Origin of the sequence: Actinacidiphila rubida (assembly GCF_900110255.1) — a bacterium.
In the GTDB taxonomy this organism is placed as follows: domain Bacteria; phylum Actinomycetota; class Actinomycetes; order Streptomycetales; family Streptomycetaceae; genus Actinacidiphila; species Actinacidiphila rubida.
Map to the genome: position 1 here is coordinate 57,672 of NZ_FODD01000003.1, position 57,671 is coordinate 115,342.

Genomic DNA, 57,671 nt, shown 5'->3' on the forward strand with positions numbered 1-57,671 from the left:
CGGGGACCGGCTGTCGCTGTGGCTGGGCGACGGGACGCAGACCCGGCCGCGGGTCGTCGCGGTCTACGAACGCGGCCTGGGGCTGGGCCAGTTGGTCATGCCCCGGGCCGCGGTGGCCGCGCACGCGGCGACCGCCTACGACAGCCAGGTGCTGGTGCACGACCGGCCGGGGGCGCCGGCCGCGGACGTCCGGCAGGCGCTGGCGGGCCTGGACGTGCCCGGCCTGACCGTGACCGACCGGGCCGGCTACCGGGCGCAGGCCGACAAGGACCTGGAGCTCAACGCGTGGGCGAACCGCGTGATGGCGACGGTGCTCGGCGGGTTCGCGGCGGTGGCCGCCGTCAACACGCTGGTGATGACCGTGCTGGACCGGCGCCGCGAGGTCGCCCTGCTGCGGCTGACGGGCACGACCAGGCGCCAGGTGCTGGGCATGCTCCGCTGGGAGGCGCTGATGGTCGCGGCGGCCGGCCTGACCCTCGGCGCGGCCATCGCGTGGATCACGCTGGTCCCCATCGCCCGTGGCACCACCGGCGGTTCCCCCTACGTCCCCGCCGGCACGGCGCTGCCGCTGGCCGCCCTCACGCTGCTGCTGGCCCTCGCCGCCACCGCCCTCCCCGGCCGCGCCCTCCTGCGCCGGCCGGCCCGTTAGGCCCGGCCGGGGGGCGCCGCACGCCGCGCGTCCCCGGCCCGTCCGCCCGCGGCGGGTCCGGACACGGGTGCGGGGCGGGCGCCCCCTGAGCGCCCGCCCCGCGTCCTCCCCCGGGGGGGGTTAGGGGAGGGTCTTGGCGATCAGGACGCTGCCGGTGCCCGCGGTGGTCCCGCGTGCGTCGAGCAGCCGCACCTCGCCGAACAGCTCCCGGCCCTCGGGCGCCGCGGCCGCGGCCACGACGGACGCCGAGACCTGGGCGGTGGCGCCGTGCGGCAGGTCGAGGACCCCTTCGTCGTCCCCCACCGTCACCGAGCCGAGGCCCGGCGAGTAGTACACGTCCTTGTACGCGTACGTGGTGGAGCCGGACGGCACCGAGTAGCCGTCGACCTCGAAGGTGTACGTGCCGGCGGCCGGGTTCGCCAGGCTCACCGACTCCTCCGCGTCACCGTCCGCGGACTGCCCGACGAGCACCCCGTCGCGGTACACGTACAGGTCCAGGTCGGCCGCCGTGTCCGACGGCGAGCCGATGGACACGTCGAGCCGCGAGACGCCCGAGCCGAGGGTCAGCCGGGTGGTCTGGGTGTCGCCCTGGGCGATCGTCGGCGTCGCGGTGTGCGCGGAGCCCAGCGGCCCGCCCGCGAGCCGGCCCTGGAAGCCCGCGTAGGCGTTGGAGACGTTCCACGTCACCGGGGTCGGCGTGCCGACCGTCGCCTCGTCGACGGTCCGCACCGCCGGGTCGAACGCGGCGCCGAGCACCGTCACCGTCAGCCGGTACGGGTTGTCCAGCTGCGGGGAGGTGCGCCGCGCCTCCACCTCGATCTCCCAGACCCCGGCCATCGGCGCGGCGTAGGACCGCACGTCGGGCCGGCAGGTGTTGGCCGGGTTGGGGTAGTCGGGGTAGCAGTCGATGGTCTGCGTGGAGTCCATGGGCACGCCGTACGGGTGCATGGTGACGAACCGCGTCTGGCTGCCCGCCGCGAGCCCGTCCATGGCCACCTCCAGCGAGGTCGCGCCGGCCGGGACGGTCACGAAGTACGAGCGGGTGACGTCCCGCTGGACGGAGCCGGAGCGGGTCAGCGTGAAGCCGGGGGCCGCCACCGGGGTGGAGACCACCACGGCCGCGGGGATCTGCGTGTCGGTGCCGCGGGTCAGCGGGTCGTCGACGTTCAGCAGGGCGCTGTGCACGCCCGCCGAGCGCGGCTTGGCGGTGATCCGCACGGTGACCGGCACGTTCAGCGGCAGCCGGACCAGCGGCCCGCCCTCGACCCGGAACGTGCCGTCGTTGTGCGCCCACGTCAGCGTCTGCCACTGCGCCGCCGCCGGGCCCGAGGTGCGGGTCACCGTGACGCCGTAGGTGCGCTGCCCGCCGGCCGTCAGGCCGCCCTCGCGGTCGTACACGCCGGTGCCGTAGCCCGGCGTCTGCAGGAAGCCGGACAGGACCGTGTCCACGGGCGCCTTGACGGTGTACGCGTCGGTGGTGCCGCCGCGGCGGAGCAGGTCCCAGGCCGGGCCGACGGACACCAGGCCGGCGCCCTGGTCGACGGTCTGGAAGCCGGGGATCTCGCGCGCGGTGCTGATCAGCGCGGTGCGCAGCTGGGCCGGGGTCACGGTCAGGTGCTGCGATCTGGCGGCCGACAGCAGCAGCGCCGCGGCTCCGGTCGCCTGCGGGGAGGCCATCGACGTGCCCTGCAGCATGGCGTAGCCGGGCGGCAGGGCGTAACCGGCCTCCTTCACCGGGGCGCCCGCCTCCCAGGTGGGCACGGCGTTGATGGCCGCGCCGGGCGCGGTGAGGACCGGGGCGAGACCGCCGTCCTCGCGCGGGCCGCGCGCGGAGAAGGGCAGCAGCGAGTACGGGACGGTCATCTGCGAGCCGTAGTTCGCCGCCCAGGTTTCCCGGGAGATCGACGCGCCGATGCTGAGCACGTGGTCGGCGAGCCCGGGGTCGCTGATGGTGTTGACGCCCGGGCCGTCGTTGCCGGCGGAGATCACCAGCTGGACGCCGTAGGTGTCGATGAGCCGCTTGTAGAGCTGGTCGCGGGCGCTGGCACCGTCGTTGAGGGCGCCGAGGCCGCCGATGGACATGTTGACCACGTCGACGTGGTGGTTGACCACCAGATCGGTCATGCCCTCGGTGAGCGCGATGTTGGTGCAGCCGCCGGACCAGCTGCAGGCCCGCGAGGAGACGATCTTCGCGCCGGGCGCGGCGCCGTTCATCCTCCCGCCGAACAGCCCGTTGGCGCTGGTGATGCCGGCGACGTGGGTGCCGTGCTCGGACTGCACCACGCCGATGTTGACGAAGTCCGCCTTCTTGCCGACCCACGTCCCGCCGTAGGGGTCCATGGGGACGTCCTTGCGGATCTCGACCGTGAACGGGATCGACTCCGAGATCGCGGTCGCCGGGTCGTCGGTGCCGAAGTGCCCGATCTGGAAGCCGTCCTTGTACGGCTTCATCGCGGTCTCGTCGGTGAAGTCGCCGTCGTTGTCGAGGTCGACGCGCACGGTGCCGGCGGCCGGGTCGTACAGCACGCCCCACACGTCGGTGGTGTCGCCGTCGCGGTTCAGGTCGCCCTGCATGTCGCCGCCCTTGGTGGCGGCCTCGGCGAAGGTGCTGAACCGGTAGTCGCCGGCCGGCGCGGTCCACGTGCGGCCGGCCGCGGTGAACGACGGCCCGGACACCGCGGTGACCATCGCCCGCCAGGTGGCGTCGCCGTCCAGGATCGGGTCGGTGGAGGTGACCCAGTCGACGATCTTCCGCTCGCCGGTGGTGGTCCGCTGCAGCGCCGGGTGGCCGACGTCGACGCCGGAGTCCAGGATGCCGATGGTCACGCCGCGGCCGTCGCTCGCGGGGTGGTCCTTGACGAAGTCGACGGCGCCGGTCTCGAAGGCCGGCTGGTAGGGGTTCTTCGCCGGGGTGTGCGCGTCGGGCCCGGGGTAGGTCGTCGTGCCGTGACCGGACGGCCGGCCCGCCGCGGCGCCCGCCCTGTCCGCGGTGTCCGCGGAAGGCGTCGGGTCGTCGAGCGCGATCTCCTGCTTGAGGTCGATGGCCAGCACCTGCGGCAGCTTCTGCGCGGCGGCGAGGGCGGCGTCGGCCTTGCCGGTGGGCACGGTCGCGCGGACGTAGCCGAGGGCGTCGTACGTCATGCCGACGCTGGCACCCTCCGCGTGCAGCTTCGAGGTCACCGGCCCGGTCTGGCCGGGCGCGGTGGCGACCATGAACGTGACGTTCCTGTCGCCGTCGGCCTTGGCCTTCTCCAGCAGCGAGGCGTCGTTGGAGCCGAGTTTGTCGGCCGCGTCCTTGCCGGGGGCGTCCGCCCCGGGCGCGCCGGCGGCCGGCGTGGCGGTCGCGGGGGCCTTCGGCGCGGAGTCGGCGGCCGCGAACGAGGGCCCGGCAGCCGACAGTGCGGCGACCAGGCCCGCGGCGAGCGCGATACGGGCCGCGCGTCTCTTCCCGCGTATGTGATCCAGTGACATGGGCATCCCTGTTCGGACGGTCTCTCAGGTCGGTTCCTGCTCCCCCCGGCCTCGGCCGGGGGTGCCCCCATCCGCGCGGACGGTCCGTTCCCCGGCCGGCCGCTCCGGGAGCCCGTGCGTCAGCCCTGGGCGAGGACTGTTCGAAGTGCGGAGTCGTACGACCGCTCACCTTGATGGAATGGGGCGCCCTTTGGGGAGTGTTGACCTGCACATGGGGTGACGATGACGGGTTTCCGCCACCGCCATCGGGGACCAACGGGGATGTTGTGCCGCAAATCGACGGGCTGCGGCAGGGCGGTGATCGGGGCAAAGGCGTCAGCGGGGGATGACGACCACATAGGCCGCCGGCGTCCGGTCCATGGACGCGATCAGCGCGGTCCTCACCACCGCCGCCTGCTGCTCCAGGGCGCTGCCGAGCTTGGCCGGGGTCAGGTGCACCAGCGTGATGCCCAGCGCCTCCAGGCGCTCGCGCTGCCGGGCGTGGCGCTCCCACACGCCCTCGTCCGCCGCCGCCGACGCGGCCCGCGCGTCCACGACCGCGGCCACCGCCTGGTCGGGCCAGTAGGCGTCGACGCCGCCCAGCGGCGGCCCGCCGGGCAGCACCAGCTCCACGTTCCAGAGCGGATCGGGCAGTTGGTGGCAGTGCACCATGGCGTACAGCCGCTCCTCGCCGATCGTGCGGTCGGCCGCCTCCACCGCGGGCAGTGCTCCCACGACGTACGGCAGGTCGAGCAGCCCGGACAGCGCCAGCTCCCGGACCACGTCGTCTCCGCCGCAGTGCCCGGCGAGCACCGCCTCGGTGAGCACGCGGCGCACCGCGTCGCGCGCCTCGCCCGCGCCGGCCGCCGCGACCCGGCCCTCGGTGCCGCACAGCGCGGCGACGGCGTCCGCCAGGGCGCGCGGCACCGGCGCGCACGGCAGCCCGGACACGTCCTGGGCGCGGGGGAGTTCCCGGGCGCGGTGCAGCGTCACGTCGCCGCTGTCGCGCAGCCGGAGCCGCTGGGGGACGAGCACGTCGATGCGGCGCAGCCCGGGCAGCGCCGGCACCGAGGAGAAGCCGTGCAGCGCGAGGGCCGCCAGGCCCGTCACCATGACCTCCCGGCCGCCGCCGACCGGGCCGTGCCCGCCCGGGTCGCGTCCGGCGTACAGCAGCGCGGCCTGCACGCGCTCGCGGCTGGTCGGCGGTCCGGTGTGCAGCAGGTAGACCTGCGGCAGCAGTTGCTGCCAGGGGCCGCCGGATCCGCAGCGCTCCGCGATCGCCGCGGGGGACAGGCCGTGCTCGCGCAACTGGCGTGCGGTGAGCACGCCGTGCTCGCCGGCGAGTGACGACCCGGCACCGGAACGGTCCGGACCGTCCGCCGTGCCCGCCGCCTCGGGGGAGTTCACGGTGCCCGCGGGGCCCGTGGTGCGGCCGGTGGCGTGGGGGGTGTGGTGGTTCGCGTTCATGCGCTGAGGCTTGCCCATGCCGGAACCCGCGGATAACCGCTGTTACAGGGCCGTCGACAAAACGGGACAACGCCGGGCTAAAGCCCGCGTGTTCGGATGCCGATGGGCATTCTTCACCCATCAGGGTGAAGGGGCGGTCCCGACCAGCCGGGACCGCCCCTTCTCCGTCGTGCGCCGCCCGCCCTCAACGGGCCCTGGGCGGACGCCGGTCAGCGCCGCGCGTCACATTCCTGTGCCCGCAGGGCGCGCGCCAGGTCGTCGCGCGCCTCCAGCACCAGCCGGCGCAGCGCCGGCGCGGCCTGCGCCCGGTCCGACAGCCACGCGTCGGTGGCGTCCAGCGTCTCCTGCCGGTCCTGCAGCGACGGGAACAGCCCGCGCACCACGGCCATCCCGATCTCGATCGAACGCTCCGCCCACAGGGCCTCGATCACCCCGAAGTACGGCTGCGCGTAGGGCGCGGTCAGCTCGCGCTGCCCGGCCTGCGCGAAGCCCGCGATGGTCGCCTCCACCAGCGCGTTGGACAGCTTGTCCGACTCCACGACGTCCGTCCACGCCGCCGCCTTCACCGCCGCCGACGGGCGGGCCGCCAGGCACCGCACCTCGTGCCGGTGGCCCGAGGCGGTGTCGTCGCGGGCCCGTTCGGCCGCGATCACGCCCTCGTCGGCAAGGCCCTCCGCGGTCAGCGTCTCCAGCAGCGTCCAGCGCAGCTCCTGGTCGACGTCCAGCCCGTCGACCGACGCCGAACCGGCCAGCAGGTCCTGGAGGAGCTGGAGGTCCGCCGGGCTCGTCGCGACCGCGGCGAAGAACCGCGCCCACGCCAGCTGGTGGCCGCTGCCCGGCTCGGCCTGCCGCAGCTCCCGCAGCGCACCCTCCGCCAGCGACCGGGCCGCCTCCTCGCGTGCCCGCGGCACCACGTAGTGGGTCAGCGCGCTGCGCGCCTGCACGTGCAGCGACTGCAGCACCCCGATGTCGCTCTCCCGCCCGGCGAACCGCAGCACCAGGTCGAGGTAGTCGCGGGCCGGCATCAGCGCGTCCCGGGTCAGGTTCCACACCGCGGCCCAGGCCAGTGCCCGCGCGAGCGGGTCGGACAGGTCGCCCAGGTGCTCCCGCAGCGTCTCCAGCGACGCCTCGTCGAACCGGATCTTGCAGTACGTCAGGTCGTCGTCGTTGACCAGCACCAGGTCGGGGCGCGGCTCCCCGGCCAGCTCGGTGACCGTGGTCGAGGCGCCCGCCACGTCCAGCTCGGCCCGCGCGTAGCGCTCCAGCGCGCCGTCCGGCTTCCGGTGGTACAGGCCCACCGCCACGCGGTGCGGCCGCAGTTCGGGGTGCGCGGCGTCGTCCGCGGTCTGCAGCACCGCGAGTTCGGCGATCCGGCCCTCCTCGTCGTACCGCACCTGCGGCGTCAGGGAGTTGACGCCGGCGGTCTGCAGCCAGGAGCGCGACCACGCGGCCATGTCCCGGCCGGAGGTCTCGACCAGCACCGACAGCAGGTCGTCCAGGGTGGTGTTGCCGTACGCGTGCCGCTTGAAGTAGCGCCGGGCCGCCTCGAGGAAGGCGTCCTGGCCCACGTAGGCGACGAGCTGCTTGAGGACCGCGGCGCCCTTGGAGTAGGTGATGCCGTCGAAGTTGAGCTTGGCGTCCTCCAGGTCCCGGATGTCGGCCACCACCGGGTGGGTGGACGGCAGCTGGTCGGCCCGGTACGCCCACGCCTTGCGGCGGTTGGCGAAGGTGATCCAGCCCTCGGTGTAGCGGGTCGCGCCCACCTGCGAGAACGCGCCCATGAAGTCCGCGAACGACTCCTTGAGCCACAGGTCGTCCCACCAGCGCATGGTCACCAGGTCGCCGAACCACATGTGCGACATCTCGTGCAGCACCACGTTCGCCCGGTGCTCGTAGGACGCCCGGGTCACCTTCCCGCGGAAGATGAACTCCTCGCGGAACGTCACGCACCCCGGGTTCTCCATCGCCCCCAGGTTGTACTCCGGCACGAACGCCTGGTCGTACTTCCCGAACGGGTACGGGTAGTCGAAGTGGTCGTGGAAGAAGTCCAGCCCCTGCTTGGTCACTTCGAAGATCTCGTCGGCGTCGAAGTGCCGGGCCAGCGACCTGCGGCACAGCGCGCCGAGCGGGATGTCGAGCACGCCGCGGTCGGCGAAGGTGCGCGAGTAGTGGTCGCGTTCCACGTGGTACGGGCCGGCCACGACCGCGGTGATGTACGTGGAGATCGGCTGCGTCGGCAGGAACCGCGAGGTGCTGCCGCCGCCGTCCGCCGGGACCGGCTCGCCGTCGCGCTCCCCGTTGCTGATCACCGTCCAGTCCTCGGGCGCGGTCACCTGGAAGGTGAAGGGGGCCTTCAGGTCGGGCTGCTCGAAGTTCGCGAACACCCGCCGCGCGTCGGCCGGCTCGTACTGCGTGTAGAGGTAGACCTCGCCGTCCTCCGGGTCCTCGAACCGGTGCAGGCCCTCGCCGGTCCTGCTGTACGCGCACGCGGCGTCCACCACGAGGGTGTTGCGCTCCGCCAGGCCGTCCAGCGCGATGCGGGTGCCGTCGAAGACGGCGGCGGGGTCGAGCTCGCGGCCGTTGAGGCGCACGGAGGTGACCGAGGGGGCCACCAGGTCCGCGAAGGACGAGGCGCCCGGGGACGAGCAGCGGAAGTCGATCACCGTCGTCGACCGGAACGTACGCGGTCCCACGGGATCGGCGGGTCCCACCGCGGACCGGACGTCCAGTGCCACGTCGTAGCGTTCGACGGACAGGATCGAAGCCCGGTCGCGGGCCTCCTCGCGGCTCAGGTTCTCGCCGGGCACAGGCGGACTCCTTTGTCTCCCTGGGGTGGACGTGCTGGAACGCAGTTCTGGCATCCTCCCATGGGGCCTCGGCGGTGGCAGCGGGGAATGCCCCCGCAGCCGTCACGCGTTGTGCGCTGTGGGGGAGAGTTCAACCGGAACCGCTGCGGGAGCCCCACCCGGAACCCGCCGCACCGCACCCGCGCAGCACCGGTACCGCACCTGTACCGCACCCGCAGCACGCCCGCACAGCACACCCGCGCACGAGGAGAGAACACCGTGACCACCACCGACACCGAGAAGACGCCCGTCGACTTCTGGTTCGACCCGCTGTGCCCCTGGGCCTGGATGACCTCGCGCTGGGTGCTCGAGGTCGAGAAGGTCCGCCCGGTCGAGGTCAGCTGGCACGTGATGAGCCTGGCGGTGCTCAACGAGGACAAGCTCGACACCCTGCCCGAGCAGTACGCCGAGTTCCTGAAGGACGCCTGGGGCCCGGTCCGCGTCGTCATCGCGGCCCAGCAGCTGCACGGCGACGAGGTGCTCGGCCGCCTCTACACGGCGCTCGGCACCCGGTACCACAACCAGGCCAAGCCCAAGACCCGCGAGACCCTGGTCGAGGCCCTGGAGGAGGCCGGGCTGCCCGCCGACCTCGCTGACTACGCGGACCGGGACACCTACGACCAGGAGTTGCGCGCCTCCCACAAGGAGGGCATCGACAAGGTCGGCCAGGACGTCGGCACCCCCGTCATCGCGGTGCCCGGCGCCGACGGCGAGCAGATCGCCTTCTTCGGCCCCGTCGTCACCCCCACGCCGCGCGGCGAGGAGGCGGCCAGGCTGTGGGACGGCACGCTGATGGTCGCCTCCGTCCCCGGCTTCTACGAGATCAAGCGGACCCGTACCCAGGGCCCGATCTTCGACTGACCCCGCCGGGGCCGCCACGCCCCCGGCGACCCGACCCGACCCCCCTGGAGTGCCAGCGGCCATGCCACACCTCGGCCTGACGGCCCTCGTCGTCCGCGACTACGACGAGGCGATCGCCTACTACACCCGCGCCCTCGGCTTCGAGCTGCGCGAGGACACCCCGCGGGGGGACGGCAGCCGCTGGGTGGTCGTCGCCCCGCCCGGCTCGCGGGAGACGGCCCTGCTGCTGGCCCGCGCCAGCACCCCCGCGCAGGCGGACCGGGTCGGCGACCAGACCGGCGGCCGGGTCGGCCTGTTCCTCACCACCGACGACTTCGACCGCGACTACAAGCGGATGGTCGCCGAGGGCGTGGTGTTCGAGGAGGAGCCGCGCTACGAGGACTACGGCGCGGTGGTGGTCTTCCAGGACCTGTACGGCAACCGCTGGGACCTCATCCAGCCGGCCTGACCGGTTGGCGGGATCCCACAGCGCACCGTGCGTGCCGGGCGGCGGCCGTCACGCCGCCCGGCCGCCCGGCACGTCCCGCCGCGGACGTGACGCGGCTCACTCCACCTGCTGAAATCCTGCCAACGGCGGAGCGCCGCCGATGGCTTGAGGGTGCACGGAAGTCTCCAAGCGTCACCGTGCGGGTTTGTCGGAGCCTCACGATGATCGGCTCGCGGGCGCTGGGCTAGCGTCACGGTGTCGGCGCACGCCCGAACCCAACGTGCCCGCCGGCGCCCCGAACCCCCGACCCCGCGGAGACCCGATGAGCACCGCAGCACCCGCCGCCCGTTTCGTCCTGGCCGACCTGGTCCCCGCCTCCTCGGCCGCCCGCGCCCGGGCGCGCGACGCGGCGCTGGTGGTGGGCGGCGCGGTCCTGACCGGACTGGCCGCGCAGCTGTCCGTGCCGGTGCCGGGCTCGCCGGTGCCGGTCACCGGGCAGACCTTCGCGGCGCTGCTCGTCGGCACCGCGCTGGGCGCCCGGCGCGGCTTCGCCTCGCTGGGCCTGTACGCGCTGGCCGGCGTGGCCGGCCTGCCGTGGTTCGCCGGCGGCTCCTCGGGCTGGTCGATGCCCAGCTTCGGCTACATCCTCGGCATGATGCTGGCGTCCGCCGTCGTCGGCGCCCTCGCCCGGCGCGGCGGCGACCGCACGGTGCTGCGCACGGCCGGCGTGATGGTCCTCGGCTCCGCGGTCGTCTACGCGGTCGGCGTCCCCTACCTGGCGTTCTCCGCGCACCTGTCGGCGACGCAGGCGGTCGACCTCGGCCTGCGCCCCTACCTGCTCGGCGACGCCCTGAAGGCCGCGCTGGCCATGGGCCTGCTGCCCACCGCGTGGCGCCTGCTGCGGCGCTGATCCGCCCCGGAGGGGCGGGGGTGCGGGGCCAATGGGAGACTGACCGCATGCGCGTGTACCTGGGCTCCGACCATGCCGGCTTCGAACTGAAGAACCACCTCGTGGAGTGGCTGACGGCCAACGGGCACGAGCCCGTCGACTGCGGCCCGCAGATCTACGACGCCGTCGACGACTACCCCCCGTTCTGCCTGCGCGCGGCCGAGCGCACGGCCGCCGACCCCGGTGCCCTGGGCATCGTGATCGGCGGCTCGGGCAACGGCGAGCAGATCGCCGCGAACAAGGTCAAGGGCGTGCGCGCCGCGCTGGCCTGGAGCGAGCAGACCGCGTCGCTGGCCCGCGAGCACAACGACGCCAACGTGCTGAGCGTCGGCGCCCGCATGCACAGCCGGGACGAGGCCACCAAGTTCGTCGAGATCTTCCTCGGCACGGCCTACTCCCACGAGGAGCGCCACCAGCGCCGGATCGACATGCTCACCGCGTACGAGGCCACCGGTGAGCTGCCCCCGATCCCGGCGCACCACCCGCGGCAGGACTGAGCCGGGCGTGCCGGAAGGCCACACGATCCACCGGCTCGCCGAGGACTGCCGGCGGCTGCTGGCCGGGTGGGAGGTGCGGGCGAGCAGCCCGCAGGGCAAGTTCTCCGACAGTGCGGCGCTGCTGGACCGCACCGTCCTCGACGGTGCGGACGCCCACGGCAAGCACCTGTTCCTTGGCTTCCTGGGCTTCGCGGGCTTCCTCGGCTTCGAGCCCGTCGGCTGGGTGCACATCCACCTCGGCCTGATCGGCAAGGTCACCTTCGACGGCGCGGTCAGCGACACGGTGCGGCTGCGCCTGCGCGGCGGTTCCGACGGCACGCGCACCCTGGACCTGCGCGGGCCTGCCGCGTGCGAGCTGATCACCGACGCGGAGAAGCGGGCGATCCACGACCGCCTCGGCCCCGACCCCCTGCGGCCCGGCGACGACCCGGAGCGCGCCTACGCCCGGATCTCCCGGTCGCGGGTGCCGGTGGCGGCCCTGCTCATGGACCAGAAGGTGCTGGCCGGCGTCGGCAACGTCTACCGCGCCGAGGTGCTCTTCCGCCACGGCGTCGACCCGTTCCTGCCCGGCCGGGCGCTCACCCGCGAGGTCTGGGACGCCCTGTGGGCCGACCTCGTGGACCTGATGACCGCCGGGGTGCGTGCCAACCGGATCGACACCGTGCGGCCCGAGCACGAGCCGGAGGCGATGGGCCGGCCGCCGCGCCAGGACGACCACGGGGGCGAGGTCTACGTCTACCGGCGGGCCGGCCTGCCGTGCCTGGTGTGCGGCACGGAGGTGCGGACGCAGTCGCTGGCCGCGCGGAACCTGTTCTGGTGCCCGTCCTGCCAGCCCCCCGCCACCTAGGGCCGGTCGTCGGGACCTCCCCGGGGTCGGCCGCGCCCCACCCGCGGGAGGGCGCGTCACGCCCGCTCCCGCTCCGGCACGGCTCGTGCGGCCGGCGCGGTCCGTTCCGCCGGCCCGGAAGGACCCCGCTTCGGGATGCCGAGGGCGAGCAGCGCGCCGAGGAACGCGTACCCCGCGACCGCGGCCATGGCCGCCCGGAACCCGTCGCCGAACGCGCCGGGTGAGGCGTAGCCGCCGCGGCTGGTGAAGACGGCGACCGTCACCGCGACGCCGAACACCCCGCCGAGGATCCGCAGCATCATGAACGCGCCCGACGCCTGGCCGATCTCCTGCGGCCGCACCGCCCCGACGACCGCCTTCTGCGCGGCGGGCATCGCCATCGTCATCCCCGCGCCGCCCAGTACGAGGGCGGGCACCAGCTCGCCGTACGCGGTGCCCGGGCCCGCCGCGAAGGCGATCCAGGCCATGCCGGCGCTCTGCGCGAGCATCCCGGCGGCCACGAACGTCCGCTCGCCGAACACGTCGGTGAGCCGGCCGGCGATCGGCGCGCACACCATCAGCGTCGCCGTCCACGGCACGAGCCGCAGCCCCGCACCGATCGGCCCGCAGCCGTCCACGGTCTGGAAGTACTGGGCGAGGAAGAAGAGCGTGCCGTACAACGAGGCGAAGAGCAGGAAGTTCGCCGGGTTGGCGGTGGCGAACGCCCGGTGCCGGAAGAAGCGCAGCGGCAGCATCGGCGCCGGCGCCCGGCGCTCCCACAGCACGAAGGCCGCCGTCAGCACCACCCCGGCCACCTCGCTCCCCAGCACTTCCGCGCTGCCCCAGCCGGCCGTGTCGCCCCGTACCAGGCCCCAGACGAGGCCGAGCGCGCCCAGCGTCACCAGCACCACGCCCACCAGGTCGAAGCGGCCGCCGGGGCCGGTGCTCTCGGCGACCCGCCGCGTGGTCAGCGCGACGGCGGCCACGCCCACGGGCAGGTTCAGCCAGAAGATCCACTGCCAGGCGAGCCCCTGGGCGATCACCCCGCCGATGAACGGGCCGCTGAACGTCGCCAGACCCGTCAGGCCCATGTAGAGCCCCATGGCCCGGCCGCGCCGCCGGGGCGGGAACTCCGCACTGATCAGGGTCAGGGACAGCGGCAGCACCAGGGCGGCCCCGGCGCCCTGCAGCGCGCGGAACGCGATGAGCGCGCCGACGTCCGTCGACAGGGCGCAGGCCGCCGAGGCCGCCGTGAACAGCGCGAGCCCTGAGGTGAACACGCGTCTGCGGCCGAACCGGTCGCCGAGCGCGGCACCGGTGAGCAGCAGCACCGCGAAGGTCAGGTTGTAGGCGTTGACGGTCCACTCGAGCGTCGCGGTCGACGCTCTCAGGTCCCGCCGGATCGTCGTCAGTGCCGTCGTCACGACGAGGCTGTCCAGGGCCATCATGAACGACGCGAGCGAGGCGAGCCCCAGGACCCACTTCTGCCGGGAGGTCATCCGTCCGCCGTCGGTGTCCACCGTTCTCCTTCGTGCCGGGAGTGTCTGTCCGGATAGACACCCCCGGCACCGGAAATCGGTCGGCGCCCCGGGAACGGCGGTCCCGAGCGGCTCAGAAGCGGTGCGGCAGCCAGGGCTCGGCGTCGCTGCGGAACGCCGCGGACGCCTCCGCCAGCGCGCCCGCGCGCAGCTCGGTCACCAGGCCCGCGGACGCCATCGAGCGCAGGCTCGGGCCACCGAGGTAGGCCGCGCCCAGCTCCCGCACGTCCACCGCCAGTTCGGCGGGATCGGTGGTGCGCACGCAGCTCGCCCCCTTGGAATCGCCGGTCAGCCGCCAACGCCCGCTGTTCCAGGGGCAGAACGCGTCGTCGACGTCCAGCACGACGTCCACCGGCGCCGCGTACGTGCGGGCGGACAGCGCCGCGGGCAGGTCGACCAGGCGCAGGTACAGGCCGTCGCGGAACGCGAGTTCACAGCGGCGGATGTCGGACGCCAGCTGCACCAGCGCGTCGTCCATCGGCCGGCTCCAGAAGACGATCCGGGACATCAGGTCGATCCCGGAGAGATAGCCCCACAGCGCCGCGTACGTCACCGCATCGAGTGCTTCGACGTCCCGCAGCCTGACCGTGCCGTCCGGGCCCGTCGGGGCCCAGCCCGACTGCGTCGCGTACCGGGCGTAGCCGCGCACCTCGCCGTCGACCTCGGCCAGCACGCACAGCAGCGGTCCGGCGCCGTCGCGCCCGGCCGGCGGGTCGAGCACCGGCTCCTGCTCCCATCCGGGCATGCGGGCCAGCATCCCCGGGCGCAGCGGCACCAGTTGCGCGTAGATCCGCTCGCAGACCTCCAGGGCCTCGGACGGGGCGACGAGGCGGAACCGCACCCGGTCCGCACCCTCGGGGAGGTGGAACGCGGTCCGCGTGGTGTCCACCCGGCCGCGCAGCTGACGGCTGGCGACGCCGTACCCGAACCGCCCGTAGATCGCCGGCTCCGACGCGGTGAGCACCGCGAACGGCTCGCCGCGCCCGCGGAAGTCGTCCAGCTGGCGGCGCATCATCGCGGTCAGCACGCCGCGGCGCCGGTGCGTGGGCTGGACGCTGACCATGGTGACGCCCGGCACATCCGCGGACGCGCCGCCCGGCACGGTCATCCGGAACGAGAACGCGCCCGCGGTACCGACGAGTTCGGGGCCGTCCCAGGCGGCGATCAGCCGTTCGGGTTCGGTGACCAGCCGCGAGAGCCGCCGCTCCTCCTCGGGCTCCGGCGGGCCGCCGAACGCCCGCTCCAGACGGTCGTAGAACAGATCCCACTGGTCCGCTGCCGGCACCCGCACGTCGGTCGTCGTCATGACCCCCTGCCTACCAGGCGGACCCCGAGCGGGCGAACATATTTTCCCCCGTCCCCCGCGTACGGCACGGCGCGGGCACCCGCCGCCGCCGTTTCCGGCTCAGGTCACAGCCGCCGCGGCCTGCACGGCGGGCCGATCGATGGATAGGGTCGCCGGGACATGGCAAAAGACGTGGCAAGGGATGGTCTGGGCCTCAGGTGGAGCAGGCGGCTGCACCGGGCCAAGCTCGGCGTGCGCCGGTCCGCCGTCGACTACTTCCGCGGCGACGCCTCCGACTGGGCGGGCCTCGCGGTCGTCGCCCTGACCATCCCGGCCCTCGCCTACACCACCGTGTGGACGCCCGAGTGGTGCCCGCCCAGCGCCCTGGCGCTGCCGATCCTGGCCGGCGGGCTGCTGCTGCGCCCGGCGAGCCTGCTGCTGCTCTACGCGGCCTCCGCGGTCGCGCTGGTCGCCGAGTCCGCGGCACTGGGCCCCTACCGCGAGGGACCGGCCCGGGTGACGCCCGGCACCGTGCTGGTGGTCACCGCCGTCGCGCTCACCGGTCTGATCATCGCCCAGTTCCGTGCCCGCGTGGGCGTGCCCTGGCGTCGCGGCCACACCATGCTGTTCGACCTGCGCGAGCGGATCAGGGTGCAGAGCCGGCTGCCCCGGCTGCCCGGCGGCTGGCACGCGGAGATGGCCCTGCGGCCGGCCGGCGGCCAGTCGTTCTCCGGGGACTTCGTGGTGGCCACCCGCACCTCCGGCGGCCGCGTTCTGGAGGCGGTGCTCACCGACGTGTCCGGCAAGGGCATGGACGCCGCGTCCCGCTCGCTGCTGCTGTCCGGTGCGTTCGGCGGACTGCTGGGCTCGCTGCCGCCGCACGCCTTCCTGACCGCCGCCAACGGCTATCTGCTGCGCCAGAACTGGGACGAGGGCTTCGCCACCTCGGTGCACCTCGTGCTGGACCTGGAGAGCGGCGACTACGAGCTGCTGTCCGCCGGGCACCTGCCCGGGGTCCAACTCCACGCCGGCACCGGCAGATGGGAGCAGAAGTCCGCCGAGGGCCCGCTGCTCGGCGTCTACGACGGCGCCGAGTTCCACGGCGTGAAGGGGACGTTGAGGTCCGGCGACGTGCTGATGCTGTTCACCGACGGCCTGGTGGAGACCGCCGACCGCGACATCACCGAGGGCATGGACCGGCTGATGGGGGAGGCGGACCGGTTCGTGGCCACCGGATTCCGGGGCTCCGCCTGGCGGTTGATCGAGGCGGTCGCCAAGGACGTGAACGACGACCGGGCGTTGCTGGTGGTGTGCCGGGACTGACCCTCGGGAATGGGACTATGGGCGCACGGTCGCAATGTGGTCTCCCGTGTCCGTGGCCGATGGCACCATTGGTACGGGCGTGGCGGGGCGGGCAGCGGCACGTTCCCCGACCGGCATGGAATTACCGATTGAGGAAGTGATCCGCTGTGGTTATCTCCCTGTCCGCGGTGCTGTTGCTGGCGATCGTCCTGGTGGTGATGATCAGGAGCAAGTCCATCAAGGTGGGGCCGGCCGTCATCGCGGCGCTCTTCGGGTTCTTCCTCGCCTCGACGAACATGGCTCCGTCGGTCAACCGGTTCCTGACGTCACTTGCCGACACGATCAACCAGATAAAGATCTGACCGCGTCAGCGCCTGGGGCGTCGCGGCCAGCACCTGCCGCAGCGTCTCCGGCGCCTCCTCCGCAGAGGGCGCGCCCAGCAGGGCGGCGAGCACCGCGATCCGGGCCTGGCCCGGGCGCAGCGTTCCCGTCAACTGCGCGCCGGCGGCGGCGAGATCCACGGCGCCTCCACCGGTGTAGAGGGGGGTCACGGCACCCGCGGCGACGCGGGTGCTGATCGCGACCAGCACGCCGTCCCGCACGGCCCTGCCGACGGCGGCGGCGACCTCGGGGTTGGTGTTCCCGGCACCCGTGCCGACCACCACGACGCCCCGCGCGCCCGCACCGAGGGCGGCCTCGAACAACACCGCGTCCCCGTCGCTGTGGTGCATCACGACGTCGACCCGCGGCGCGACGGCGTCGCGGGCGGGCAGCGGCAGCGGGACCGGCCGGGCCCGGTGCCGTCCCCACGTCACGCGGCCGAACTCGACGCGTCCCAGGGGCAGTCCGTCCGGGTCGCCGAAGGCGCGGACGTCGACCGTGTGCTTCTTGACCGTGCCGCGGGCGGCGAAGACCTGCCCGGCGAAGACGATCACCGCGCCGATGTCGCGGCCGGTGGCCGCGGTCAGCAGCGCGTCGTAGAGGTTGCCGGCGGCGTCGCCGTCCTCGGCGTCCAGCGGCTTCTGCGCGCCGGTGAAGACCACCGGGCGGCGGTCGGAGTGGAACAGGTCGAGGAAGAGCGCGGACTCCTCCAGGGTGTCCGTGCCGTGGGTGACCACGATGCCGTCCACCGAGGGGTCGGCCAGCACCTCGTGCACGGCGTGCAGCAGCCGCAGCTGGTGGCCGGTGGTCAGCTGGGAGCTGTTGACCGTGAACAGGTCCACCACCCGGACGTCGACGCCCTCGGGGACCGCGCCGGCCGCCAGGACCTCCTGGCCGGCGGCCTCGGCCGCGTAGCCGTCACCCTGCCAGCGGCTGGCGATGGTGCCTCCGGTGCTGATGACCACGACGTGTCGCACGATGCCTTCGCCTCCATCTGTGACGGCCGGTGTGAGGGGCGGCTGCCACCAGGGTGCGCCTCCTACACAATGATATGCGCGTAGACCTGTCATATGATTGCGAAAGATGACCGGCGCTTCTCCAATCATGGTAGGAGATGCCAGCATGGACGCCATCGACAGAAGCATCTTGCGCGAGCTGCAGGCCGACGGCCGCCTCACCAACCAGGAGCTGGCCGCGCGCGTCGGTCTCACGCCTTCCCCGTGCCTGCGCCGGGTACGCCAGCTGGAGGACGACGGCATCATCCAGACCTACCGGGCCGTCGTCGACCCCGTCGCGGTCGGCCGCGGCTTCGAGGTCTTCGCCTCCGTCGAGGTCCGCCGCGACCGCGCCTCGGTCGCCGCGTTCGAGGCCGAGGTCCAGTCCACCCCCGACGTCGTCGAGGCCTACCGCCTCTACGGCGCGCCCGGCAGCCTCCTGCGCATCGCCGTCGCCGACTCCGACGCCTACGAGCGCTTCTGGACCGAGAAGCTGATCTCCCTGCCGGGCGTCACCGACGTCAACTCCCAGATGATCATGAAGCGCATCAAGTCCCCCCAGGGCGTCCCCGTCGACTGACCCCCGCCCGGCCCAGCGGCCCCGTCCCCCGTGAACGACAGCGGCCCGGGCCGCGGAGGGGTTCCGCGACCTGGGCCGGTGGTGTCTGCGACGACTGGAGCGGGCGACGGGAATCGAACCCGCGTAGCTAGTTTGGAAGACTAGGGCTCTACCATTGAGCTACGCCCGCAGCGCCAGTGATTCTGGCACATCGCATAGTAGCCGGTCGAACCGGTGCAGTGGCGGGTGAATACAGGCTGCCCACGCGTACGGGGGCATGTACTCTACGTGTCGCACCAGCGGGGTGTGGCGCAGCTTGGTAGCGCGTCCGCTTTGGGAGCGGAAGGCCGTCGGTTCGAATCCGGCCACCCCGACCAGCAGTTCCGGGCAGGATCGGGGCAGCGGGGTCGAACCGCGGAGGCGGCTCGACGACCCCGTCCGGCGCGTTTGTGGTACCCGGTAGGATGGGCCGCTGGCGACCGGACGCGCGGCCAGCCCGCGCAGATCGCATCGCCCCCATCAACGTAAAGCCCCCAAGGAGACCCAACCGTGAAGAGCGCCGTCGAGACTCTGAACCCGACCCGGGTTCGACTCACTGTCGAGGTGCCCTTCGAGGAGCTCAAGCCCAGCCTCGACGCGGCGTACAAGAAGATCAACCAGCAGGTCACGGTGCCGGGCTTCCGCAAGGGCAAGATCCCTGCGCGCGTCATCGACCAGCGGTTCGGCCGTGGCGCGGTCCTCGAAGAGGCGATCAACGACGCGCTGCCGAAGTTCTACACGGAGGCGGTCAACGAGGGCGAGCTGAACCCGCTCGGCCAGCCGGACGTCGACATCACCGAGCTGAAGGACGGCGAGGAGCTGAAGTTCACCGCCGAGGTCGACATCCGCCCCGCCATCGAGATCCCGGACTACTCCGGCATCGAGGTGACCGTCGACGCGATCGAGGTCGACGACGAGGAGGTCGAGAAGTCGCTGGAGCAGCTGCGCGAGCGCTTCGCCTCCACCACCCCGGTCGAGCGTGCCGCCGCTGACGGCGACGTCGTCGTGGTCGACCTGGAGGCCTCGGTCGACGGCACCGTCCTGGAGGACGGCGTCGCCCAGGGCGTCAGCTACACCATCGGCTCCGGCCAGCTGCTCGACGGCATCGACGAGGCCGTGACCGGCCTGGAGAAGGGCGGCTCCGCCACCTTCACCTCCGAGCTCAAGGGCGGCTCCGCGGCCGGCCAGGAAGCCTCCGTCAAGGTCGAGGTGTCCGACGTCCAGGAGCGCGAACTGCCCGCCCTCGACGACGAGTTCGCCCAGCTGGCGTCGGAGTTCGACACCCTGGACGAGCTGCGTGCCGACAGCCGCAAGCGGCTGGAGCGCATGAAGTCCTACGACCAGGCCACCCAGGCCCAGGAGAAGGTGCTCGACGCCCTCATCGAGCTGATCGAGGTCCCGATCCCCGAGAAGCTCCTGAAGGACGAGATCGAGACCCGCACGCACAACCTGGAGCACCACCAGTTCCCGCAGCTGGGGCTGACCTGGGACTCCTACCTGGAGCGCGAGGGCAAGACCCGCGAGGAGCACGACGCCGAGGTCGAGGCCCAGTCGGTCAAGGGCATCAAGACCCAGTTCATCCTCGACGAGCTGGTCACCAAGGAGAAGCTGTCGGTCAGCCAGGAGGAGCTCACCGAGCACCTCATGCGCCGCGCCGCCACCTCCGGCATGACCCCCGACCAGTTCGCCCAGGCGGTCGTCGAGGGCGGCCAGGTGCCGATGCTCGTCGGCGAGGTCGCCCGCGGCAAGGCTCTCGCCGTCGTCGTGGAGACCGCCAAGGTCACCGACACCAACGGTGAGGTCGTCGACCTGGAGGACGAAGAGGACGACGAGGACGACGAGGACGGCGAGACGGTCGAGGCCGCCTCCGACGCCGCTGAGGCCGCCTCCGAGGACGCCGCGGCCGGCGACAAGCCCGCCGAGTCCTGACCCGCACCACTCGCGTCACGGGCCCGAACGCCGACCGGCGTTCGGGCCCGTGACCGTGGGCCGTCCGGGGGACCCGCCGGACGTCCGCCGGTCGCGCCCTGCCCCGTGAGGCCGCCGCCGACCCCACCCTGCGCTATCAGCGAACAGTTCCGCGTAGGGGATTGCTGGGCCCCACCTGCGCGTTAGGGTCCACAAGTAGGAGGGCAGAGGTGCACCAGCGCGGGACGCGTGAGCACACCCCGCGCAGGCCGCGCCCCGGCCCTGACGAAGACCCTGTGACGGTCTGTCTACCGTCCGACAACGAGCAGGTGGATACGTGACGACTCCGATGCCCTCCGCCGCCGGCGAGCCGACTTTCGGTGGTCTCGGCGACCAGGTCTACAACCGACTGCTCGGCGAGCGGATCATCTTCCTCGGCCAGGCGGTCGATGACGAGATCGCGAACAAGATCACCGCGCAGCTGCTCCTCCTTGCCGCGGACCCCGACAAGGACATCTACCTCTACATCAACAGCCCGGGCGGCTCCGTGACCGCCGGCATGGCCATCTACGACACCATGCAGTTCATCAAGAACGACGTGGTGACCATCGCCATGGGCATGGCCGCGTCGATGGGCCAGTTCCTGCTCACCGCGGGCACCCCCGGCAAGCGCTTCGCGCTGCCGAACACCCGCATCCTGATGCACCAGCCCTCGGCGGGCCTGGGCGGCTCCGCGACGGACATCAAGATCCAGGCGGAGCAGCTGCTGCACACCAAGCGCCGGATGGCCGAGCTGATCGCGCAGCACTCCGGCCAGACCTTCGAGCAGATCACCAAGGACTCCGACCGCGACCGCTGGTTCTCCGCCGAGGAGGCGAAGGAGTACGGCCTGCTGGACGGCGTGATGCTCTCCGCCGCGCACGTCCCGGGCGGCGGCGGCACCGGAGCGGGCGGCCCGGCCGCCTGATGCCGGCCACCGTGACTCCGGCACCTCCGCAGCAGATCCTCTCCAAGCTCCTCATCACCAGGACGGTGGTCTGAACCCCATGAACTCCCTGAACTTCCCCGGCAGCGGTCTGTACGAGCGGCCCGACATGTCCAGGGCCGAGCGGCCCGGCGTGTTCGGCGCCGAGGCCCGCTACGTCATCCCGCGCTTCGTGGAGCGCACCTCGCAGGGCGTGCGCGAGTACGACCCGTACGCGAAGCTCTTCGAGGAGCGCGTGATCTTCCTCGGCGTGCAGATCGACGACGCCTCGGCCAACGACGTCATGGCGCAGCTGCTGTGCCTGGAGTCGATGGACCCCGACCGGGACATCTCCGTCTACATCAACAGCCCCGGCGGCTCCTTCACGGCGCTCACCGCGATCTACGACACGATGCAGTTCGTGAAGCCCGACATCCAGACCGTCTGCATGGGCCAGGCCGCCTCGGCCGCCGCCGTGCTGCTCGCGGCCGGCAGCCCCGGCAAGCGGATGGCGCTGCCGAACGCCCGGGTGCTGATCCACCAGCCCTACAGCGAGACCGGCCGCGGCCAGGTGTCCGACCTGGAGATCGCCGCGAACGAGATCATCCGGATGCGCCAGCAGCTGGAGGAGATGCTGGCCAAGCACTCCACCACGCCGATCGAGCAGATCCGCGACGACATCGAGCGTGACAAGATCCTCACCGCTGAGGAGTCGCTGGCCTACGGCCTGGTCGACCAGATCGTGTCCACGCGCAAGACGTCCGTCGGCGTCTGACGGACAGGCCGTGCCGACACCTCGGCACGACGGGCCCGCGGACGGGCTCGCGGACGGTTCGCCGCACCCGGTGTGAGCGGCCTCCCATGGACTCGCTGAGGCAGTACGTCCAAGGGGGGCCCACACCGGGGGCGCGGCAAGGTACCGTCGATGAGAGAAGCACCAGGCTCCGTTGAAGGTCGGCGGATCCCAGGCGAAGGGGAAAGACCTCGTGGCACGCATCGGTGACGGCGGAGACCTGCTGAAGTGCTCGTTCTGCGGAAAGAGCCAGAAGCAGGTGAAGAAGCTCATCGCAGGCCCCGGTGTGTACATCTGCGACGAGTGCATCGACCTCTGCAACGAGATCATCGAGGAGGAGCTCGCCGAGTCCTCCGAGGTGCGCTGGGAGGACCTGCCCAAGCCCCGGGAGATCTACGAGTTCCTCGAGGGCTACGTGGTGGGTCAGGAACCCGCGAAGAAGGCACTGTCCGTCGCGGTCTACAACCACTACAAGCGCGTCCAGGCCGGCGAGGCCGGCCGTCCCGGGCACGACGACGCGATCGAGCTCGCCAAGTCGAACATCCTGCTGCTCGGTCCGACCGGTTCCGGCAAGACCCTGCTCGCGCAGACGCTGGCGCGGATGCTCAACGTCCCGTTCGCCATCGCCGACGCCACCGCCCTCACCGAGGCCGGCTACGTCGGTGAGGACGTCGAGAACATCCTGCTGAAGCTGATCCAGGCGGCCGACTACGACGTCAAGAAGGCCGAGACCGGGATCATCTACATCGACGAGATCGACAAGGTCGCCCGCAAGAGCGAGAACCCGTCGATCACGCGCGACGTCTCCGGCGAGGGCGTGCAGCAGGCGCTGCTGAAGATCCTGGAGGGCACCACCGCCTCGGTGCCGCCGCAGGGCGGGCGCAAGCACCCGCACCAGGAGTTCATCCAGATCGACACGACGAACGTGCTGTTCATCGTGGGCGGCGCGTTCGCCGGGCTGGAGAAGATCATCGAGTCGAGGGCCGGCGCCAAGGGCATCGGCTTCGGTGCGACCATCCGCTCCAAGCGCGAGCTGGACATGGCCGACCAGTTCTCCGACATCATGCCCGAGGACCTGGTGAAGTTCGGCATGATCCCGGAGTTCATCGGCCGCCTCCCGGTGATCACCAGCGTGCACAACCTCGACCGCGAGGCGCTGCTGCAGATCCTCGTCGAGCCGCGCAACGCGCTGGTCAAGCAGTACCAGAAGCTCTTCGAACTCGACGGTGTGGAGCTGGAGTTCGAGCGCGGCGCGCTGGAGGCCATCGCCGACCAGGCGATCCTGCGGCAGACCGGCGCCCGCGGCCTGCGCGCCATCATGGAGGAGGTGCTGCAGTCGGTGATGTACGAGGTGCCGTCCCGCAAGGACGTCGCGCGCGTGGTCATCTCCGCGGACGTGGTGCACTCCAACGTCAACCCGACGCTGGTGCCGCGCGAGCCGCGCATCGTCGGCAAGGGCGAGCAGAAGAGCGCGTAGCGGCGGGACGCGCGCCCCGCGCCGCGTCCCACCCCGGCAACGAAGGGGCGCCCGGTCCGATCGGACCGGGCGCCCCTTCGCCGGTGCGTCCCCCGCGTCAGGACAGCGGCACCCGCACGTCCGCGCGGACCTTGGCGGTGAGGGCGGCCACGTCGGACACCGAGCTGGTGCCGCCGCTGCCGGTCACCATGGCGGCCATGTCGATCGGCACGACGTAGCCGACGGTGCTGTAGTCCGCCCACATGCAGATGCTGGTGGTGACGGACTTGCTGGAGGTGCCGTCGCTGAACTTGACCTGCTGGCACTCCATGACCGCGTCGTCGGCCCCGGCCGGGTGGACGGTCTGGGTGTCGCCGATGAGCTCCTGCTTGCTGCCGTCACTCGACGGCTTGTCCGTCTTGGACTTCGCCCGCGCGTCGGCGAACATGCCGTCGACGACCTTCTTCGGGTCCTTCACGGTGCCGTACACGCCGCTGAACTCCAGCAGCTTGCCGGTCAGTTGCGAGCCGCTGCTGTAGGCGGCGGTGACGTTCTGCGCGTTGGTGACGCCCAGCGCCTTCATCTTGTCGATGTCGCTGTTGTCGAAGCCGTCCGAGCCGGTGGAGTCGGGGCTCTTCTTGTACGAGGTGGCCACCGTGTCCGGCGTGATCAGCTTGTACTTCTTGCCGTCGTCCTTGAGCGCGGACCCGCCGCCGCTGCTCTTGAGCGCGAAGGCGGCGCCGGCGCCGACCACCACGAGCGCCACGACCACGCCGATGATCAGCCCGGTCTTCCTGCCACCGCCCTGCGGGGGAGCGGGCTGCTGCGGGTAGCCGTACCCGGGCGGCTGCTGGCCGTAGGGCGCCTGCGGGGGCACCTGGCCGTATCCCTGCTGCGGCGGCTGCTGCGGCTGTCCGTAGCCACCCTGCTGAGGCGGCTGCTGGGGGTAGCCGTACCCCGGCTGGGGCTGGCCGTACCCGCCCTGCTGCGGCGGCTGCTGGGGCTGGCCGTAGCCGCCCTGCTGAGGCTGAGGCTGCCCGTATCCACCCTGCTGCGGCTGACCGTAACCGCCGCCCTGGGGCTGCTGCCCGTACGGGTTCGGCGGCGGCTGGTTGTAGCTCATGGGATCGTCCCCTCCGTTAACGAGTCCGCTCATCCTCCCGGATGTCTGAGCCCTTCCTCACGTCGGGGGCGCAACTGGTTCGTAACAGCCGCGCCGGCCGCCGTAGAATCGCTGGCGTGACCGACAACACTCAGCGCCCCGACAGCGGGCACGACAGCACCCCCGAACTGCCGACCCAGTACACGCCGGCCGAGGTGGAGGGGGAGCTGTACGAGCGCTGGGTAGAACGGGGCTACTTCGAGGCCGACGCCAAGAGCGACAAGCCGCCGTACACCGTCGTGATCCCGCCGCCGAACGTCACGGGTTCACTCCATCTGGGGCATGCCTTCGAGCACACGCTGATCGACGCGCTCACCCGCCGCAAGCGGATGCAGGGCTTCGAGACGCTGTGGCAGCCCGGCATGGACCACGCGGGCATCGCCACCCAGAACGTCGTCGAGCGGGAGCTGGCCAAGGAGGGCAAGTCCCGTCACGACCTCGGCCGGGAGGCGTTCGTCGAGCGCGTCTGGCAGTGGAAGGGCGAGTCCGGCGGGCAGATCAGCGGCCAGATGCGCCGGCTGGGCGACGGCGTCGCCTGGTCCCGGGAGCGCTTCACGATGGACGAGGGCCTGTCCCAGGCCGTCCAGACCATCTTCAAGCGGCTCTACGACGACGAGTTGATCTACCGCGCCGAGCGGATCATCAACTGGTGCCCGCGCTGCCTGACCGCCATCTCCGACATCGAGGTCAATTACCAGGACGACGACGGCGAGCTGGTCTCCATCCGCTACGGCGAGGGCGACTCCTCGATCGTCGTGGCGACGACGCGCGCCGAGACGATGCTCGGTGACACCGCGGTCGCCGTCCACCCGGACGACGAGCGGTACCGGCACCTGGTGGGCACGGAGATCGAGCTGCCGCTGACCGGCCGCCGCATCCCGGTCGTCGCGGACGCGCACGTCGACCCGGAGTTCGGCACCGGCGCGGTCAAGGTGACGCCCGCGCACGACCCGAACGACTTCGAGATCGGCCAGCGCCACGACCTGCCGGCCATCGCGGTGATGGACGAGCACGCGGTGATCACCGTCCACGGCCCGTTCCTGGGACTCGACCGGATGGAGGCCCGGTCCGCGATCGTCGCCGCGCTGCGCGCCGAGGGCCGGATCGTCGCGGAGAAGCGGCCCTACGTCCACTCGGTCGGCCACTGCTCGCGGTGCAACACCACCATCGAGCCGCGGCTGTCGATGCAGTGGTGGGTCAAGGTCGCGCCGCTGGCGAAGGCCGCGGGCGACGCGGTCCGCGACGGCCGGGTCGCGATCCACCCGCAGGAGATGGAGAAGCGCTACTTCGACTGGGTCGACAACCTCCACGACTGGTGCATCTCGCGGCAGTTGTGGTGGGGCCACCGCATCCCGGTCTGGTACGGGCCGGCGGGCGAGGTCGTGTGCGTCGGTCCGGACGAGCAGCCGCCCTCCGGCGAGGGCTGGCACCAGGACACCGACGTCCTCGACACCTGGTTCTCCTCGGGCCTGTGGCCGTTCTCCACGCTCGGCTGGCCCGAACAGACCGAGAGCCTGGCGAAGTTCTACCCGAACTCCGTGCTGGTCACCGGCTACGACATCCTGTTCTTCTGGGTCGCCCGGATGATGATGTTCGGCCTGTACGCGATGGACGGCACCCCGCCGTTCCACACCATCGCCCTGCACGGCATGGTCCGCGACCAGTTCGGCAAGAAGATGTCGAAGTCCTTCGGCAACGCGGTCAACCCGCTGGACTGGATGGACAAGTACGGCTCCGACGCGCTGCGCTTCACCCTCGCGCGCGGCGCCAACCCGGGCGTCGACGTGCCGATCGGCGAGGACTGGGTCCAGGGCTCCCGCAACTTCGCCAACAAGCTGTGGAACGCCACCCGGTTCGCCCTGATGAACGGCGCGACGGTGCAGGGCCCGCTGCCGGCGCCCGAACGGATGTCGGCCACCGACCGGTGGATCCTGTCCCGCCTCAACACCGTCGTGGCCGAGGTCGACGCGTACTACGACGACTACCAGTTCGCCAAACTGTCCGACGCCCTCTTCCACTTCGCGTGGGACGAGGTCTTCGACTGGTACGTCGAGCTGTCCAAGACGACGTTCCAGGCGGGCGGCGAGGCGGCCGAGGTCAGCAAGCGGGTCCTCGGCGAGGTCGTTGACGTCACGCTGCGGCTGCTGCACCCGGTCATCCCGTTCGTCACCGAGACGCTGTGGACCGCGCTCACCGGCCGCGAGTCCGTCGTCATCGCCGAGTGGCCGCAGGACAGCGCCTTCCGGGACGCCGCGGCCGAGGCGGAGATCGCCGAGGTGCAGCGGGTCGTCACCGAGGTGCGGCGGTTCCGCTCCGACCAGGGCCTGCAGCCCGGCCAGCGGGTGCCGGCCCGGCTCACCCTGGCCGGCACGCTGCTCGCGCCGCACGAGGACGCGATCCGGCAGCTGCTGCGCCTGCAGCCGGAGGGCGAGGGCTTCCACGCCACCGCCACCCTGCCGGTCGCCGGCGCGATCGTGGCCCTCGACCTGTCCGGGACCATCGACGTGGCCGCCGAGCGCAAGCGGCTGACGAAGGACCTGGGCCTGGCCGAGAAGGAGAAGGCGGACACGACCGGGAAGCTCGGCAACGAGGCCTTCCTGGCGAAGGCGCCCGAGCCGGTCGTGGCCAAGATCCGCGCGCGGCTGTCGACCGCCGAGGCCGACATCGCCCGGATCACCGCGCAGCTCGGCGCGCTCCCCGAGGCGTGAGCGCGCCGCGCCCGGCCCGCGGGTCCACCACCCGCGGGCCGGGCGCGGGAGCACCCCACCCCGCTCCGTAGACTGGGCGGTGTGAGCACCCCTCCCGGCCACCAGCCGCACGACCCCGACGAGCCCGCGCGTTTCGACGTCACCGATGCCGGCGGCGTCACCGATGCCGACGACGTGAACGACGCCGACGACGAGACCGGCGAGCAGGGCCCGCGCGAGGCCGACATGGCCGTCATCGAGGCCGGCAGCCGCACGCTGCGCACCCAGGTGACCCCGCCCGCGCCGGAGGACGACGTCCCCGCCCGCCCGGCCGACCCCGAGGTCGACCGCGAGCTGCGCGCGGTGGAGGAGGAGCTGCTCGGCCGCTGGCCCGAGACCAAGCTCGACCCGTCGCTCGACCGGATGAACGCGCTGATGGACATCCTCGGCGAACCGCAGCGCTCCTACCCGTCGATCCACATCACCGGCACCAACGGCAAGACCAGCACGGCCCGGATGGTCGAGCGGCTGCTGCTGGCCTTCGAGCTGCGCACCGGCCGCTACACCAGCCCGCACGTGCAGTCCGTCACCGAGCGGATCAGCCTGGACGGCCGGCCGATCGCGCCGGAGAAGTTCATCGAGCAGTACCGCGACCTGACGCCGTACATCGGGATGGTCGACCAGTCGCAGCCGCACCGGATGTCGTTCTTCGAGGTGCTCACCGGCATGGCGTACGCGGCGTTCGCCGACGCGCCGGTGGACGTCGCCGTCGTCGAGGTCGGCATGGGCGGCTCCTGGGACGCCACCAACGTGGTGGACGGGCAGGTCGCCGTCGTCACCCCGATCGCGCTGGACCACACGGACCGGCTGGGGGAGACGCCCGGTGAGATCGCCGGGGAGAAGTCCGGCATCATCAAGCAGGGCGCCACCGCCATCCTCGCCCAGCAGCCCGCGGACGCCGCGCAGGTGCTGCTGAAGAAGGCCGTGGAGGTCGACGCCACGGTGGCCCGCGAGGGCATGGAGTTCGGGGTGCTGCACCGCGAGGTCGCCGTCGGCGGGCAGATGCTGACGCTGCGCGGGCTCGGCGGCGAGTACGAGCAGGTCTTCCTGCCGCTGCACGGCGAGCACCAGGCGCGCAACGCGGCGGTGGCGCTGGCCGCCGTCGAGGCGTTCTTCGGCATCGGCAGCATGCACCAGCGCACCCTCGACCTGGACACCGTCCGCGGCGCGTTCGCGACCGTGACCTCGCCGGGCCGGCTGGAGGTGGTGCGGCGCAGCCCGACCGTGGTGCTCGACGCCGCGCACAACCCGGCCGGCGCGCAGGTCACCGCGGCCGCGATCAGCGAGGTGTTCGGCTTCACCCACCTGGTGGGCGTGGTCGGCCCGAGCGGCGACAAGGACGTGCGCGGGCTGCTGGAGGCGTTCGAGCCGGTGTTCGCCGAGGTCGTGGTGACCCGCAACTCCACCTCCCGCGCCATGGACGTGGACGAACTGGCGGCGCTGGCCGTCGAGGTGTTCGGCGAGGACCGAGTGCAGGTCGAGACGCGGCTGGACGACGCGCTGGAGGCCGCCATCACCCTCGCCGAGGAGGAGGGCGAGTACGCCGGTGCCGGCGTCCTCGTCACCGGCTCGGTGATCACCGTGGGAGAGGCCCGGCTGCTGCTGGGCCGCGGGTGAACCTCTGATGAACCCGTGAACGGGATGCATGGCGCGAATGACGTGAATAGCGCGAATGACATGAATGGCGTGAATGAAGTGAAGGGGCCCTGGGCATGCGGACTCTGTGTTCGAGCACGCTGATCGGCGAGTTCTTCGTCATCGGCTTCGCCGGGCTGGTGGCGATGAAGCACCCCGACCTGTCGATGGGGCAGGTGTGGACGGTGTGCGGTGTCGCCATGGCCCTGTGCGTGCTGCTGTGCGGCGTGCTCACCCGGCCCGGCGCCCTCGCGGTGGGCTGGGCGCTGCAGATCGGGCTGATCGTCAGCGGCTTCGTGGTCGGTACGATGTTCGTCCTCGGAGCCGTCTTCGCGGGTCTGTGGTGGGCGTCGATCCACTACGGCCGCAAGGTCGACGAGATCCGGGCCCGCAACGCGGCGCACACCGCCTGAGCCGCGCCTTGTAGGCTCGTCGCACATTCTTTTGAGCATCAGGAGCCGCATCGTGACCCAGCGCACCCTCGTCCTTCTCAAGCCGGACGCCGTCCGCCGCGGCCTGATCGGCGAGATCCTCGGCCGCATCGAGCGGAAGGCGGGCTGGACGGTCAGCGCGCTCGAACTGCGCACGCTGGACCGCGGCACGCTGGAGCAGCACTACGCCGAGCACGTCGGACGCCCGTTCTACGAGCCGCTGATGGACTTCATGGCGTCAGGTCCCTCCGTCGCGCTGGTCGTCGAGGGCGAGCGGGTCATCGAGGGCGTGCGCGCGCTGGCCGGTCCGACCGACCCGATCGCCGCGGCACCCGGCTCCATTCGGGGGGATTTCGGCACCATCGTGCGCGAGAACCTCGTGCACGCCTCGGACTCCGCGGAGTCCGCCGAGCGCGAGATCAAGATCTTCTTCCCCACGCTGGCCTAACGCCGTTGCCCGGGACATGGTCCTCCGGGCAGCGGGAACGCGACAACCAGGGCTCCCGCGGGAACCCAACACACCGACACGGCGTCACCATTACTGAGGTCCGCTGTGTGTTCTGATGACAATGGCGTCGGAACCCCGACACCGCGCCCCCACTCGGCGCGACTACGATGGAACCTCCGCCCACGCTCGGGAAGGCCAGACGTATCCACATGGCGAACAACATGTCGTTCATCGGCCGTGACATGGCTGTCGACCTCGGGACCGCCAACACGCTGGTGTACGTCAGGGGCCGCGGGATCGTCCTGAACGAGCCGTCGGTCGTCGCGGTCAACACCAACACCGGCGGCATCCTCGCGGTGGGCGCCGAGGCCAAGAAGATGATCGGCCGCACGCCCGGCAACATCGTGGCGGTGCGTCCCCTGAAGGACGGCGTCATCGCCGACTTCGAGATCACCGAGCGGATGCTGCGGTACTTCATCCTGAAGATCCACCGCCGCCGTTACATGGTCCGCCCGCGCGTGGTGATCTGCGTGCCCTCGGGCATCACCGGCGTGGAGCGCCGTGCGGTGATCGAGGCCGCCACGCAGGCCGGCGCGCGTACCGTGCACATCATCGAGGAGCCGATGGCGGCCGCGATCGGTGCCGGGCTCCCGGTCCACGAGGCCACCGGCAACATGGTGGTGGACATCGGCGGCGGCACCACCGAGGTGGCGGTCATCAGCCTCGGCGGCATCGTCACCGCGCAGTCCATCCGGGTGGCCGGCGACGAACTGGACAACGCGATCATCCAGCACATCAAGAAGGAGTACAGCCTTCTGCTGGGCGAGCGCACCTCCGAGCAGATCAAGCTGACGATCGGGTCGGCCTTCGCCGCCAAGGGCGAGGAGGAGCACACCGAGATCCGCGGACGCGACCTCGTCAGCGGGCTCCCCAAGACCGTGGTGATCTCCGCAGCGGAGGTCCGCAAGGCCATCGAGGAACCCGTCAACGCGATCGTCGACGCGGTCAAGACCACGCTGGACAAGTGCCCGCCGGAGCTGTCCGGCGACATCATGGACCGCGGCATCGTCCTCGCCGGCGGCGGCGCGCTGCTGAGCGGTCTCGACGAGCGGCTGCGCCACGAGACGGGCATGCCGATCCACATCGCGGACACCCCGCTGGACTGCGTGGCGCTCGGCGCCGGCAAGTGCGTCGAGGAGTTCGAGGCGCTCCAGCAGGTCCTGGACGCGGCGCCCCGCAGGTGACCCTGCGAAACGCCGCGCCGAGGACCTGAAGTACCCCGCACAGTAGTTCCGACCGGCCGCGGCCCCGCAGCGGCGGCGGGTCCGATACGGAAGGCACGGACTGGCGCCCGTGAGGGACACAAAGGAGAGCCGGCTTCTGCTGGTGCTGCTGGTGGTGGTGGCGTTCGCGCTCATCACCATGGACATCCGCGGTGGTGAGAACTCACCGCTCGACGGGCCGCGGCAGGCCGCGCAGTCCGTCTTCGGCCCGGTCGAGAACACCGTCGCCAGCGCCGTCGACCCGGTGGGCAACGCCATAGACGCCGTGCGCGACTCCGGGAGCCGCAGCTCCACCATCGACCGGCTGGAGAAGGAGAACACGGCGCTCAAGCAGCAGCTCGGCTCCAAGGCCATCACCCGCAACCGGGCGGCGGAACTGGACCAGTTGCTGAAGACGGCGGGCGCCGGCCAGTACACCATCAAGGGTGCCCAGGTCATCGCCATAGGAGCGGCCCAGGGCTTCTCCTGGACCGTCACCATCGACGCCGGCAGCGACGACGGCATCACCCGCGACATGACCGTCATCAACGGTGACGGCCTGGTCGGCCGGGTGACGACCGCCGGTCCCTCCACGTCCACCGTGCTGCTCGCCAACGACCCGGACTTCACCGTCGGCACGCGGCTCGAGGGGTCGATGGAGCTGGGCTTCGCCTCCGGCCAGGGCGACCAGCCGATGCGCGTGCAGCTGCTCAACGGCAAGGCCGCCGTGCACAAGGGCGACCGCCTGGTGACCTTCGGGTCCGAGGCCGGCAAGCCGTTCGTGGCCGGCGTCCCGGTCGGGAGGATCAGCGGGATCGAGCCGTCCGGCGGCAACCTGACGAAGACCGTGCTGGTGCAGCCGTTCGTCGGCTTCACCCGGCTGGACATCGTCGGCGTGGTCGTCGTGGGCCCGCGCAGCGACCCGCGCGACAGCGTGCTGCCGCCCCGCCCCACCACGCCCGCCAAGCCCACCCCGGCCAAGCCGTCCGGCACCCCCAGCCCCGGCGGCACCCCGAGTCCGGGCGGCACGCCGAACCCCGGTGGCACGCCCACCGTCCCGGGCACGCCGACGTCCCCGGTGAACGGCGCCGGCGGCACCGCCCGCAACCCCACCCCGACGACCACCAGCGGGGGCTGACCACCCATGCGCCTCAACCGGATTCTGCTGCCCACCGTGCTGGTGGTGATCGCCATGGTGGTCCAGGTCAGCGTGCTGGCCCGGCTCCACCTCCCCGGCGCCGTCCCCGACCTGCTGCTGCTGACCGTGCTCGGCCTGGCCCTGGCCTACGGGCACGTCGGCGGCTGCCTCGTCGGCTTCTTCGCCGGACTGCTCGCCGACATCGCGCCGCCGGCCGACCACGCCGTGGGCCGCTACGCCCTGGTGCTGTCGGTGATCGGCTACGCGGCCGGCCTGGCCAAGCCCGAGTCGGGGCAGCTGCGCACCGCCGCCGGGCCGATGATGGTGGTGATCTGCGCCGCGATCGGCACGACGCTGCTGTACGCGGGCGTCGGCAGCCTCGTCGGCGACACCGCCGGCGCCCATGTGGGCCTGGGCAAGCTGGTGTTCACCGCCGCCGTCTACGACCTGCTGCTGGCACCGTTCATCGTGCCGCTGGTCATGGCGCTGGCCAGACACTTCGACCACGATCCACTGACCGAGGACTCCGCGGGCGGGTTCGGCGGCAGCCGCCCCCGGATGCGCTCGGGACGCTCCGGATACACCGGCGCGCGCGGCATGTTCAGCCGCTCCAGCCGGTCCGTGAAGGTCATCTCGCTCGCCAGGGGAGCCCGGAGGTGACCGGGCGGGTGAGCACGCGGGCGCAGGAGGCCGGCGGCAACGGCACCAGCAGCAGTAGGAGCAGGGAGCAGTAGTGAGCAACATCCCGGAGACCGGACGGACCACCCGCGTCACCATCCGGCTGGTGATCCTGCAGATCCTCGTCGTGTCCCTGCTGCTCACCCTGGGCGGCCGGCTGTGGTACCTCCAGATCCGCAACGGGCAGAGCTACGACCAGAAGGCCGCGAGCAACCACATCCAGCAGGTCGTCACCCCCGCCGTGCGCGGCGCGATCCTCGACGACCACGGTGTGCCGCTCGCCGACAACCAGACCCGCCTGGTGGTCTCGGCCAACCGCACCGACCTGCTCAAGCAGAGCGACGGCGGCACCTCGGTGCTCGGCCGGCTGGCCGGAGTGCTCGGCATGAAGGCGGCCGACGTCGCCGACAAGGTACGGCTGTGCGACTCGCAGACGCCCAAGCCCTGCTGGAACGGTTCGCCCTACCAGCCGATCCCGATCACCGACTCGGCCACCACCCAGCAGGCGCTGCAGATCATGGAGCGCCGCGAGGACTTCCCGGGCATCACCGCGGAGCCCACCGCGGTCCGCCGCTACCCGAGCCCGTCCAAGGCCAGCAGCGCGCAGGTGCTGGGCTACCTCGGCCCGGTCACCGACGCCGAGGTCGCGAAGTCGGAGAAGTCCGCGAACCCGCTGCTGCGCTCGGACCAGATCGGCCGCTCCGGCCTGGAGAGCGTCTACGACTCCGACCTGCGCGGCAAGGCGGGCGTGACCCGCTACGAGGTGGACAACCTCGGCCGCGTCATCGGCAAGGCCGGCGACACCCCCGCCCAGCCCGGCAGCGACCTGCTCACCAGCATCGACTCCCGCGTCCAGGCCGTCACCGAGCAGCAGCTCAACGACGCCATGGTCGCCGCCCGCAAGACCTTCGACACGGTCAGCGGCAAGAACTACAAGGCCGACTCCGGTGCCGCGGTCGTCATGGACAACCACACCGGCCGGATCATCGCCATGGCCAGCCTGCCGGACTACGACCCCAACGAGTGGGTCGGCGGCATCTCGGCCAAGGACTACGCCGCGCTGACGAACGTCAAGTCGGACTACCCGCTGCTCAACCGGGCCATCCAGGGCCAGTCCGCGCCCGGTTCGACGTTCAAGGTGGTCTCGACGTCCGCGGCGATCGCGGCCGGCTACGCCGAGGACGGCAACTACCCCTGCACCTCGTCGATGATGATCGGCAACCGCGAGTTCAAGAACTTCGAGAACGAGAGCTTCGGCGACATCTCGCTCGGCCGCGCCCTCGAGGTCTCCTGCGACACCGTCTTCTACGGCATCGCCTACCAGGAGTGGCAGAAGGACGGCGGCACCGCCCCGAAGCACCCCAAGGACTGGTTCTTCAAGACCGCCCACCAGTTCGGCCTCGGCGCCAAGACCGGCGTGGACCTGCCGGGCGAGGTCACCGGCCGGGTTCCGGACCGGCAGTGGAAGCAGGACTTCTGGGAGGCCAACAGGGCCGACTGGTGCGCCACCGCCAAGAAGCACAAGAACGACCACAACCCGCCGCTGGGCATCGCGATCGCCATCGAGAACTGCCCCGACGGCTACGTGGTGCGTGCCGGTGACTCCGTCAACTACGCGATCGGCCAGGGCGACACGCTCGTCACGCCGGTCCAGATGGCCCGGGTCTACGCGGCGCTCGCCAACGGCGGCACGCTCTACCAGCCGTCCATCGGCAAGGCCGTGATAAGTGCTGACGGCAAGACCGTCACCCCCATCAAGCCCGTCGTGGCCGGCAAGCTGCCGGACTCCAAGACCACGCTGAAGTACATCGACACGGCGCTGGCCGGCGTGGTCACCGAGGGCACCGCCGACTGGAAGTTCGGCGGCTGGCCGCAGAACAAGATCCCGCTGCACGCCAAGACCGGTACCGCCGAGGTCGAGGGCAAGCAGACCACGTCCTGGTTCGACACGTACACCAAGGACTACACGATCGTCATGACGATCTCCCAGGGCGGCACCGGCTCCGGCGGTTCGGGTGAGGCCGTGCGCCGCATCTACGAGGCGATGTACGGCATCAAGAAGGACAGCGCCCAGATCGACCCGAGCAAGGGCCTCATGCCCAAGCCGGTCGACGCGCTGCCGAAGATCTCCCCGGACGGCGGCGTCATCCAGAGCGCGCTGACGGCCCCGGCGCCCGACGTGTTCCTCAACCCCACCGGTCCGATGGCCGGCGGCGCCGCGGTGCCCGTCCTGGCCGCGCTGCCACCGACCCGCACCGACAAGCTGCTCTTCGGCAGGAAGTACCTGGCATGAGCGCCAACACCTTCGCCGTACGCCGGTTCAGCCCGGAGAAGTCCACCCTCGGCAAGATGTTCGCCCGCGACTCGGTCGTGCGGCGGATGGACTGGGTGCTGCTGCTGGCCACGGTGATGCTGTGCGGCATCGGCACGCTGCTGGTGTACTCCGCCACCCGCAACCGCACCAACCTCACCCACGGCGACCACTACTACTTCCTGATCCGGCACCTGATGAACGCCGGCATCGGGCTCGCGCTGGCCGCGGGCCTGATGGTCATAGGGCACCACCGGATGCGCAGCATCGTGCCGTTCTTCTACGTGCTGTCGATCCTCGGCATCCTGGCGGTGCTCAGCCCGCTCGGCTCGACCGTCAACGGCGCGCACTCGTGGATCGTGATCGGCGGCGGCTTCTCGCTGCAGCCCTCGGAGTTCGTCAAGGTCGCGATCATCATCGGCATGGCGATGGTGCTGTCCGCCCGGGTCGACGCGGGCGACCGCATCCATCCGGACAACCGCACGGTCCTGCAGGCGATCTCGCTGGCCGTGGTACCGATCCTGATCATCATGCTGATGCCGGACCTGGGCTCCATCATGGTGCTCGCCGCGATCATCCTCGGCGTGCTGCTCGCCTCCGGCTCCGACAACCGCTGGGTGTTCGGGCTGATCCTCGCCGGGGTCGCCGGCTCGCTGACGGTGTGGAAGCTCGGCATCCTCAGCAAGTACCAGGTCGACCGGTTCGCCGCGTTCGCGAACCCCGCGCTGGACCCCTCCGGCGTCGGCTACAACACCAGCCAGGCCCGGATCGCCATCGGCTCCGGCGGGCTGCTCGGCAAGGGCCTGTTCCACGGCAGCCAGACCACCGGGCAGTTCGTGCCCGAGCAGCAGACCGACTTCGTGTACTCCGTCGCCGGCGAGGAACTCGGCTTCGTCGGCGCGGCCTTCATCATCATCCTGATCGGCGTCATCCTGTGGCGGGCCTGCGCCATCGCCCGCAACGCCAGCGACCTGTACGGCACGATCGTGGCCGCCGGCGTGGTCGCCTGGTTCGCCTTCCAGTCCTTCGAGAACATCGGGATGACCCTGGGCATCATGCCGGTCGCCGGCATCCCCCTACCGTTCGTCTCGTACGGCGGGTCATCCATGTTCGCGAACTGCATGGCCATAGGGATGCTGCAGTCCGTACGCATGCAGCGCCCCATGTCGGCCTAGCCGCTCACCCGGCGCCGCGGGGCGGGGCCGGGGTGGGGCCGGGGTGGGGCATTGCCTCCGGCACGGGGACGCGGTTACCGTCCCAGGATGGGGAACCGTGCAGCGGAGACCGAACGGAAATACGAGTCGGCAGGCGGGGTGACGACCCCGCGGCCGGTCCTGGTGGGGCTGCCGGACGTCTCCGGGACCCGAGCGCTGGACCCCGTACGGCTCGACGCCGTGTACTACGACACCGCGGGCCTCGCCCTGGCCGCGCACCGCGTCACCCTGCGCCGCCGCACCGGCGGCGACGACGCCGGCTGGCACCTGAAGCTCCCCACCTCCCAGGCCGACACCCGCACCGAGGTGCGCCTCCCGCTCGGCGCCGGCGGCACGGCCGGAACGGGGAGCGGCGCCGGGAACGCCAGCGGGAGCGCGGACGACGGGCGGCCGCCGTCCGCCGCGGCCGCCGAGGACCCGCCGGGGGAGCTCCTCGCCGAGATCGCCGCCCTGACCCGGGGCCGCGCCCTGCACCCCGTGGTGCGGCTGCGCACCACCCGCCGCCGGGTGCTGCTGCTGGACCACGCCGACCGCACCCTCGCCGAGATCGCCTACGACAAGGTCACCGCGCGGACCCCGGACGCGGAGCCGACCACCTGGTCCGAGACCGAGGTCGAGCTGTACGAGGGGGACCCCGCCCTCCTCGACGCCGTCGAGGAGCGGCTGACCGACGCCGGACTGCACCGCTCCGCCAGCGGGTCCAAGCTCGCCCGCGCGCTCGGCGGCGGCGTCGCCGCCGCGGCGCCCGCCGCCCCCGACCTGCCGCCCACCGCAGGCGGTACCGCCACCGCGTACCTGCACGACCAGCTCACCGCGATCCTGGCGCTCGACCCGGCCGTGCGCCGCGCCGAGGAGGACGCCGTCCACCGGATGCGGGTCGCCACCCGCCGGGCCCGCAGCGCCCTCAAGAGCTTCCGCAAGGAGCTCGACCGGGCCGCCACGGACCCGGTCGGGGACGAGCTGAAGTGGCTGGCCGCGGTCCTGGGGACGGCACGCGACCGCGAGGTGCTCATCGCGCGCCTCACCCGCAGGCTCGACGAACTGGACCCGTCGCTCGTCACGGGGAAGCTGCGCAGCCGCCTGCTGGACGGCGACGGCGCGACCGGCGGCACTGACACCGGCACCGGCACGGGCACCAGCACCGGCACCGGCACCGCAGGCGGCAGCGGGCAGGCCGGGGATGCGCACGCCGCCGCCCCCGCCGAACTGGACGGCGCCCGCTACTTCGCGCTGCTCGACACCTTCGAGGCGCTGCTCGCCGCGCCCCCCTACACCGACGCCGCCGCGGCCCCCGCGGCCGCCGCCGCGCAGGCGACCGTCCGCCGCGACCACGCCCGGCTGCGGCGCGGCATCCACGCGGCGATGGCCCTGCCACCGGGCACGGACCGCGACACGGCGCTGCACGAGGCCCGCAAGGACGCCAAGCGCGCCCGCTACTCCTCCGAGGCGGCCCAGCCGGTCCTCGGCCGCCCGGCGGCCGTCCACACCTCGCGGATGAAGTCCGTCCAGCAGCTGCTCGGCGAGCACCAGGACAGCGTGATGTGCCGCACGGCCGTCGCCGGAGTGCGGTCCACGGCCGCGCGGGCCGGTGAGGACACCGCGCCGTACGACGCCGTCGACCGCAGGGAGCGCGAGATCGCCGCCGCCGTGGAGGCCGAGCTGCCCGCCGCCTGGCGGGACGCCGACCAGCCGGTGTGACGCGAGATCCGGGCCGTCCGCGCTCGGGTAACCTTGAGGGTCGTCCACCCCGTGGCCGCACCGCACGGGGTTTCCCCGCCCGCTGATGAAAGTCGCCGAGATGCCTGTCGAGTCGGTCTTCCCGCGCCTGGAAGCGCTTCTCCCGCACGTCCAGAAGCCCATCCAGTACGTCGGCGGAGAACTGAACTCCACCGTCAAGGACTGGGACTCCTCCGACGTGCGGTGGGCCCTGATGTACCCCGACGCCTACGAGGTCGGCCTGCCCAACCAGGGCGTCATGATCCTCTACGAGGTGCTCAACGAGCGCGAGGGCGTGCTGGCCGAGCGCACGTACAGCGTGTGGCCCGACCTGGAGGCCCTGATGCGCGAGCACGGGGTGCCCCAGTTCACCGTCGACGCCCACCGCCCGGTGCGCGCCTTCGACGTGTTCGGCCTGAGCTTCTCCACCGAGCTGGGCTACACCAACATGCTGACCGCGCTCGACCTCGCCGGCATCCCGCTGAACTCCGCGGACCGCACGGTGGACGACCCGGTCGTGCTGGCCGGCGGCCACGCGGCGTTCAACCCCGAGCCGATCGCCGACTTCATCGACGCCGCCGTCATCGGCGACGGCGAGCAGGCCGTGCTGGAGATCACCGACGTCGTCCGCGCCTGGAAGGCCGAGGGGCGGCCCGGCGGCCGGGACGAGCTGCTGCTGCGGCTGGCCCGCACCGGCGGCGTCTACGTGCCGCGCTTCTACGACGTGGAGTACCTGGCCGACGGCCGGATCTCCCGCGTGGTGCCCAACCGGTCGGGCGTGCCGTGGCGGGTGTCCAAGCACACCGTCATGGACCTCGACGAGTGGCCGTACCCCAAGCAGCCGCTGGTCCCGCTGGCCGAGACGGTGCACGAGCGCATGTCCGTGGAGATCTTCCGCGGCTGCACCCGCGGCTGCCGCTTCTGCCAGGCCGGCATGATCACCCGCCCCGTGCGCGAGCGCTCCATCACCGGCATCGGCGAGATGGTCGAGGCCGGGCTGAAAGCGACCGGTTTCGAGGAGGTCGGCCTGCTGTCGCTCTCCTCGGCGGACCACAGTGAGATCGCCGACGTCGCCAAGGGCCTCGCCGACCGCTACGAGGACGACAAGATCGGCCTGTCGCTGCCGTCGACCCGCGTCGACGCGTTCAACATCGACCTGGCCAACGAGCTGACCCGCAACGGCCGCCGGTCCGGCCTGACCTTCGCGCCCGAGGGCGGCTCCGAGCGGATCCGCAAGGTCATCAACAAGATGGTCTCCGAAGAGGACCTGATCCGGACCGTCGCGACCGCCTACGGCAACGGCTGGCGCCAGGTGAAGCTGTACTTCATGTGCGGCCTGCCGACGGAGACCGACGAGGACGTGCTGCAGATCGCGGAGATGGCCAAGAAGGTCATCCAGAAGGGCCGCGAGGTCACCGGGCAGAACGACATCCGCTGCACGGTGTCCATCGGCGGGTTCGTGCCCAAGCCGCACACCCCGTTCCAGTGGGCGCCGCAGCTCGGCGTCGAGGAGACTGACGCGCGCCTGGAGAAGCTGCGCGACGCCATCCGCGGCGACCGGAAGTACGGCCGCAACATCGGCTTCCGCTACCACGACGGCAAGCCCGGCATCATCGAGGGCCTGCTGTCCCGCGGCGACCGCCGGGTCGGCGCCGTCATCCGCGCCGTCTACGAGGACGGCGGCCGCTTCGACGGCTGGCGCGAGCACTTCTCCTACGACCGCTGGATGCGGGCCTGCGAGTCCGCGCTGCCCGCCTTCGGCCTGGACCTGTCCTGGTACACCACCCGCGAGCGCACCGTCGAGGAGGTCCTGCCCTGGGACCACCTGGACTCGGGCCTCGACAAGGACTGGCTGTGGGACGACTGGCAGGACGCCCTCGACGAGACCGAGGTCGAGGACTGCCGCTGGACCCCGTGCTTCGACTGCGGCGTCTGCCCGCAGCTCGACACGCACATCCAGATCGGCCCCACCGGCAAGAAGCTGCTGCCGCTGACGGTCGTCAACGCGGGCGCGGCCGACGCGGGCTGACGGGTCCGGTCCGGGGGAGCGGGCCCTGGCGCCGTCGCGGGACGGTCACGCGCGCTGCGCGAACACCACGTCCCGGGCCCGGCCCATCGCGGTCGCGACCGCGCCCAGCAGCACCGCGTCCTCGCCGAGCGCGCTGGCCGCGACCTTGGGGCGCAGCGGCGTGAGGCGGCGCAGGGTGTCGCGGACGGTCTGCAGCAGCAGGTCGGCGCTGTGGCCCACGCCGCCGCCCAGCACGACCAGTTCGGGATCGAGGACGGCGGCGACCGCGGAGACGGTGTGGGCGAGCCGCTCGCCCTCCTGGCGGACCGCGCCGACGGCGGCCGCCTCCCCGGCGCGGGCCGCCTCGAAGACGGACTTGGCGGTCAGGGTGCCGGTCATGCCCAGGGCGCGGGCCGTGCGCACGACCGCCTCGGCGGAGACCGCGTCCTCCAGGGTGTCGGGCGCGCGGTCGTTCCACGGCAGGAAGCCGATCTCGCCGGCGGCCCCGCTCGCGCCGGTGAACGGCCGTCCGTCGGCGACGATGCCCATGCCCAGGCCGGTGCCGATCATCACGTAGACGAACAGCCGGCTGCCCGCGCCGACCCCGAAGGCGTGCTCGCCGACCGCGGCGAGGTTGGCGTCGTTGTGCACCGCCAGCGGGACCCCCAACTCCTCCCGCATCCGGTCGAAGAGGCCGGCGCGCCCCCAGCCGGGCAGGTGCAGGGCGTAGCGCACGCGGCGGACCGCGGGGTCGTAGACGCCGGGCGTCCCGACGACGGCGTGGACGACGTCGGCCGGCACGACGTCGGAGCCGGCGACCACCTGGTGCGCGGTGGCCACCACGAGGTCGGCCATGGCGCCCGAGGTGCGGGCCCGGTTGCGGACGTCCTTGCGGGCCACGACCGTGCCGTCGAGGTCGGCGAGCGCGACCCGCAGCCAGGCGCGGCCGATGTCGATGCCGAGCGCGTACCCGGCCGACGGGTCGGGCGCGTAGAGCACGGCGGCGCGGCCGCGCTCCGGGGTGTGGTGGCCGGCCTCGCGGACCAGGCCGGCGGCCTCGAGCGAGGCGAGCGCGCTGGAGACGGTCGGCTTGGACAGGCCGGTCTCGCGGGCCAGTTGGGCGCGGGAGGCGGGGGTGGCGCGCAGCCGCTCCAGCAGCATCCGTTCGTTGGAACTGCGCAGTCGCTGCTGGTTCCAGGGCTGGTCGACCCCGCTCTCACTGCTGGTCATATCGGCATTCTCACGCACTCGTCCCCTGAAGTTGCCCGGACCCCTTGACGCTCTTAGTAAGGGAACTTAACTTAAGCACGCCCGCCGCCCAGGGAGTAGGGCCGTCTCCGCCACGTTTCCCGCGTCCGCCGTGTCCATCGCTGCCACCAGTCCCGCCCGTCCACACCCCGCCAGGGAGCCCCCATGTCCGGAAGCCCCCCGCCAGCAGGCGGATTCGTCCGCAGAATCGGCCTGTTCCAGGCCGCCGCCATCAACATGAGCCAGATGTGCGGCATCGGGCCGTTCGTCACCATCCCGCTCATGGTCGCCGCGTTCGGCGGCCCGCAGGCCATCCTCGGGTTCGTCGCGGGCGCCGTGCTCGCTCTCGCCGACGGCCTGATATGGGCCGAGCTCGGCGCCTCCATGCCCGGTTCCGGCGGCTCCTACGTCTACCTGCGCCAGGCGTTCCAGTACCGCAGCGGGAAGCTGATGCCGTTCCTGTTCGTCTGGACGGCGATGCTCTTCATCCCGCTGATCATGTCCACCGGCGTGGTCGGCTTCGTGCAGTACCTGGGCTATCTGGCGCCGCACATGGGCAGGACCACCGGCGACCTGGTGGGCCTGGCGATGATCGCCGTGGTCATCGGCCTGCTGTGGCGGGGCATCGAGCACATCGCGCGGATCACCGCCGTGATGTGGGTGGTGATGATCGTCTCCGTGCTGCTGGTGATCATCGCCTCGGCCACGCACTTCTCCGGGCACATGGCGTTCACCTACCCCGCGCACGCCTTCGCCCTGAACACCAGCCACTTCTGGACCGGGTTCGCCGCCGGTCTGACCATCGGCATCTACGACTACCTGGGGTACAACACCACCGCGTACATGGGCGCGGAGATCAAGACCCCCGGCCGCGTGCTGCCGCGTTCCATCATCTTCTCCATCCTCGGCATCATGGCGATCTACCTGCTGCTGCAGATCGGCACGCTGGGCGTCATCGACTGGCACCGGATGACCGACCCGCAGGACATCGCCTCCACCTCCGTGGCGTCCGCGGTGCTGGAGAAGACCTGGGGCAAGGGCGCGGCCGACACCGTCACCGTGCTCATCCTCATCACCGCGTTCGCGTCGGTCTTCACCGGTCTGCTCGGCGGCTCCCGGGTGCCCTACGACGCCGCGCGCGAGCGGGTGTTCTTCCGGCCCTACGCCAAGCTGCACCAGCGGCACCGCTTCCCGATGTGGGGCCTGGCCACCATGGGCGTCATCACCGCGGGCGGCTTCCTGATCGGCCGCCACACCGACCTGGCGACCCTCATCCAGCTGCTCACCACCGTGATGGTCATCGTCCAGGCGCTCGCCCAGATCGTCGCCCTCACCGTGCTGCGGTCCCGGCAGCCGGGCCTGCGCCGCCCCTACCGGATGTGGCTGTACCCGGTGCCGAGCATCGTCGCGCTCGTCGGATGGCTCGTCATCTACGGCTACGCGGACAAGAACTCGCCCGGACGCCACCCCATCGAGTGGTCGCTGGCGTGGGTGGCGCTGGGGCTCGTCGCCTTCGCGCTGTGGTCCCGCTACGAGAAGGTGTGGCCGTTCGGCCCCAAGGAGATCAGCGAGGAGTACCTGGAGGGCGCCGACCCCGACGCCGACCCGAACGCCGACGCGGAGCCGGCGCCGGTCCCCGCGTGACGCCCGCCTGACGGCGCTCCCGCGCCCCGCGCCTCCCCCCTGTCCGCCCGCGCGGAACCTCGCAGGCGGACGCGCGCACCCGCCGCCCGGCGGCCCCGGTGACAAACCGGTGGCCGCCGGGGGGTCGGCACGACCACACTGGGGCGATGCCGCAGCTGACCGCTCCCGACGTCCGGCTCCACTCCTCGTTCCTCGCCGCCATGGACGAGTTCGGCGCGGAGGGGCGCGGCGGCCCGGACGACACCTCCACGCTCGGCCGCGACATGCGCGACTGGTCCGCGGCCTGGCACACCCCCGACGGCTTCGCGCGCTTCACCGCCGCGCTCCACACGGAGGGCGACCCCGGCGCGCCGCTCCTGCCCGGCCGGGTGCACTCCACCACCCTGTGGTGGGCGGACGGCGACACCTTCCTCGCACGGATCGTCATCCGGCACGACCTCACCGACTTCCTCCTCAACTACGGCGGCCACATCGGCTACGACGTGCGCGCCTCGGTCCGCCGCCGCGGGCACGCCACCGCGATGCTGCGCGCCGCGCTGCCCCGCGCCGCCGACCTCGGCATCGAGCACGCGCTGATCACCTGCCTCACCACGAACACCGCCTCGCGCAAGGTGATCGAGGCCTGCGGCGGCGTCTTCGAGGACGAACGCGGCGGCCAGCTCCGCTTCTGGGTCCCCACCTCCGCGTAGGCGCCACGCGCGCCGTCCGCACGCCCGCGTCGCCGCCGGAGGCGGGGCCCCGGCCGGCCCGCACGTGGCGCGGTGCCCGGTGCGCGGCCCGGCACCGTCCGGGAAACCCGTCGCATGCGGCGCGACCCGCCCCGCGCACGCACCACGCGTCGGGGGTTGTCCACAGGGGGTGACGGGGCGGCGCGGGGAGCGGTCGGCGCGGCGTAACCTTGGAGGTGCGGTACGGAAGTCGTGCCGCACGCGTACGCAGCGCGCACCCGCGCGCATCCGGACACACACGAGGGACTGAACGACTCTGGGCAAGCGACAGCCCGAAGGCCCGCCGCCCGCACCCGCGGTGCAGCGCATCCGACTGCGCTACACCAAGCGCGGCCGCCTCCGGTTCACCAGCCACCGCGACTTCCAGCGCGCCTTCGAGCGGGCCCTGCGCCGCGCCGACGTCCCCATGGCGTACTCGGCCGGGTTCACCCCGCACCCGAAGGTGTCGTACGCGGGCGCCGCACCCACCGGCGTCGGCAGCGAAGCCGAGTACCTGGAGATCGCCCTCGCCCAGACCCGCGACCCCGAGCAACTGCGGCTGCTCCTCGACGAGTCGCTGCCCGACGGCCTCGACGTCATCGAGGCCGTCGAGGTCAGCACTCCGGGCCTCGCAGAACGCCTGGAGGCGTCGGTCTGGCAGCTGCGACTGGAGGGCGTCGAGCCCGAGGCGGCCGCGAAGGCCGTCGAGGCGTTCCTCGCCGCGGACAGCGTGGAAGTACAGCGCAGCACCAAGAACGGCATCCGCACCTTCGACTGCCGGGCCGCGGTCACGCGACTCGACGTCGTGGACACGGACGCGACCCGCACGGGTGCCGATGGGCCGGACGACCGTGCTTGTGCGATACTGCGGCTGGTTGTGCGGCACCTGACACCTGCCGTACGGCCCGACGACGTACTGTCCGGCCTCCACACGACGGCCGACCTCGCGCCGCCGGTCCCCGCAGCGGTGACCAGGCTGGCGCAGGGGCCGCTCGACGAGGAGTCCGGCACGGTCACCGACCCGCTCGCGCCTGATCGCGACGCCGTGGCGGTACCGGCCGGTTCCGCCTAAGTACGGCGTCACGCGTCGCCGACGCACCAGGGAGCCACCCGGGTCCGGCGCCGCTGACCACATGAGACTTTCGTCGGTACGCCGAACCGGCTGGCCGATGAGCGACACAGCAGCTCCCGTGCGGCGCCCGCGCCCCGGAGGCCGGTCCCGCGACCCAGGCGGCCACCGGCCCCGAACAGGGCGCGGCGCCCGGGAGCACGACGGGAGCACTGCCCGAATGCCCGACCAGACCGACCCGACCACGCCCTCGACCTCCGAGGAACCCACGACGGACGCGGCGCCCAAGCGCCGCCGCCGCGCGGCGTCCCGCCCCGCGGGATCGCCCGCCGCAGGTTCCGACACCACCGCGGCCCCCGCCGGCGACAGCGCCGCGGGCACCGCCGACAGCACCGACACCGAGCCGCCCGCCCGCACCCGCCGCCGCGCCACCCGCAAGACGGCCGCCGCGGAGCCGGAGACGGCCGCCCCCGCCGAGACCGGCGAGACCGCCGAGTCCGAGGCCGCGCCCGCGGCCCCCGCGCGCAAGCGCCGTGCCGCGTCCCGCGCCGCGGGTTCGCCCGCCGCGGCGGAGGCCGCAGAAACCACCGAAGCCGCTGACACCACCGAGGCCGCGCCCGCGGCCCCCGCCCGCAAGCGGCGTGCGGCGTCCCGTGCGGCCGGTTCGCCGACGGCTGCGGAGTCCGCCGAGGCGGCCGCTCCCGCCGCGGAGTCCGCCGAGTCCGCTGAGCCCGAGGCTGCGCCGGCCACGACGCGCCGTCGTCGTGCGGCGTCCCGTCCGGCGGGTGCGCCGGAGGCCGAGACCGCCGAGACCCCCGCCGCCCCGGCGGCTGACACCGAGACCGAGGCCGCGCCCGCGGCCCCCGCCCGCAAGCGTCGTGCGGCCTCCCGTGCGGCCGGTTCGCCGACGGCTGCGGAGTCCGCCGAGGCGGCGGTTCCCGCCGCGGAGTCCGCCGAGTCCGCTGAGCCCGAGGCTGCGCCGGCCACGACGCGCCGTCGTCGTGCGGCGTCCCGTCCGGCGGGTGTGCCGGAGGCCGAGACCGCCGAGACCCCCGCCGGCCCCGCAGCTGAGTCCGAGGCCGCGCCCGCGGCCCCCGCGCGCAGGCGCCGTGCCGCGTCCCGCCCGGCCGGTTCGCCCGCCGCCGCGGAAAGCGTCGCGGCCGCCGAGGACACGTCCGCCGGTGCCGAAGCGGTGGCCGAGGCGGCCGCCGACGGCACCGACACCGAGCCGCCCGCCCGCACCCGCCGCCGCGCCACCCGCAAGGCGGCCGCCGGCGAGTCCGCCCCCGCGGCGAAGACCGCGGCGCCGGCCGCGGCCCCCGCCGCCGAGCCGCAGGAGGAGGGCCGCCGCCGCTCCCGCAACCGCAGGGGCGCCGTCGCGGCGACGTTCTCCGCGGGCGACGGCTCGCGCCGCCTGAAGCCCGGCTCGCTCGCGCCCAGGGCCGAGACCCGGGGCGAGGGCGCGGCCGCCGCGCCCGCGACCGCGTACACCGGCAGGGCCGTGCGCGACGGTGACGGCTGGGCCGTCGAGATCGACGACGCCTACGAGATCCGCGGCTACGGCGACACCCTGGAGGAGGCGGCCGCCGAGGCCACCGCCGCCGTCGCCGAGGCATTCGGGATCGCCGTCGAGAGCGTGACCGTCGACGTGCGCGCCGAGGAGACCGAAGAGACCGGGGAGCCGGAGGAGACCGGGGCGGAGGCCGCGCCGTCGCGTGGCGGCCGCCGCCGCGCCGTGCGCCCCGCCATGGCCGTCTTCCAGCAGCCGGTGTTCCAGGCCCCGCAGGCGGCCGCCGCCGCGCAGCCGGCCGCCGCCGAGACGGAGGCCGAGCCCGAGGCGGAAGCCGAGGACGAGGACGAGCAGGGCGGTCGCACGCCGCGCCGCCGCCGTCGCCGCCGGGGCGGCGCCGCCGAGCCGGTCGCGGTGACCGCGGCCGACGAGCCCGAGGTCGAGTCCGCCGAGGATGCCGAGGCCGAGGGCGAGGACCTCGACGAGACCGGCGCCGAGGGCGAGGAGCGCCCGTCGCGCCGCCGCCGCCGGGGAGGCCGCCGCCGTCGCCGGGGCGAGTCCGCGGACCACGAGGACGGCGGGTCCGACGAGGACGAGGACGGGCACGCCGAGGACGACGAGTCCGAGGGCGAGGACCACGAGGACGAGCACGACGAGGGCGGTGCGGGCTCCAGCGCCAGCAGCCGCCGTCGCCGCCGCCGTCGCCGCCGCGGTTCCGACGGGGGCGGTGACGAGGGGGCGTCCGACGACCCGGAGCGCACCGTCGTCAAGGTGCGCGAGCCGCGTGCCGCGAGGACCGAGGGCGGCACGGGCGCCGACGAGGTGCAGTCCATCAAGGGCTCGACGCGCCTGGAGGCGAAGAAGCAGCGCCGCCGTGAGGGCCGCGAGCAGGGCCGCCGCCGGGTGCCGATCATCACCGAGGCGGAGTTCCTCGCGCGCCGCGAGGCCGTCGAGCGCGTGATGGTCGTCCGGCAGAACGGCGACCGCACCCAGATCGGCGTGCTGGAGGACAACGTCCTCGTCGAGCACTACGTCAACAAGGAGCAGGCCACCAGCTACGTCGGCAACGTCTACCTGGGCAAGGTCCAGAACGTGCTGCCGTCGATGGAGGCCGCGTTCGTCGACATCGGCAAGGGGCGCAACGCCGTCCTGTACGCCGGTGAGGTCAACTTCGAGGCGCTCGGCCTGTCCGGCGGCCCGCGCCGCATCGAGTCGGCGCTGAAGTCCGGCCAGTCCGTGCTGGTGCAGGTCACCAAGGACCCGATCGGCCACAAGGGCGCCCGCCTGACCAGCCAGGTCTCGCTGCCCGGCCGCTACCTGGTGTACGTGCCCGAGGGCTCGATGACCGGCATCAGCCGCAAGCTGCCCGACACCGAGCGGGCCCGGCTGAAGACCATCCTCAAGAAGATCGTCCCCGAGGACGCGGGCGTCATCGTGCGCACCGCCGCCGAGGGCGCGAGCGAGGACGAGCTGCGCCGCGACGTCGACCGGCTGCAGTCGCAGTGGGAGGACATCCAGAAGAAGTCCAAGGGCGGTGCCGGCGGCAACGCGCCGACCCTGCTCTACGGCGAGCCCGACATGACCGTCCGGGTCGTCCGCGACATCTTCAACGAGGACTTCTCCAAGGTCATCGTCAGCGGCGACGAGGCGTGGTCGACGATCCACGAGTACGTCACGAACGTCGCGCCCGACCTGGCCGACCGGCTGTCGCGCTGGACCTCCGACGTGGACGTCTTCGCGACCTACCGGATCGACGAGCAGCTGCTGAAGGCGCTGGACCGCAAAGTGTGGCTGCCGTCCGGCGGTTCGCTGGTGATCGACAAGACCGAGGCCATGGTCGTCATCGACGTCAACACCGGGAAGTTCACCGGGCAGGGCGGCAACCTCGAGGAGACCGTCACCCGCAACAACCTGGAGGCGGCCGAGGAGATCGTCCGGCAGCTGCGGCTGCGGGACCTCGGCGGCATCGTGGTGATCGACTTCATCGACATGGTGCTGGAGTCCAACCGCGACCTGGTCATGCGGCGGCTGCTGGAGTGCCTGGGCCGGGACCGGACCAAGCACCAGGTGGCCGAGGTGACCTCGCTGGGCCTGGTGCAGATGACCCGCAAGCGGGTCGGCCAGGGCCTGCTGGAGTCGTTCTCCGAGACCTGCGTGCACTGCAACGGCCGCGGCGTCATCGTCCACATGGACCAGGCGACGACCACGGGCGGCGGCGGCAAGCGCAAGCGCCGCGGCGGCCGGGGCGGCGCGGGCGAGCAGGACCACGAGCACGTCCACGAGGCGGCCGAGGCCCTGCACGAGACCGAGGCCGAGGCGGAGACCGAGGAGCTGCCCGAGCTGGAGCCGATCGAGGTCGGCGAGTCGGAGCTGGTGCCGTCGGTCGGTGACCCGGGCGAGGAGTGGTTCGGCAGCGCCGCGGAGGCGGAGGCCGCCGCGAACGGCGCCGGGCCGCGTGGCCGCGGCCGCCGGCGGGGCTCCCGCAAGGCCACCGCGCCCGAGGGCGCGCCGGCCGCGGCGAGCGCCGAGCCGGAGCCGGCCGTGGTCGTGGTGCCGGTCAGCGAGCCGGTCATCGAGACCGGCCCGGAGCCGGTGCCGGTGCCCGAGGTCGCCGTGTCCACCGAGCCGCCGGCCCGCACGCGGCGCCGCGCCACCCGCAAGGTGGCCGCGCCCGCCGGTTCGCCGGACGCGACGGCCGCCGCGGAGGAGGCCGCGGTCGTGGTCGTGGCCGCCGAGCAGCCGCACGCGGCCGAGCCGGTGCCGGTGCCCGAGGTGGCCGTGTCCACCGAGCCGCCGGCCCGCACGCGGCGCCGCGTCACCCGCAAGGTGGCCGCGCCCGCCGGTTCGCCGGACGCGACGGCCGCCGCGGAGGAGGCCGCGGTCGTGGTCGTCCCCGCGGAGTCCGAGGCGGCGCCCGCGGGCGAGGAGCCGGCGGTGAAGCGCGCGGCTCGCAAGACCGCGAAGAAGGCCACCGCCAAGAAGACGGCGAAGAAGGCCACGGCCAAGAAGGCCACGACCAAGAAGGCCGCCGCCAAGAAGTCGGCTGCGGCCACGGACTGAGCGCCTTCCAGCGGCGCGGGGTCCTCGGGCGAGTCCTGAGGACCCCGCGCTCCGGGTGGATTTGACCCGGGTGGGGGCACTCCGTAATCTTGACTTTCGGCGTTTCTGCGCCTTCTTCTCCTGAGCACATCCCTCCTGGGGCCCGGTTCCGGACCCGTGGGAGAGGCCCCCCATCGCACCACAGGGACGGCTGGCGTCAGGGGTCCGAATCGAGCGAGAGTGAGTTCCGCGTGTACGCGATCGTGCGTAGCGGTGGCCGCCAGCACAAGGTGGCCGTCGGCGACATCGTCGAGGTTGACAAGATTTCCACTGGCAAGGTGGGCGACGCGGTCGAGCTCTCGACCCTGCTCGTCGTGGACGGCGACGCCGTCACGAGCGACCCGTGGGTGCTGGCCGGTATCAAGGTCGAGGCCGAGATCGTGGACCACCACAAGGGCCAGAAGATCGACATCCTGCGCTACAAGAACAAGACCGGCTACCGCCGGCGCCAGGGCCACCGTCAGCAGTACACGGCCCTGAAGATCACCGGCATCCCCACGGCTGCGAAGTAAGGGACTGAGACATGGCACACAAGAAGGGCGCATCGTCCACCCGGAACGGTCGCGACTCCAACGCTCAGCGGCTCGGCGTGAAGCGCTTCGGCGGTCAGGTCGTCAACGCCGGTGAGATCATCGTCCGCCAGCGCGGTACCCACTTCCACCCGGGCGCCGGCGTCGGCATCGGCAAGGACGACACGCTGTTCGCCCTCGCCGCCGGTGCGGTCGAGTTCGGCACGAAGCGCGGCCGTCGCGTCGTGAACATCGTTCCGGCCGCCTGACCCGCAAGGGTTCCAGCGCAGCCGAAAACCTCGAGGGCGGACTTCGCTCCCGGTAACGGGAAGCGGGGCCGCCCTCGGCGTGTTACACCCGGAGTAAGTTCCGGGGACATCCCGTACGCAATCTGGAGGAAGCATCCATGACCACCTTCGTGGACCGCGTCGAGCTGCACGTCGCCGCGGGTAACGGGGGCCACGGCTGCGCCTCCGTGCACCGGGAGAAGTTCAAGCCGCTGGGCGGCCCGGACGGCGGCAACGGCGGCCGCGGCGGCGACGTGACCCTGGTCGTCGACCAGGACGTCACGACGCTGCTGGAGTACCACCACAGCCCGCACCGCAAGGCCACCAACGGCAAGCCCGGCGAGGGCGGCAACCGCTCCGGCAAGGACGGCACCGACCTGGTGCTGCCGGTGCCGGACGGCACGGTCGTGCTCGACCGCCACGGCAACGTGCTGGCCGACCTGGTCGGCCAGGGCACCACGTTCGTGGCCGGGCAGGGCGGCCGCGGCGGCCTGGGCAACGCCGCGCTGGCGTCGGCCCGCCGCAAGGCACCCGGGTTCGCGCTGCTCGGTGTGCCGGGCCAGGAGCGGGACGTCGTGCTGGAGCTGAAGACCGTCGCGGACGTCGCGCTGGTCGGGTATCCGAGCGCCGGCAAGTCCTCGCTGATCTCGGTGCTCTCGGCCGCGAAGCCGAAGATCGCCGACTACCCGTTCACCACGCTGGTGCCCAACCTCGGTGTGGTGACCGCCGGTTCGACCGTGTACACGATCGCGGACGTGCCCGGGCTGATCCCCGGCGCGAGCGAGGGGCGCGGGCTGGGCCTGGAGTTCCTGCGGCACGTCGAGCGCTGCTCGGTGCTGGTGCACGTGCTGGACACCGCGACGCTGGAGTCGGACCGCGACCCGGTGAGCGACCTCGACGTCATCGAGGCGGAACTGCGCGCGTACGGCGCGGGCCTGGAGAACCGGCCGCGCGTCGTGGCGCTCAACAAGGTCGACGTGCCCGACGGCCGCGATCTGGCGGACATGATCCGCCCGGAGCTGGAGTCCCGCGGCTACCAGGTCTTCGAGGTGTCCGCGGTCTCCCACGCGGGGCTGCGCGAGCTGTCGTTCGCGCTGGCGAAGATCGTCGCGGAGACGCGCGCGGCGCAGCCGGCGCAGGAGTCGACCCGGATCGTGATCCGCCCGCAGGCGGTCGACGACGCGGGCTTCACGGTCGTCCGCGAGGACGAGGGCCTGTTCCGCGTCCGCGGCGAGAAGCCCGAGCGCTGGGTGCGGCAGACCGACTTCACCAACGACGAGGCCGTCGGCTACCTGGCCGACCGGCTGAACCGCCTCGGTGTGGAGGACGCGCTGGTGAAGGCCGGCGCCAGGGCCGGTGACGGCGTGGCGATCGGCTCCGACGACGACGCGGTCGTCTTCGACTGGGAGCCGTCGATGGCGGCGGGCGCCGAGATGCTGGGGCGCCGTGGCGAGGACCACCGGTTCGACGCGCCGCGGCCCGCCGCCTCGCGCCGCCGTGACAAGCAGGCGGAGCGGGACGAGGCCGAGCAGGAGTACCGCGGGTTCGACCCGTTCGAGTGACCGGCGTGCACCGGCCCGCCTGAGCTCCGGGGGAGCGGCGGGCCGGGTGCGTCGCGGGGTGCGGGCGCGGAGCGCGCCGGGGCCGTCAGGGACGGGTGACCGGCGCCAGGTCCTGCGGGTGCTGCTGCGGGGCGGCCGGTCCGGCCGCCGTGCCGTCCGCCGGGCCCGCTTCCGTGTCCTCCGCGACCTGTGCACCCTCCGCGCCCTCTGAGGCGTCCGCATCCTGCCGCGCCCCGCGGGTCAGGATGCGGCGGGAGAGCACGTAGGTGAACGGGATGGCCGCGGCGGCGGCCACCAGCGGGGCGATCTTGTCGTTCATGTGCGCCCACTCGACGAAGACGTAGACGCCGACGCTGGTCACCACGTAGTTCGTGAGGTTGGTCAGCGGGAACAGCAGGAACTTCCGCCAGGTGGGCCGCGTGCGGTACGTGAAGTACGTGTTGAGGAAGAACGAGCCGATCATGCTCAGCACGAACGCGGCCGTGTACGCCAGGAAGTACGGCATCAGCGGGTGCAGCGCCAGGTAGAACCCGTAGAACGTGGCGGTGTTGACCACACCGACCATGGCGAAGCGCGCTATCTGCAGGACCTGGGGCGAGCGGAGCAGGGTCAACGCATCTCCAGCCGGGACGGCACGACGTGCTCGGGCGCGGTGGCCTGCACGCCGACCCCGAAGGAACGCGGGGCGTTGGTCTCCTTGACCAGGAAGTGCGGCCGCCGCTTGGTCTCATAGTAGATGCGGCCGATGTACTCGCCGATCAGCCCCAGCATCAGCATCTGCAGGCCGCCCAGGCCGACGATCGCCACGAGCAGGGTCACGTAACCGGGGGCGTCCGGGCCCTTGATCATCGCCATCACGGTGACCACGACGGCGTAGGCCGCGGCGATCCCGGCCATGGCCATGCCGAGGTAGATCGCCAGGCGCAGCGGGCGGTTGTTGAACGAGATCAGCCCGTCCATGCCGTAGTTGACCAGCGCGCCGAAGCGCCACTTGGTCTCGCCGGCCTCGCGCGCCGCGTTGCGGTAGTCGAAGGTGACGGTGTCGAAGCCGATCCAGGAGAACAGGCCCTTGGAGAAGCGGTTGTACTCCGGCATCGAGAGCAGCGCGTCCACCGCGCGGCGCGACAGCAGGCGGAAGTCGCCGACGCCGTCGGTGAGTTCGACGTCCACCCACTTGTTGATCACGCGGTAGTAGAGCCGGCTGACCGCGGTCCGCATGGGCTTGTCGCCCTCGCGGGTGCGGCGGGCGATGATCTGGTCGTGGCCGTTGCGGTGCAGCTCCAGCATCGTGCTGATGAGCTCCGGCGGGTGCTGCAGGTCCGCGTCCATGATCACCACGGCGTCGCCGGTGGTCTCCCGCAGGCCGGCCAGTATCCCGGCCTCCTTGCCGAAGTTGCGGCTGAACGACACGTAGCGGGTGCTCGCCTCGCGGTTCACCGCCAGGGCGCGGAGCTTGGCCAGGGTGCCGTCCTTGCTGCCGTCGTCGACGTAGCACAGTTCGTAGTCGACACCCAGGTCGTCCAGGGTCTCGCGAATGCGCGCGTCGAAGAGGTCGACGACCGCTTCTTCGTTGTAGCAGGGAACCACGATGGACAGTCGCATGAAGGTCACTTTCCGCGCAGGTGGCCACGATGGCCGAGAGCTCCGGCGGCGAGGCTAGGTGGCGCCGGTGAACGCTCCTGGAACCTCGTTTCGTCTAGGTGGATAACGTTCGATGGCCGCAAGTTGTCCACTGTGACGTACCTCACACCCGCCGATTTCGGGCACGACGGGGGCATCATGCTGTGGAATGTGCTGTTCCGAGGCCATGACCTGCCGGGATGCCATGGCGCGGACGCCGGATATGATCCGAAAGGCGGATTCTGGAGCTTCCCGGGAATGAGGTCCGTATGGCTCGCGTCACCGTCGTGGTGATCGTCTACAACGACGCGGACCGGCTGCCGGTCGCGGTGCGCTCGGTGCTCGGCCAGTCACTGCCGGACGTCGACGTGGTGATCGTGGACGACCACAGCCCGGACCGGAGTCACGAGGTGGCGCAGGAGCTGGCGGCCGCGCACCCGGGCCGGGTCCGCGCGTTCCGGCTCGACGAGAACAGCGGCAGCGGCGGCGAGCCGCGCAACCGCGGGATCGCCGAGGCCACCGGCGAGTTCGTGATGTTCCTCGACAGCGACGACGTGCTGGAGCCGGACGCCGCCGAGCTGTTGCTGGCCGCCGCCCGCCGGCACGACGCGGACGTGGCGACCGGCACCTGCCTGCGGGTGGAGCTGCCCGGGGGCCGCACCAGCGTCTGGGCGCCGCAGTTGTACGACGTCGCGGCCGGCGCGAAACTGCCCGGCACCGTGCTGGACGGCATCGGCGGGCACCCGGAGATGCTCTGGGACACCCTGGTGGTCAACAAGCTGTACCGGCGCGACTTCCTGACCCGCACCGGGCTGCGCTTCCCCAGCGGGCTGCTCTACGAGGACTTCGTGTTCACCGGCCGCCTCTACGCCGCCCGGCCGCGGATGGCGGTGATCGGCGCCCCCGTCTACCGGTGGCACGTGCGCCGGGACGCGGCCAGCCTGTCGGTGTCGCTGCACCGCGCGGTGGTGCAGAACTGGCAGGACCGCGTCACCGCCCACGGCATGGTGGTGGACGACCTGGCCGCCGCCGGACTGGGCCGGCTCGCCGAGGACGCGCAGGCCAAGTTCCTCGACTACGACCTGCCGATGTACCTGCGGGAGCTGCCGCAGCGCAGCGCCTCCTACCGCGCCGCGTGGTGGCGGATCACCCACGAGCACCTGGCGGGCTTCCCCGCGTCCGCCGTGGCGCGCGCCCGTCCCGTCTCGCGCTGGCTGGCCGCCGCGGTGGGGCAGCTGCCCGAGGTGCCCGCCGGAACGGACCTGGTGCGCCTGGTCGAGCTGTCCGTGGTGCCGCCGCGCCTGGTGCCGCCCTACCAGGGCGACGCGCAGGCGCCGGTGTTCGAGGCGGCCGGTGCCTCCGTCCCGCTGGAGGGCCTGCGTGAGCTGCCCGCCGACGGGCTGCCGATCGCCGTCGAGGGGACCGTCACCGTCGGTTCGACCGTGCGGGTCACCCTGCTGGTCCGCGAGCTGTACGGCCTGCTGGAGGCGCTGGGCCCGCGGCGGGTCCGGCTGGAGGTCACCGAGCGGTCCGGCCTGCGTCCGCCGGTGACCGCCGAGGGTGAGCTGCGGCAGGTCGCCGGCGGCTGGGCCGCGCACGTGTCCTTCGCCGCACGCGACCTGTCGGCTGCCGGCCGGCTCACCTCGTGGTCGGTGCGGGCCCGCGTCGAGTACGGCGATGGTCCCGCCACCGAGACCGAGGTACGCGCGGGCGCCGGGCAGCGCACCCGGCGGGACGCCGTGCTGCTGCGGCCGGGCCGGGTGCTGCTGGTCCAGACGCACGTCACACCCCGCCGGGCGCTGCTGTTCCGCGGCGCCAGCGGCATGGACGGGGTGCGGCGGGCGGTGGGCTCGGCGCGGCGCCGGCTGCGCACCCGCTGACCGCGCGGGGCTGGACGGATCCCGCTGTCGAACATGGGTCCGACGGGTTGACAGTGGGCAAACAGATGGCAACAGGCCTCTTGTAGGATGGCGCGCGATGAGCGAGAACACTGAGCCTGTCGTCAGCGTGGTGGTCATCGTCTACAACGATGCCGAGCGCCTTCCGACCGCTGTGCAGTCCGTGCTGGACCAGACCCTGCGCAGCGTCGAAGTGGTGATCGTCGACGACCACAGCCCCGACCGCAGCTTCGAGGTCGCCCAGGAGCTGGCGGCCGCGCACCCCGGGCGGGTGCGCGCCTACCAGCTCCCCGAGAACAGCGGCGCGGGCGGCGAGCCCCGCAACCTGGGCATCACCAAGTGCGCCGGTCAGTACGTGATGTTCCTGGACAGTGACGACGTCCTGGAGCTCAACGCCTGCCGCAACATGCTGGAGGCCGCGCAGCGCACCGGCGCCGACATGGTGTCCGGCCTGTGCGTGCGCACGTTCCTCGACAGCCGCAACGGCAAGATCGACAAGTGGTACGAGTGGCTGTACCGCAGCACCCGCACCCTGGAGTCGGTCCACGAGCTGCCCGACCTGTTCGTGTTCGACACCCTGTCCACGAACAAGTGCTACCGGCTGGACTTCCTGCGCGAGAACGACCTGCGCTTCCCCAAGGGCCTGCTCTACGAGGACCTGCTGTTCGCGGCCCGCGCCTACCTGGCCGCGCGGCGCATCACGCTCATCCCCAACGAGGTCTACTACTGGCACGTCCGGGAGAAGGCCAAGGAGAAGTCGGTCACCAACCGGCGCCACGAGCTCACCAACTTCACCGACCGGATCGAGATCCACCGGCGGATCGACGGGCTGCTGCGCGAGGGCGGCCACGACGAGCTGCGGCTCGCCAAGGACATCAAGTTCCTCAAGCACGACCTGGTGCTGCACCTGCGCGACCTGCCGTTCCGCGACCAGGAGTTCCGGCACAACTTCGCCGAGCTCGCCCGCGGCTACATGTCCGGCATGGACGACGCCGCCTACGACGCGCTACTGCCGATCCACCGCATCTGCGCCTACCTGCTGATGCAGGAGGACTGGCCGAACCTGATCACCGCGGTCGACACGCTCATCAACCGCAGCAAGGTCTCGTCCACCCTCACCGAGCGCGACGGCCGCGTGTACTGGTGCGCCGAGCACCTGGACGACCCCCGGGCCCGCGAGATCCTGGACGTCACCGAGCTCGGCTACCACACGCACACCGTCGACGCGATGCTGCTGCGCAACGCGCTCACGTCGTACGGCCAGGACGCCAAGGGCGTCCGGCTGTCCGGGCGGATCACCAACCCGCTGGGCGTCATCCCGCCCGGCGCGAAGCTCTCCGCGGAACTGCGGTTCAAGGCCCGCCGCAAGTCGCTGCAGGAGTTCGCCTTCCCGGTGCGCGAGGTCGAGCACCACGGCGACTTCGTCGACTGGTCCGCGGACGCCGAACTGGCCAGCAGGCTGCGGCCGCTGGGCTTCATCGACGCCGTCTGGGACGTCCGCCTGGTGCTCACGGTGGACGGCAAGAAGACCACCACCCGCCTCACCGTCGGCGACACCCCGCTGGAGGGGCACGAGCGGCTGCGGTCGCGTCCGCGGCTCACCCGGCTGATCTCCGACACCCTGGTGCCCGAGATCAGCGCCAAGGGCCACCTGGCGTTCCAGCTGGTCGCGGCCGGCGCGGTCAGCCGGCGCAGCCGCAAGGCCATCGACCAGGCGCTGCAGGGCCCGCCCGGCGCGGTCGCCCGGGCGGGTGTGCGCAAGGCCAAGCAGGTCCGCAAGGACCTCAAGTCCGGCGTGACCAAGATCCGCGCCTACCACGAGGTGCTGCTCAAGCTGCCGGTCCGCAAGGGCACCGTGGTCTTCGAGAGCCACCTCGGCAAGCAGTACAGCGACAGCCCGCGCGCGATCTACGAGGAGATGCGCCGCCAGGGACTGAACTTCACCCCGATCTGGTCCTACGCCGGCAACCCCGAGGGCTTCCCGAAGGACGCCGAGCTGGTCAAGCGCTGGTCCTGGCCGTACCTGCGGGCGCTGGCGCAGGCCGAGTTCTGGGTGGACAACCAGAGCTACCCGATCAAGCTCGCCAAGCGCCCCGAGACCACCTACATCCAGACCTGGCACGGCTCGGCCCTGAAGAAGATGGGCTTCGACAGCCCGGAGTTCAGGACCAAGACCAAGGACCAGCAGGCCGCGCAGCAGCAGATCCTCGACCGCTTCGACCACTTCCTGGTCCGCACCGAGCACGACGTGCGGACCCTGGTCCCGGCGTTCCGGCTGCCCGAGTCCAAGGTCGTGCGCAGCGGTTACCCGCGCAACGACTCGCTGGTCGCGGCGTGGAAGAAGGAGACCGAGGGCGCCGTCCGCGACCGCGGGCCGCTCGCCGAGGAGCTCGGCATCCCCGCGGACCGCAGGGTGCTGCTCTACGCGCCGACCTTCCGCAGCACCGCCGACGGCAAGGTGCAGAAGTTCGAACCGCCCTTCGACGTCGAGGAGTTCGCCGACCGGTTCGGCGACCGCTACGTACTGCTGATGCGCTCGCACTACCTCAACAGCGTGGTGCTGCCGCCGTCCGTGC

43 protein-coding genes and 2 tRNA genes (2 of these 45 cut by a window edge) are annotated in these 57,671 nt (G+C 72.4%); 34 read left to right on the top strand and 11 right to left on the bottom strand.

Going from position 1 to position 57,671, the window contains the following annotated elements; all coding sequences use genetic code 11:
• A protein-coding gene (locus BMW99_RS03360; RefSeq protein ID WP_075016195.1) for an ABC transporter permease crosses the window boundary here: on the top strand, nucleotides 1-649 show its 3' portion. The gene continues 1,844 nt to the left of window position 1, outside the view; only the last 649 of its 2,493 coding nucleotides appear in the window; its start codon lies beyond the left edge, outside the window; it ends in the stop codon at nucleotides 647-649.
• 120 nt (nucleotides 650-769) lie between these two features.
• Here BMW99_RS03360 and BMW99_RS03365 read toward each other — a convergent pair whose 3' ends face one another.
• From BMW99_RS03365 to pepN, 3 genes are all read right to left on the bottom strand, one after another.
• On the bottom strand, nucleotides 770-4,120 hold the full coding sequence (locus BMW99_RS03365) for a S8 family serine peptidase (RefSeq protein ID WP_075016196.1): 3,351 nt from the start codon (nucleotides 4,118-4,120) through the stop codon (nucleotides 770-772).
• Nucleotides 4,121-4,435: 315 nt separating this feature from the next.
• On the bottom strand, nucleotides 4,436-5,566 hold the full coding sequence (locus BMW99_RS03370) for a hypothetical protein (protein ID WP_245791167.1): 1,131 nt from the start codon (nucleotides 5,564-5,566) through the stop codon (nucleotides 4,436-4,438).
• A gap of 209 nt (nucleotides 5,567-5,775) precedes the next feature.
• Nucleotides 5,776-8,373 carry an aminopeptidase N gene (pepN, locus tag BMW99_RS03375; RefSeq protein WP_069465159.1) on the bottom strand — a complete coding sequence of 866 codons (2,598 nt, stop codon included), beginning with the start codon at nucleotides 8,371-8,373 and terminating at the stop codon, nucleotides 5,776-5,778.
• Between the two features lie 258 nt (nucleotides 8,374-8,631).
• Here pepN and BMW99_RS03380 point away from each other — a divergent pair, with 258 nt between their 5' ends.
• From BMW99_RS03380 to BMW99_RS03400, 5 genes are all read left to right on the top strand, one after another.
• Nucleotides 8,632-9,273, top strand: a complete 642-nt coding sequence (locus tag BMW99_RS03380; RefSeq protein WP_069465160.1) for a mycothiol-dependent nitroreductase Rv2466c family protein — start codon at nucleotides 8,632-8,634, stop codon at nucleotides 9,271-9,273.
• Nucleotides 9,274-9,334: 61 nt separating this feature from the next.
• On the top strand, nucleotides 9,335-9,721 hold the full coding sequence (locus BMW99_RS03385) for a VOC family protein (RefSeq protein WP_069465161.1): 387 nt from the start codon (nucleotides 9,335-9,337) through the stop codon (nucleotides 9,719-9,721).
• A 301-nt stretch (nucleotides 9,722-10,022) separates the two neighbouring features.
• Nucleotides 10,023-10,610 (top strand): biotin transporter BioY, encoded by a 588-nt coding sequence (locus tag BMW99_RS03390; RefSeq protein ID WP_069465162.1) that lies wholly within the window; start codon nucleotides 10,023-10,025, stop codon nucleotides 10,608-10,610.
• 47 nt (nucleotides 10,611-10,657) lie between these two features.
• Nucleotides 10,658-11,146, top strand: a complete 489-nt coding sequence (locus tag BMW99_RS03395) for a ribose-5-phosphate isomerase (RefSeq protein WP_069465163.1) — start codon at nucleotides 10,658-10,660, stop codon at nucleotides 11,144-11,146.
• 7 nt (nucleotides 11,147-11,153) lie between these two features.
• Entirely contained in the window at nucleotides 11,154-11,993 is an 840-nt protein-coding gene (locus BMW99_RS03400) for an Fpg/Nei family DNA glycosylase (RefSeq protein WP_069465164.1), read from the top strand.
• Between the two features lie 56 nt (nucleotides 11,994-12,049).
• Here the strand turns inward: BMW99_RS03400 and BMW99_RS03405 are convergent, their stop codons facing one another.
• Together BMW99_RS03405 and BMW99_RS03410 are read right to left on the bottom strand one after the other, a co-directional pair.
• Nucleotides 12,050-13,492, bottom strand: a complete 1,443-nt coding sequence (locus BMW99_RS03405; protein ID WP_245791168.1) for an MFS transporter — start codon at nucleotides 13,490-13,492, stop codon at nucleotides 12,050-12,052.
• Between the two features lie 91 nt (nucleotides 13,493-13,583).
• Nucleotides 13,584-14,816 (bottom strand): GNAT family N-acetyltransferase, encoded by a 1,233-nt coding sequence (locus BMW99_RS03410; RefSeq protein ID WP_069465165.1) that lies wholly within the window; start codon nucleotides 14,814-14,816, stop codon nucleotides 13,584-13,586.
• Nucleotides 14,817-14,975: 159 nt separating this feature from the next.
• Here BMW99_RS03410 and BMW99_RS03415 point away from each other — a divergent pair, with 159 nt between their 5' ends.
• Together BMW99_RS03415 and BMW99_RS03420 are read left to right on the top strand one after the other, a co-directional pair.
• The gene (locus tag BMW99_RS03415; RefSeq protein WP_069465166.1) at nucleotides 14,976-16,118 is read left to right on the top strand and encodes a PP2C family protein-serine/threonine phosphatase; all 1,143 of its coding nucleotides are present in this window, start codon (nucleotides 14,976-14,978) and stop codon (nucleotides 16,116-16,118) included.
• Nucleotides 16,119-16,264: 146 nt separating this feature from the next.
• Nucleotides 16,265-16,459 (top strand): hypothetical protein, encoded by a 195-nt coding sequence (locus tag BMW99_RS03420; RefSeq protein WP_075016197.1) that lies wholly within the window; start codon nucleotides 16,265-16,267, stop codon nucleotides 16,457-16,459.
• Here the strand turns inward: BMW99_RS03420 and BMW99_RS03425 are convergent.
• Nucleotides 16,424-17,455 carry an asparaginase gene (locus tag BMW99_RS03425; RefSeq protein ID WP_069465167.1) on the bottom strand — a complete coding sequence of 344 codons (1,032 nt, stop codon included), beginning with the start codon at nucleotides 17,453-17,455 and terminating at the stop codon, nucleotides 16,424-16,426. The two genes, BMW99_RS03420 and BMW99_RS03425, sit on opposite strands and share 36 nt — an antisense overlap.
• A gap of 145 nt (nucleotides 17,456-17,600) precedes the next feature.
• Between BMW99_RS03425 and BMW99_RS03430 the strand changes: the two genes are divergently transcribed.
• On the top strand, nucleotides 17,601-18,053 hold the full coding sequence (locus BMW99_RS03430; protein WP_075016198.1) for an Lrp/AsnC family transcriptional regulator: 453 nt from the start codon (nucleotides 17,601-17,603) through the stop codon (nucleotides 18,051-18,053).
• A gap of 95 nt (nucleotides 18,054-18,148) precedes the next feature.
• Here the strand turns inward: BMW99_RS03430 and BMW99_RS03435 are convergent.
• A tRNA-Gly gene (locus tag BMW99_RS03435) sits at nucleotides 18,149-18,222 on the bottom strand.
• Between the two features lie 110 nt (nucleotides 18,223-18,332).
• Between BMW99_RS03435 and BMW99_RS03440 the strand changes: the two genes are divergently transcribed.
• From BMW99_RS03440 to clpX, 5 genes are all read left to right on the top strand, one after another.
• Nucleotides 18,333-18,409: transfer RNA gene (locus BMW99_RS03440), tRNA-Pro, on the top strand.
• Between the two features lie 172 nt (nucleotides 18,410-18,581).
• Nucleotides 18,582-20,000: a trigger factor gene (gene tig, locus BMW99_RS03445; RefSeq protein ID WP_069465531.1), complete on the top strand. Its 1,419-nt coding sequence runs from the start codon at nucleotides 18,582-18,584 to the stop codon at nucleotides 19,998-20,000.
• 328 nt (nucleotides 20,001-20,328) lie between these two features.
• Nucleotides 20,329-20,946 (top strand): ATP-dependent Clp protease proteolytic subunit, encoded by a 618-nt coding sequence (locus BMW99_RS03450; RefSeq protein WP_069465532.1) that lies wholly within the window; start codon nucleotides 20,329-20,331, stop codon nucleotides 20,944-20,946.
• A 79-nt stretch (nucleotides 20,947-21,025) separates the two neighbouring features.
• Complete coding sequence (locus tag BMW99_RS03455; RefSeq protein ID WP_069465533.1) at nucleotides 21,026-21,718, top strand: ATP-dependent Clp protease proteolytic subunit; 693 nt, start codon at nucleotides 21,026-21,028, stop codon at nucleotides 21,716-21,718.
• Nucleotides 21,719-21,929: 211 nt separating this feature from the next.
• Nucleotides 21,930-23,213 carry an ATP-dependent Clp protease ATP-binding subunit ClpX gene (gene clpX, locus BMW99_RS03460; protein ID WP_069465534.1) on the top strand — a complete coding sequence of 428 codons (1,284 nt, stop codon included), beginning with the start codon at nucleotides 21,930-21,932 and terminating at the stop codon, nucleotides 23,211-23,213.
• A 97-nt stretch (nucleotides 23,214-23,310) separates the two neighbouring features.
• Here the strand turns inward: clpX and BMW99_RS03465 are convergent, their stop codons facing one another.
• Nucleotides 23,311-24,315: a hypothetical protein gene (locus BMW99_RS03465; protein ID WP_069465535.1), complete on the bottom strand. Its 1,005-nt coding sequence runs from the start codon at nucleotides 24,313-24,315 to the stop codon at nucleotides 23,311-23,313.
• Between the two features lie 116 nt (nucleotides 24,316-24,431).
• Between BMW99_RS03465 and BMW99_RS03470 the strand changes: the two genes are divergently transcribed.
• The 11 genes from BMW99_RS03470 (at nucleotide 24,432) to BMW99_RS03520 (ending at nucleotide 39,963) form a co-directional block, all read left to right on the top strand.
• Nucleotides 24,432-27,062 carry a valine--tRNA ligase gene (locus tag BMW99_RS03470; protein WP_069465536.1) on the top strand — a complete coding sequence of 877 codons (2,631 nt, stop codon included), beginning with the start codon at nucleotides 24,432-24,434 and terminating at the stop codon, nucleotides 27,060-27,062.
• 174 nt (nucleotides 27,063-27,236) lie between these two features.
• Complete coding sequence (folC, locus tag BMW99_RS03475; protein WP_069465539.1) at nucleotides 27,237-28,718, top strand: bifunctional tetrahydrofolate synthase/dihydrofolate synthase; 1,482 nt, start codon at nucleotides 27,237-27,239, stop codon at nucleotides 28,716-28,718.
• A 95-nt stretch (nucleotides 28,719-28,813) separates the two neighbouring features.
• Nucleotides 28,814-29,149, top strand: coding sequence for a DUF4233 domain-containing protein (locus BMW99_RS03480; protein WP_069465537.1), 336 nt, complete (start codon nucleotides 28,814-28,816; stop codon nucleotides 29,147-29,149).
• Nucleotides 29,150-29,201: 52 nt separating this feature from the next.
• Nucleotides 29,202-29,615, top strand: coding sequence for a nucleoside-diphosphate kinase (gene ndk / locus BMW99_RS03485; RefSeq protein WP_069465538.1), 414 nt, complete (start codon nucleotides 29,202-29,204; stop codon nucleotides 29,613-29,615).
• 221 nt (nucleotides 29,616-29,836) lie between these two features.
• Complete coding sequence (locus tag BMW99_RS03490; RefSeq protein WP_069465540.1) at nucleotides 29,837-30,859, top strand: rod shape-determining protein; 1,023 nt, start codon at nucleotides 29,837-29,839, stop codon at nucleotides 30,857-30,859.
• Nucleotides 30,860-30,968: 109 nt separating this feature from the next.
• Nucleotides 30,969-32,015, top strand: coding sequence for a rod shape-determining protein MreC (gene mreC / locus BMW99_RS03495; RefSeq protein ID WP_075016199.1), 1,047 nt, complete (start codon nucleotides 30,969-30,971; stop codon nucleotides 32,013-32,015).
• Between the two features lie 6 nt (nucleotides 32,016-32,021).
• Nucleotides 32,022-32,675 (top strand): rod shape-determining protein MreD, encoded by a 654-nt coding sequence (gene mreD / locus BMW99_RS03500; protein ID WP_075016200.1) that lies wholly within the window; start codon nucleotides 32,022-32,024, stop codon nucleotides 32,673-32,675.
• Nucleotides 32,676-32,748: 73 nt separating this feature from the next.
• Nucleotides 32,749-34,986, top strand: coding sequence for a penicillin-binding protein 2 (mrdA, locus tag BMW99_RS03505; protein ID WP_069466711.1), 2,238 nt, complete (start codon nucleotides 32,749-32,751; stop codon nucleotides 34,984-34,986).
• Complete coding sequence (rodA, locus tag BMW99_RS03510) at nucleotides 34,983-36,179, top strand: rod shape-determining protein RodA (RefSeq protein WP_075016201.1); 1,197 nt, start codon at nucleotides 34,983-34,985, stop codon at nucleotides 36,177-36,179. Before mrdA ends, rodA begins: the two co-directional genes overlap by 4 nt.
• A gap of 87 nt (nucleotides 36,180-36,266) precedes the next feature.
• On the top strand, nucleotides 36,267-37,916 hold the full coding sequence (locus tag BMW99_RS03515) for a CYTH and CHAD domain-containing protein (RefSeq protein ID WP_075016202.1): 1,650 nt from the start codon (nucleotides 36,267-36,269) through the stop codon (nucleotides 37,914-37,916).
• Nucleotides 37,917-38,016: 100 nt separating this feature from the next.
• Entirely contained in the window at nucleotides 38,017-39,963 is a 1,947-nt protein-coding gene (locus BMW99_RS03520) for a TIGR03960 family B12-binding radical SAM protein (protein ID WP_069466871.1), read from the top strand.
• A 45-nt stretch (nucleotides 39,964-40,008) separates the two neighbouring features.
• Here BMW99_RS03520 and BMW99_RS03525 read toward each other — a convergent pair whose 3' ends face one another.
• The gene (locus BMW99_RS03525) at nucleotides 40,009-41,172 is read right to left on the bottom strand and encodes an ROK family transcriptional regulator (protein WP_069466872.1); all 1,164 of its coding nucleotides are present in this window, start codon (nucleotides 41,170-41,172) and stop codon (nucleotides 40,009-40,011) included.
• A 183-nt stretch (nucleotides 41,173-41,355) separates the two neighbouring features.
• Between BMW99_RS03525 and BMW99_RS03530 the strand changes: the two genes are divergently transcribed.
• The 7 genes from BMW99_RS03530 to obgE all read left to right on the top strand — a co-directional run bounded on the left by BMW99_RS03530 (nucleotide 41,356) and on the right by obgE (nucleotide 51,577).
• The gene (locus BMW99_RS03530) at nucleotides 41,356-42,834 is read left to right on the top strand and encodes an APC family permease (protein ID WP_075016203.1); all 1,479 of its coding nucleotides are present in this window, start codon (nucleotides 41,356-41,358) and stop codon (nucleotides 42,832-42,834) included.
• A 146-nt stretch (nucleotides 42,835-42,980) separates the two neighbouring features.
• Nucleotides 42,981-43,523 carry a GNAT family N-acetyltransferase gene (locus BMW99_RS03535; RefSeq protein ID WP_075016204.1) on the top strand — a complete coding sequence of 181 codons (543 nt, stop codon included), beginning with the start codon at nucleotides 42,981-42,983 and terminating at the stop codon, nucleotides 43,521-43,523.
• A gap of 337 nt (nucleotides 43,524-43,860) precedes the next feature.
• A complete protein-coding gene (locus BMW99_RS03540; RefSeq protein WP_069466997.1) occupies nucleotides 43,861-44,613 on the top strand; it encodes a TIGR03936 family radical SAM-associated protein in 753 nt (250 codons plus the stop codon).
• Nucleotides 44,614-44,830: 217 nt separating this feature from the next.
• Entirely contained in the window at nucleotides 44,831-49,180 is a 4,350-nt protein-coding gene (locus tag BMW99_RS03545; protein ID WP_107485326.1) for an Rne/Rng family ribonuclease, read from the top strand.
• 230 nt (nucleotides 49,181-49,410) lie between these two features.
• Nucleotides 49,411-49,731: a 50S ribosomal protein L21 gene (gene rplU / locus BMW99_RS03550; RefSeq protein WP_069463337.1), complete on the top strand. Its 321-nt coding sequence runs from the start codon at nucleotides 49,411-49,413 to the stop codon at nucleotides 49,729-49,731.
• Between the two features lie 11 nt (nucleotides 49,732-49,742).
• On the top strand, nucleotides 49,743-49,997 hold the full coding sequence (gene rpmA, locus BMW99_RS03555; protein WP_069463338.1) for a 50S ribosomal protein L27: 255 nt from the start codon (nucleotides 49,743-49,745) through the stop codon (nucleotides 49,995-49,997).
• Between the two features lie 137 nt (nucleotides 49,998-50,134).
• Nucleotides 50,135-51,577, top strand: coding sequence for a GTPase ObgE (gene obgE, locus BMW99_RS03560; protein ID WP_069463339.1), 1,443 nt, complete (start codon nucleotides 50,135-50,137; stop codon nucleotides 51,575-51,577).
• 85 nt (nucleotides 51,578-51,662) lie between these two features.
• On the opposite strand, the gene BMW99_RS03565 is transcribed toward obgE, so the two are convergent.
• Nucleotides 51,663-52,142, bottom strand: a complete 480-nt coding sequence (locus BMW99_RS03565; protein WP_079138376.1) for a GtrA family protein — start codon at nucleotides 52,140-52,142, stop codon at nucleotides 51,663-51,665.
• 44 nt (nucleotides 52,143-52,186) lie between these two features.
• On the bottom strand, nucleotides 52,187-53,179 hold the full coding sequence (locus BMW99_RS03570) for a glycosyltransferase family 2 protein (protein WP_069463340.1): 993 nt from the start codon (nucleotides 53,177-53,179) through the stop codon (nucleotides 52,187-52,189).
• 287 nt (nucleotides 53,180-53,466) lie between these two features.
• Between BMW99_RS03570 and BMW99_RS03575 the strand changes: the two genes are divergently transcribed.
• Together BMW99_RS03575 and BMW99_RS03580 are read left to right on the top strand one after the other, a co-directional pair.
• A complete protein-coding gene (locus BMW99_RS03575) occupies nucleotides 53,467-55,077 on the top strand; it encodes a glycosyltransferase family 2 protein (RefSeq protein WP_075016205.1) in 1,611 nt (536 codons plus the stop codon).
• Nucleotides 55,078-55,174: 97 nt separating this feature from the next.
• On the top strand, nucleotides 55,175-57,671 hold the 5' portion of the coding sequence (locus BMW99_RS03580) for a bifunctional glycosyltransferase/CDP-glycerol:glycerophosphate glycerophosphotransferase (RefSeq protein WP_069464613.1). It continues 377 nt past the right edge of the window; only the first 2,497 of its 2,874 coding nucleotides appear in the window; the start codon lies at nucleotides 55,175-55,177; its stop codon lies beyond the right edge, outside the window.

Coding starts and splice junctions, on each gene's coding strand:
- obgE (WP_069463339.1), top strand. CDS start 50,135: ATGACCACCTTCGTGGACCGCGTCGAGCTGCACGTCGCCGCGGGTAAC.
- BMW99_RS03455 (WP_069465533.1), top strand. CDS start 21,026: ATGAACTCCCTGAACTTCCCCGGCAGCGGTCTGTACGAGCGGCCCGAC.
- BMW99_RS03535 (WP_075016204.1), top strand. CDS start 42,981: ATGCCGCAGCTGACCGCTCCCGACGTCCGGCTCCACTCCTCGTTCCTC.
- BMW99_RS03365 (WP_075016196.1), bottom strand. CDS start 4,120: ATGTCACTGGATCACATACGCGGGAAGAGACGCGCGGCCCGTATCGCG.
- BMW99_RS03450 (WP_069465532.1), top strand. CDS start 20,329: ATGCCCTCCGCCGCCGGCGAGCCGACTTTCGGTGGTCTCGGCGACCAG.
- mreD (WP_075016200.1), top strand. CDS start 32,022: ATGCGCCTCAACCGGATTCTGCTGCCCACCGTGCTGGTGGTGATCGCC.
- BMW99_RS03545 (WP_107485326.1), top strand. CDS start 44,831: ATGCCCGACCAGACCGACCCGACCACGCCCTCGACCTCCGAGGAACCC.
- BMW99_RS03395 (WP_069465163.1), top strand. CDS start 10,658: ATGCGCGTGTACCTGGGCTCCGACCATGCCGGCTTCGAACTGAAGAAC.
- BMW99_RS03565 (WP_079138376.1), bottom strand. CDS start 52,142: ATGGTCGGTGTGGTCAACACCGCCACGTTCTACGGGTTCTACCTGGCG.
- BMW99_RS03530 (WP_075016203.1), top strand. CDS start 41,356: ATGTCCGGAAGCCCCCCGCCAGCAGGCGGATTCGTCCGCAGAATCGGC.
- BMW99_RS03525 (WP_069466872.1), bottom strand. CDS start 41,172: ATGACCAGCAGTGAGAGCGGGGTCGACCAGCCCTGGAACCAGCAGCGA.
- BMW99_RS03490 (WP_069465540.1), top strand. CDS start 29,837: ATGTCGTTCATCGGCCGTGACATGGCTGTCGACCTCGGGACCGCCAAC.
- BMW99_RS03370 (WP_245791167.1), bottom strand. CDS start 5,566: ATGAACGCGAACCACCACACCCCCCACGCCACCGGCCGCACCACGGGC.
- BMW99_RS03390 (WP_069465162.1), top strand. CDS start 10,023: ATGAGCACCGCAGCACCCGCCGCCCGTTTCGTCCTGGCCGACCTGGTC.
- BMW99_RS03480 (WP_069465537.1), top strand. CDS start 28,814: ATGCGGACTCTGTGTTCGAGCACGCTGATCGGCGAGTTCTTCGTCATC.
- BMW99_RS03410 (WP_069465165.1), bottom strand. CDS start 14,816: ATGACGACGACCGACGTGCGGGTGCCGGCAGCGGACCAGTGGGATCTG.
- BMW99_RS03520 (WP_069466871.1), top strand. CDS start 38,017: ATGCCTGTCGAGTCGGTCTTCCCGCGCCTGGAAGCGCTTCTCCCGCAC.
- BMW99_RS03415 (WP_069465166.1), top strand. CDS start 14,976: ATGGCAAAAGACGTGGCAAGGGATGGTCTGGGCCTCAGGTGGAGCAGG.
- BMW99_RS03570 (WP_069463340.1), bottom strand. CDS start 53,179: ATGCGACTGTCCATCGTGGTTCCCTGCTACAACGAAGAAGCGGTCGTC.
- BMW99_RS03465 (WP_069465535.1), bottom strand. CDS start 24,315: ATGAGCTACAACCAGCCGCCGCCGAACCCGTACGGGCAGCAGCCCCAG.
- rodA (WP_075016201.1), top strand. CDS start 34,983: ATGAGCGCCAACACCTTCGCCGTACGCCGGTTCAGCCCGGAGAAGTCC.
- BMW99_RS03385 (WP_069465161.1), top strand. CDS start 9,335: ATGCCACACCTCGGCCTGACGGCCCTCGTCGTCCGCGACTACGACGAG.
- BMW99_RS03430 (WP_075016198.1), top strand. CDS start 17,601: ATGGACGCCATCGACAGAAGCATCTTGCGCGAGCTGCAGGCCGACGGC.
- BMW99_RS03515 (WP_075016202.1), top strand. CDS start 36,267: ATGGGGAACCGTGCAGCGGAGACCGAACGGAAATACGAGTCGGCAGGC.
- BMW99_RS03575 (WP_075016205.1), top strand. CDS start 53,467: ATGGCTCGCGTCACCGTCGTGGTGATCGTCTACAACGACGCGGACCGG.
- rpmA (WP_069463338.1), top strand. CDS start 49,743: ATGGCACACAAGAAGGGCGCATCGTCCACCCGGAACGGTCGCGACTCC.